Source organism: Parabacteroides goldsteinii DSM 19448 = WAL 12034, from assembly GCF_000969835.1.
GTDB lineage: Bacteria > Bacteroidota > Bacteroidia > Bacteroidales > Tannerellaceae > Parabacteroides > Parabacteroides goldsteinii.
In genome coordinates this window covers 1,191,887-1,249,557 of the sequence record NZ_KQ033912.1, presented here as the reverse complement: position 1 = coordinate 1,249,557, position 57,671 = coordinate 1,191,887, and the positions used below count along the sequence as shown (strand labels likewise).

The window sequence follows — 57,671 nt, the reverse complement described above, 5'->3', positions numbered from 1 at the left end:
CGCTTTACTCCTTATCCCGATATAAAACATACGACAGTGGTGAAGGGGGATGGTAAATATCTGAGTATCGCCGCTGCCTCCATCCTTGCCAAAACTTATCGTGACGATTATATGGATGAACTTGCCAAAGAGTATCCGGATTATCACTGGACTGAAAATAAAGGTTACCCCACTAAAGCCCACCGTGAAGCAATCCGTACGATCGGAATTACCCCTTATCACCGTAAAACATTTACTTTATTACCGGAACAATTAACATTGAATTTTTAGTTTTTATCCTTCATCTTTTATTCTTTAGAGGATAAGCCTTGACTTGTAAAGCAGTTTGAGGTGAATGATCTGACCGTTCGGGTGAATGGTTATGATCTGTTATTCCCATAACCAAAAAGTGTTTAGTGCTCTCTTTGGACTATTTTTTTTAACATAGTTCACATAGGACTAGGTCTTTTAAGAAGATAAAGGGACTTTTCTCTGCAAGAAAGAAGTGATTTATAGCCTTATTTTATTAATTTTTGCATCAAAGTATATTGTTTTTGCAAAAAATACTATATTTGCAATCGGTTTCTTAACCTAGTCCTATGTGAACTATGTTAATAATACCACTAGTGTTGATATTTTGAAAAACTTAGTTTGATAAAATATGCAGGTAACTCGATCTGATAATTTACTATTGGATTGTCTTCTTTGGATACATATAGAATATTGTTGTTGTTGTTGATTTTTAGAAAAAAAACGCTAATTGTTTGTTGTGGTATAAAAACGCTAAAAAGTTCCTGTCTTCTGTATTGTGCAGAGGGAGATATATACATCTAAAAAGTCTATATAAAATTGTCTAACTTTTATTCCAGGTTGATTATGAGGTACAATAGCAGCTAGTAGAGGAGGTAGAAGGATCGTTCCTTTTTTAACCTAATCCGTGAATAGTTTTTTTATTCAAGTTCTAATCGTTAATTAATTAAGTTATGAATAATTACACAAAGAAAGTTGCCTGCATGGCCATTCCTTTGTTTTGTCTTAATTTGACCATGGCGGCTGAAAGCAATCTTTCAGACCTTGATATCCGGAAAGCCGTAGCAATAGAGGAAGCAGCATCGGTAAATCAGAATACCCGCAAAGTGACAGGTGTCGTTAAAGATGAAAACGGGGAACCGGTAATTGGCGCCAGTGTTGTTGAAGTAGGTACCACTAATGGTATTATGACAGATATGGACGGAAAGTTTGAATTGTCCGTCAAAGCTAACGGTTCATTGCAAGTCTCTTATGTAGGCTTTGTAACCCAAACAATAAAACCAGGAAATAAAAACAATATTCAAATCATATTACAGGAAGACAACCAGGCTTTGGACGAAGTGGTGGTGGTAGCTTTCGGTAAAAGTACGAAAGAAGCCTTTACCGGTTCTGCCGGCATAATGAAATCGGACGACCTTCTGAAAGCGCAGGTTTCGAACCCGGCCCAGGCTTTGGCTGGGCGTGTAGCCGGTGTACAGTTAAGCAATTCTTCTTCACAACCGGGTAGCTCGCCTTCTATTACAATTCGTGGTTTCGGTTCAATATCTTCAGATACAGAACCTTTGATCGTGGTTGACGGTATGCCTTTCGATGGTGACCTGAACCTGATAAACTCGAATGATATCGAGTCGATGACCGTATTGAAAGATGCAGCTTCCAATGCATTGTATGGTGCCCGTGGTGCCAATGGTGTTATCATGATTACCACGAAGAAGGGTAAAAATGGCGATGCAAAAGTTTCTGTTGATGCCAAATGGGGTGCTAACTCGAATGGTCTCCAGAATTATAAGACGACAAACGCCCAGCAGTTCTACGAAACTTATTACAAGATGTTATATAACTATTATATAACTGAACCGGGCGGCTCTATGTCGGCAACAGATGCTCATGCCTTGGCAAATCAACATCTGACAAACTCATCCAGTGGTGTCGGCCCGGGTTATATGATATATACGGTTCCCGAAGGGCAAGACTTTATCCAACAGGGTGGTGTAATGAATCCGGGAGCGACCATGGGAGCACTATATGATTATAATGGACAAAAATTCTGGTTGCAGGCCGATGACTGGGAAGAGATCGGTTTGCAGAACGGTTTCCGTCAAGAGTATAACGTATCGGTATCAGGTGCTTCCGAGCGTATAAACTATTATACATCTATAGGATATCTGGATCAGGACGGTATTCAGGAAGGCTCCATGCAAAAACGTTTAACAGCACGTGCAAAGCTGGATTACCAGGCAAAAAAATGGTTGAAAGTCGGTGCAAACTTCAACTATACAAAATATAATTACAGTCAGACATCCGAAGGTACAATCGGTACTGGAACTATCTGGAGCACCATAAAGAGCCAAGCTCCCATTTATCCTGTTTACCTCCGGGATGCAAATAAGAATATCATGATCGATCAGTGGGGAGAGAAAATGTATGACTTTGCACAAGCTTACGATCTGACTCGTGCAGGCGGTGTGGGAGGTAACTGTATTTTCTCAAACAAATATCGTTCTGATGAAACGACCGGTAACTCTTTTATTGCCAGTGGTTATGCAGATATTAATCTGACTCAGGATCTGACCTTCACGTTTAATGCCAATGCATATGATTATGATCGTCGTTATACCTATGCAACCAGTCCTTTTGTCGATTACTATACCAGTTCTTCTGATAATGGCTACTTGTCGAAAGCTTCTTATCGCACTTTCACTTATAATACGCAACAGTTGTTGAATTATAACAAGCAGTTCGGTAAACATGATGTCGGAGCAATGGTCGGTCATGAATATTATAATTACAAATATGAATCATTGAGTGCTTCCGGACGTAATTTCGGAATCGATGGAACACGTGAACTGGCTACTCTTTTGAATTTGAATAATAATCCATATTCTTATTCAAATTCTTATAATAATGAAGGTTACTTCTTCCGTGCTATGTATAATTACGATGCGAAGTATTTCGGTTCGGTATCTTATCGTCGTGATGCTTCTTCACGTTTTGCGAAAGAACACCGTTGGGGTAACTTCTGGTCTGTCGGTGGTGCTTGGCTTATTTCTAAAGAAGCTTTCTTTAACGCACCTTGGGTGAACTCTTTGAAGCTGAAGGCTTCTGTCGGTTCTCAGGGTAATGACAATATCGGTGATTATTTGTATGCCGATTCTTACAAAGTGGTAAATAATGATGATCAGGCTGCTTACCAGTGGCGTCAGAAAGGTTCCAGTGATATTACTTGGGAAACCAATACAAACTGGAATATAGGTACAGAATTTGATCTTTTCGGCGGACGCTTGGGCGGTAGCCTGGATTATTTCTATCGGAAAACCAGTGATATGTTGTTTTCTCTGAATACACCTCCTTCTATTGGTTACACCAGTTATTTCGTTAACTTGGGTGATATGCGTAATGCCGGTATTGAGTTGGTTTTGCAGGGAACTCTGATCAGCAATAAGGATTTCAAATGGGATGTCAACTTCAATATTTCTCATGTAAAGAATAAAGTATTGACTTTACCGGATGCAATCAAAACAACAAAGGTAGACGGACATAATGGTTATGTCAATCTGGATAAATCGTTTGTATCCAAGTACAAATATTTTGTGGCAGAAGGTCTTTCTCTGTATACTTGGTACTTGCCTAAATTTGCCGGTTTGGATCCTGAAACAGGAGAGTCTTTATTCTATAAAGATATTCTTGATGAGGCAGGAAATGTCACAGGACAGGAAACAACCAAAGATGCAAGTCAGGCAACCGATTATCTGATTGGTGATGCTCTTCCTTCTTTCTATGGTGGTTTGGGTACTTCATTATCCTATCGTGGTTTTGACTTCTCTATCAACCTGAACTATCAATTGGGTGGAAAGGCTTACGATTATACTTATCAGACATTGATGCACACCAGCACCACTACGTCTACAACTTGGCATAAGGACATCTTGAATGCCTGGTCGCCGGAGAATACAGGTTCAAATATTCCGCGTTTGCAGTTTGCAGAAAAGTATTCACAGAATCCGCGTTCAGACCGTTTCATTACTAACGCAAGCTATCTGAATATCCAGAATATTAATCTGGGATATACATTGCCTTCCAGTCTGACACAGAAGTACAATGTTCAGAATATACGTGTTTATTTCTCGGGAGAAAACCTGTTCTACTTCTCTGCACGCCAGGGATTCGATCCTCGCTATACATTGAAAGGATACAGTAATCCGGAACTTTATTCTCCGATACGTACTATCTCAGGTGGTATTTCATTGACATTCTAAACACTAAAAAGAAAACATCATGAAGAAATATAAGATTTTATTGGCTGCTGCGGCTCTTCTGGGGTTAAGTAGCTGTATCGAAGAAACATTGCCGACAGAATATGTGTTGAATGACCAGATTCAAGCATCGGAATCGGCTTTACAAGGGATGGTCAACTCTATTTATACTTCAATGGGCGGGTATATAAATGATGACGGTGGTATAGAAATGATTTCGTATGGTAGTATGCGTGCCATGCTTGAACATAGTACGACCCAGTTTGTCTGTTCCGGAGCGAATGGGTATAACACCATGGGCGCTTATTGCTATGGAGCGATCAGTGCTACCGGTTCCAATCGTGGATTGTATCCTTCTTATCTCTATTATTCTTATATCAAGAATGTAAACGATATTATCGGCATGATCGATGTGAATGATTTGGATGATACGAAAAAGGGATATCTGGGCGTCAGCTACGCTTACCGTGCACTTTATTATCTGGATCTGGTTCAGATTATGGAATACAAGAAACCGACCGATAGCCGTTACAGCTATGTAAGTCCTGAAAATGACTTGACGAATTTGGGTGTACCTATTGTAACGGAGAAGACAACATCGGAAGAGGCTTCCAATAATCCGCGTGCAACAGTGGATGCAGCCTATGATTTGATCCTGAGTGACTTGCAGCAGGCAGAAACATATCTGAGCGGATATACCCGTACTGATAAAACCCAGCCGAACCTGGCGGTTGTGTATGGTTTGTATGCCCGTACATATGCTAATCTGGCTTCTCGTGTGAAAACATCCGTTACCTATAAAGACGAAGCATCCTATTGGCAGAAATCCGGTGAATATGCAGATAAGGCTATTTCTGTAGCCGGTTGTACTCCATTGACGGAAGCAGAATGGACCGATCCGGTTAATGGCTTTAACAATCGTAACTCTCAGAATTCATGGATGTGGGCTACTTCTATTTCCGAAGGTAATACCACTGCTGCTACGGGAAACAATCAGTCATTCTCTTTTGCTATGATCTTCGGAACGGAAACGACTTTCAGTGTGTATGGTTGGCGTGTTGGTCGTTCACTCGATCGTAAATGGTACGAGCGCCTTTCGGATAACGACTTCCGTAAGAAATCATGGTTGGACCCCAGCTTTTTCTATGAATCGAAAAACCAGAAAGAGGGTGAGCCGTATTTAGTGGAGAGAGATGCTGATGGCAAGTTTATTAATAACAAATGGGCATTGAACGATGTAAGTACAAGTACTACTCAAAGCGATTGGAGTGATGATTATTCTGGATTCGGTCCTGATAAATATCAATATAAGTACAACAGTTCTGCCTCATGGATTCGTGCACGTATCAATTCGTCTAACGGTTTCCAGTCATGGCCGTGGTTGTATGTAAATATGAAATTCCGTCCGCATAATGGAGACTATCGTACTCATACTGTCGGTGGTGCAGTCGATTATCCGATCATGCGTATTGAGGAAATGTATTACTTGAAAGCAGAGGCAGCACTTCATACATCGGGAGTACCTGCGGCAGCAAAAGCATTGGAGGATATTGTGAAAACACGTAACTCCGCTTATACCTGTACAGCAACTACTGCCGACGCATTCCTGGATGAATATGTTTTCCAGAAAGGTATCGAATTCTGGGGTGAGGGAATTAATTATTTTGATGCTAAACGTTTGGAAGTTGGTATCCACCGTGCTTACAAAGGTTCCAACTGTGAACGTTATCAGCACTGTATTGATATGGATGGTGCCTATGTAGGTTGGACTCCGGGCTGGAACCAGGCTGAATTGAATGCTAATCCTGCCATCTTCCATTATAATAATCCGTATACGAATCCGACGACTTATTATGTGTTTAAGTCTAATGATGAGCTTAGGCCGTATTATGGTACCGAAATCACTGAATAAGAAGGATTATTTGAAATAGTAGAAAGGTATGTCGCGGTTGTCGGCATACCTTTTTTGTTTGAATTATCCTTGTTCTTTTGTGCGGTAGGCCAGTGCGTACATTCGCATTTGCTTGACCATAGCCACCAGGCCGTTTGAGCGGGTAGGGGAAAGGTGCTCCTTCAATCCGATCTGCTCAATGAAATAAAGATCGGTATCCAGAATCTCCTGCGGGGTATGGCCGGACAGGACGTTGATCAGTAAGGATACGATACCTTTTACAATCACAGCGTCGCTTTCGCCTTTGAATATAATTTTACCGTCCTCGTAGTCTGCCTGAAGCCATACACGGCTCTGGCAACCTTCGATCAGGTTACTTTCTGTTTTATACTTTTCTTCCAGCGGGGGAAGTGAGTTGCCTAAATCGATCAGCAACGCATACTTGTCCATCCAGTCGTCGAAGGCTGAGAACTCTTCAATAACGTTATCCTGAAGTTCGTTGATAGTCATTGTTTGTATTATTTCTTTTGTCGGTTATATACTACTTCCAGTACCGTTTGCCCTACCGCTTTAAGGGTTTCGCGGTCGATATTTTCCATATTGTCCTTTTGTGTATGCCAGTACCAACCGAAACCGCTTTTGCTGTCAGGGTCGTAGTTGATAATGTCGATACAAGGGATATTGCGTCCTTTGATCACATATTCGTGATCGTCGGTGATGGCGCCGCCTGTCGCATTGATGAAATACCTGCCGTATCCGAGGTTACGTGCCGTGCTCCATACCATTTCCACAATGTTGCCAGCCTTGCTCAAGGAAGTCTGTTCCTTGAAGAAAGTGGCATTTTTAGCTCCGACCATATCCAGCAGGATACCGAAGTCGGCGCGGTAATTGGGTACGTGCGGATTCTTTGCCCAGAACTGGGTACCCAGACACCAGGTGTCGGGTTTATAATCGTCTACAAACTCCGGAGTACCGTAATCTTCCGCATCGAAGAAGATGATGTCGATACCTACTCCGGGATCTTTTTGCCCGATCTGCCTGGCTATTTCAAGCAAGGCTCCTACACCGCTGGCTCCATCGTCGGCTCCGTCGATCGCTTTGCGATGATTAGCCGGGTCGGGATCGTGGTCGGAATAAGGACGCGAATCCCAATGGGCGAAGAGCAGGATGCGTTTATTGTTTTCCGGGTTGAAAGAGCCGATGATGTTTTTGGCTTCCAGTCCGGTATTGTCGTAGGCGGTAAGCATGGCTTCCTGTTCGTATACTTTGGCCCCGAAACGTTTCAGTTCGGAGGCGAGATAGTTGCCGCATGCTTTATGGGCATCGGTGTTCGGTACGCGTGGGCCGAATTTTACCTGGTTTTCAACAAAAACATAGGCGCTGTCGGCATTGAAAGAAGGCGTTGTTGTCATTGGCGTCTGGCTGACTGTCGTTACTTCCTGTTGCTGGTTCTTTGCCTGGCTACAGGCGAGCAATGAAAAAGCAAATAGAGCTATATACAAAACGTGCATCATATATCTGTTAGTATTTCTTTATTATCATCCGTTATAGGCCGACTGTACACGTGACATGACACGCAGCAGGTTGCCTCCCCATATCTTTGCAATATCATTCTCCTTGTAGCCGTCTTTCAGAAGGCGCAGGGTGATATTGATCAGTTCGTTGCTTGCCCGGCATCCGATCAGTTCGCCGTCGCCGTCGAAATCGGAGCCAATGCCCACGTGGTTGATACCGATCAGGTCCACTATATGATTAATGTGGCGTATGGCGTCGGTAAGCGATGCTTTTTCAGCATCTTCATTGATAAAGCCTTTATAAAGGCATACTTGTACTACGCCTTGTTTTTCGGCCAGTGCTTTCAGTTGGTCATCCGTCAGGTTGCGCGGATGGTTGCACAGGGCGCGTGCCGAAGAATGTGAAGCGATGATCGGTTGTGTGCTGATTTCCAACGCATCGTAGAAGGTACTTTCGGCAGCGTGCGACACATCTACCAGGATGCCCAACCGGTTCATTTCGGCAACCACTTCTTTTCCGAAAGGACTTAGTCCGCCCCATTCTGCATCTCCGCGGGCAGAGTCGCATATGTCGTTGCTCCCGTTGTGGCAAAGCGTGATATAGCTGACGCCCAGCTCTTTGAAACGGGCTATGTTTCGAATGTCTTTACCTATGGCATAACCGTTTTCCAAACCCAACATGATTGCTTTCTTGCCGGCATCTTTCGTTACCCATACTTCCTGTGAAGTCCGGGCGATGTTCATTCTGCCGCGGTTAATTTCCATTTGGCGATGAATCTCGTTCAACCGGTTCATGGCAAAATCGGTTGCCTGCTGCAATGATTCGTCATCCCGTTTGCCTTGCGGGATATAAGCGACCATGATCGCAGCGTCGACCATTCCTTCTTCCATCAGCGGCAGGTTTACTTTGCCTCCCTCTTTCAGTCCGATATTGAACTGGCCGGGGAAGATCATCGGTGTGTCCGTATGAGAATCGAGTATGACGTTCCGGCTATGGATGCGTTTGGCTTCCTTGAACAGGCGGGCCATTTCCACATGATGCCTGAACAGTTCGAGCATAAGTTCGTCGTCGTTGGCAGCCATTGCTTCGGGATGCCATTGCACACTGAAAATCTCTTTTTCGGGATGCTCCATGGCCTCGTTGATACCATCCGGGGCAACTGCCGTTTCTTTAAATTCGGGTGCGATATCTTTGACTGCCTGATGATGGAAAGAGTTGACGAATATATCCGGTTCTTTCTTTAATATATCGAACAGGCGCGAAGAAGTATCGGTGATCTGTACGGAATGGGAAACCTGTTCGCGCGGCATTGTCTGGCTATGCTTGAACAACCTGGCTTCGTGTTGCGAATGGATATCCTGATATACGGAACCGCCGAAGGCTACGTTGATAAGTTGGTGGCCGCGGCAAATACCCATGACGGGTAACTGGCGGTTAGTTGCCAGCCTAAGCAAGATAAGATCGAACTCGTCGCGGAAAGTATCCACGTCCTGTAATTGCGGAACGGGTTCCTCCCCGACATAAAGCGGGTTGATATCTCCGCCGCCGCTCATCAGCAGTCCGTCCAGTCCGGATACGATTGCCGTAAGTGCTTCCATATCCGTAATGACAGGGATCAGCACCGGGGCTCCTCCTGCTTTCAGTACGGATTGCACATAGGTATCGGCTATACAGGAAAGTCCGTCTTTCCGGTTTGAAGATATTCCTATGCGGGGAGGTTGAAGTTTTTCTTTTTTCGGACTGAAATTGTCAACTTCCCTGAATAAGGCTTCTAAACTCGGACGACGGACTTGATAATTCATAACTATACTTTTTAATTGACAATTGAAATTGACAACTGACAATTATAGATAGTCGCTAATAAATTGTCAATTGTCTATTGTTAATTGTCCGCTGATTAAGCGTCAATATTTGCGTAAGTTGCATTCTCTTCAATAAACTCGCGGCGCGGACCTACTTCTTCACCCATTAACATGGCAAAGATCTGGTCTGCTTCTGCTGCGCTGTCGATCGTGATCTGCTTCAACGTACGGTTTTCAGGATTCATGGTTGTATCCCATAACTGGTGGTCGTTCATTTCTCCCAAACCTTTGTATCGTTGTGTATGGATCTGGTTCTCGTTACCTCCACCATATTTATCGATGAATGCCTGGCGTTGTTGCTCTGTCCAGCAGTATTCTTCTACTTTACCTTTCTTACAGAGGTAAAGGGGAGGAGTAGCCAGGTAAACATATCCGTTTTCGATCAAGGAACGCATTCTGCGGAAGAAGAAAGTAAGAATCAATGTGGCAATGTGGCTTCCGTCCACGTCGGCATCGGTCATGATGATAACCTTGTGGTAGCGGAGCTTGCTCAGGTTCAATTCCTTCGGATCTTCCTCTGTACCGATAGTAACACCCATTGCACGGAAGATGTTCTGGATTTCTTCACTTTCGAACACTTTGTGGTCCATCGCCTTTTCTACGTTCAGGATCTTACCACGAAGCGGCAGGATAGCCTGGAACACACGGTCGCGGCCCTGTTTAGCCGTACCGCCTGCCGAGTCCCCTTCGACCAGGAATAATTCGCAGATTGCTGCGTCTTTCGAAGAACAGTCGGCTAGTTTACCGGGCAGACCGCCACCGGTCATCGGTGATTTGCGCTGAACCAGTTCACGTGCTTTACGGGCAGCCTGACGTGCCTGTGCGGCCAGAACGACCTTGTCGACGATGATTTTTGCTTCTTTCGGATGTTCTTCCAGATAATAACCCAATGCTTCTCCGATGGCCTGGTCTACGGCACCGGTCACTTCACTGTTACCCAGTTTTGTTTTTGTCTGTCCTTCAAACTGCGGTTCGGCCACCTTGATAGAGATAACGGCTGTCAGACCTTCGCGGAAGTCATCGCCCTGGATCTCTACTTTTGCTTTTTCCAGCAACTTGGAGTCTTCAGCATATTTCTTCAGTGTACGTGTCAGACCACGACGGAAACCGGCGAGGTGTGTACCACCTTCAATTGTATTAATATCATTTACATAGGAGAACACGCTTTCGTTGAAAGATGTGTTGTATGTCATGGCTACTTCAACAGGAATACCCTGCTTTTCTGTAACGATATGGATAACGTCAGGAATCAGGGATTCTTTGGAACGGTCTACGTAACGGACGAATTCTTTCAATCCTTCTTCCGAGCGGAACAGTTCCGATTTAAAGGAGCCGTCTTCTTTTATTACGCGTTTGTCAGTCAGTGTCAGACTGACACCGGCGTTCAGGAATGCCAGTTCGCGTAAACGGGTAGCCAATATTTCATATTTATATTCAGTAACCGTAAAGATACTGCCGTCCGGTTTGAAAGAGATAGTTGTTCCGGTCGTATCGGCTGTACCGACAACTTCTACACCATGCAACGGTTTACCACAAGAGAATTCCTGCATATGGATTTTACCTTCACGGCGGACTTCTGCTTTCAGATAAGTGGAAAGTGCGTTCACACAGGAAACACCCACGCCATGCAGACCTCCGGATACCTTATAAGTACCTTTGTCAAATTTACCACCGGCGTGTAGAACGGTTAATACTACTTCCAGGGCTGATTTGCCTTCTTTCTCATGAATACCTACCGGTATACCACGGCCGTCGTCCGTTACTGTGATAGAGTTATCTTCGTTTATAACTACGTCGATCTGGGAACAAAATCCGGCTAGTGCTTCGTCAATAGAGTTGTCAACAACTTCATACACCAAATGGTGTAGACCTTTTTCGCTGATATCGCCAATATACATGGCAGGTCTTTTTCGTACTGCTTCTAACCCTTCAAGTACCTGAATACTGTCCGCAGAGTATTCCCCGGAAGTATTCTTCATTTCTTCACTCATGAGTTTATATCCTTTAAAATCACTAAATTTCTATATATCTAAAAATGCTAACAAATGTAGTGAAAATAATTGACTTAGATGGTATAAATGTAGTGAAAATAGCAAAAAAAGCAGGGTGGAGAAAGCGTGACGGGAGGTATAAAAACAAAGCAGTCGAATCACAATTGATCCGACTGCTTCTGTAAAGTAGCCCATAGGGGAATCGAACCCCTCTTTCAAGAATGAAAATCTTGCGTCCTAACCGATAGACGAATGGGCCGAAATATCCTTATGCAAGCTTGTTAACGTGCTTTGTCAATTTGGATTTCAGGTTGCTAGCTTTATTCTTGTGAATAACGTTTTTCTTAGCAAGCTTATCCAACATAGAGCACACCTTCGGTAACAGAGCCTGAGCTTCGTTTTTGTCTTCAGTAGCACGCAAAACACGCATTGCATTTCTAGCAGTTTTTGCATAGTATCTGTTATGTAAACGTCTTGCGTTGGTCTGTCTGATCCTTTTGATTGATGACTTGTGATTTGCCATTTCTTAGCTATTCTTTATTGAATTTTTAATCTTGTTTATTGTAGCCCATAGGGGAATCGAACCCCTCTTTCAAGAATGAAAATCTTGCGTCCTAACCGATAGACGAATGGGCCATCATGTCAAAGTTCTCACTTTCAGCGCTCTGGGGTTGTTGATTTCCCGATTGCGAGTGCAAAGATAGATGTTCTCCCTGAACTACCAAAACATTTCAAGGTAAAATTTAATAGATATTCTTGTTTTAACTTCTATTTAGAACTTATGTCTTGTAAATGTATTTCGAGAGCCTTGACGGAAATGTTTATTTCCCAGATACATACGCATAGGGAAGCGGCCAGTAGCAGCAGTGCGACACCGAATATCCAGGCGGCAATGATTTGCCATGAAATATAGATAAAGAACATGGAAATTACGCAAAGGAGCAGACTGAGTATCCCGAGTATCTGCATCGAACGGGTCAGGTAAAGCCGTTTGCGGAGGTTTGCAATCTGTGCAATATCTTTCGGATCGTGTGTCTGCTGGTGTTTTTCTTTCAATGTGCGGACCACGCTGGCGTACGACAGGAAACGGTTGGTGTAGGCCAGTAATATTAATGATATGGCTGAAAACAAAAGCGACGGGGTAGTAAGATCTAACATAACTCAAATGTATTTATAGTATTATAACCTGCAAATATCGTAAATAGTTTGTTGTTTTGTATCTTTGTATCCGATAAAGAACGGAAGATATGTTATGTAAAACACGCGGGATCGTCCTGCATGCCATCCCCTATAACGATAAGTACTCTATTATATATATGTATACGGAGGCGTTCGGTCGTACTTCTTATCTGGTGGCGCGCAGTCGTGGAAAGAAGTCGCCTGTTTCCAGGGCGCTGTTTATGCCCCTTTCGGTTTTAGAGATGGAGGTGGAGCATCTGAATAAGCGTGACCTGCACCGGATTCGTGAGACGAAGTTGTGTTATCCGCTGACTGAAGTCTTTTGTAATCCGGTCAAGAATGTGCTGGCGCTTTTCCTGGCGGAAGTATTGTTCCGGGTAGTAAAGGATACGGAGCCTGACCAGCGACTGTTCGATTATTTATATGAATCCATCCACTTGTTAGAGTATGCCGATAAGGGAGTGGCAAATTTCCATCTGGTGTTCCTGCTCCGCCTGCTTCATTATATGGGGATTTATCCGAATGCCGATTCGTATTCGACGGGTTGTTATTTCGATATGCAGAACGGTGTCTTTGTGGATCGCATTCCCATGCACCGGCATTATCTGAACCGGGAAGAGAGTCAGGTCTTTGCCCGCCTCTTGAAAATCAGCTTTGAGAATATGTCGTTGTATTCTTTTTCCCGTCAGGATAGGGTCGGAGTTATCAATCGTATCGTTGAATATTATCGCCTGCATTTGCCGGACTTTCCGGAAATAAAATCCCTCTCCGTTATGCAAAGTCTCTTTGATTGATCAGATTACTGCCTGAATACTTGCCAGTTTGCAGAAAAGATTATACTTTTGCCCCCACTTTATATAAAGTTGCCCCTGTAGTTCAACGGATAGAATAGATGTTTCCTAAACATTAGATAGCAGTTCGATTCTGCTCGGGGGTACAAAAGACCATACTTTTAGGAAGTATGGCCTTTTTTGTTTTCTTTATTCAATCCGAGTGTCGTTTTTGCATTGAGGGGTGAAACGACGGAATGTCCCAGTTGACTTTCTAGTTGTTCACGGGCAACTTGGGCAACTTTTCCTCCCTGGTGTGCTATGTTTGCATGTTCCTGAAATTCTTTGGGGTCCTTTTCTTTTGACAAATCTGTTGTTGCCGCTTCTGCTAGCATATTGAGAACAAGTTCCGTATTTGTCATATTATCCCGTAGATTCTCTTTTTTCAATCCTTTGAATTGTTTGTACTCTTTGGCTGTTTTTCCTGCCCACGTTTTATAGATAATATCAGTAAGTGTTGCGAATTGTATGTCTTCCTGTAAATTGTGTTTCTTCCATTCATCGGTTAGGTCCTTGCGGATTTCGATGGATTTTAATCGTTGGTTTATCCAGCTATCGGAATATCCGAGACGTTTATAATCCATCATAGCTTGTTCGATGGATAGTTCCGGGTCCTGCATCTGATCTAATCGTTCTTTGGCAATCTGGGCTATCCAAAGTTTGAATGGTTCGGCTTTGGGAGAAGGTATAGATTGGATAAGGCGAAAAAGTTGTTCGGTAGTCGCTACATCTGTCAATCTCATTTTACCATCAAGTGAAGGCATTTTCAACTGGCTACAATTTGTAGCCGTTTCATTGCCTTCTTTTCTAAGCCTTGTCTTTAATACGCTCCAATATTTGCGGGGATTATCACTTTCCGTTAGGACTGCTATCACATCGATTATTGAAAAGTACCATTCTTCAGTTTCGTCATCCCAGAGGGTGCGGACTTTCTTTTCCTCAAAAAATTTGATTGCTTCTTTTTTTGTCATAGTCTGTTTTGTAAGTGGTTGCTAAATGGTATATTTATTTATGTGGACAAAAATAGATTAAATAATTCATATAGTAAAGAAATTGTGAATTAAAATATAGAAGGACCATACTTGCAAATATGCTTGTACAGTCCTTCTCTCACTTAACCAGTAATGAAAATCCATCCCGGATTTTCTCCCTTTTATTGATATAAATTTAAACGCATTCCTGTAAGCAGTTCTCCTACTGTAAATGAACCGGTATAACCGTAACAGGTTATTGTAACCGTATCCGAAAGTTTGTTGCCGGATTTTACGGTGATGTTATACATACTACTCCTGTTGGTTGTGAAATTATTGATAATACTAGTGTTGGATGATGTTGCGGAACGACTCTGGAGTGTGTATGTCAGTCCGTTATAGACGGCACGCAATTCTCCCGAAACACCGATATTGGCAGCCAAGTAATTGTCAACCGCAATAGTTGCATTGCTGAATCCCGGAGCACTGATGACTATTTGTTCACGGCTGTCAGGCTGGACCGATTTGAACTGAACGGTCTGCTCTCCGGTTGGTGCCATGTTGTAAGTATAGCTATACCCACCGTTTACGGCATTCCAGCCTGCCTGAGACGTAGTCAAATTCTTTGTTGCAATAAATACAGTCAGCAGATATGTCGGAGGATAATCCGGATATTCGGGAATGGTAAATTTGAGGGTGGCAGAATTGCCTGCTCCATAGGTTACCATGTTATTTCCATTGACAGATACTCCTTCAAACTGACGCGATATCAGTTTGACTTCAGCCGTTTTGAAATAATCGTTCTCTATCGTTATTGTTTCGTTGCTGTTGTCCAGGCTTGTTTTAAAACTCAGTTCTTTAATGCCGGGACTGTATACCCAGTATACATATTTATAGACGCCGTCCTCGAATGCTATTTCCAGGTTCTTGTTCGGCTCTACCGGATACAAGTACTTTGTCGTCACTTCGCATTTCAAAGGATACAGATAGTTTGGAATAACATCCGGTATGCGGAATGATAAAGTCATATCCTGATCTTTGCCGGTATATAATTCAGGAGATAAGGCGGCCGGGTCGAAACTATATAATGTACTGGAAGTAACAGTGATTATACGGGAGAGTTCCCCCGCCTTCACCAATAGGGTCGCTTCATTTTGGCCGGCTGAAACTTTGGCGACACGGGCTGTGATATTCCCGTTACCGTCGTACGACAGGCTGCTGATGATACTACCTCTGTCTTCCTGTACCGAGACACTGATCTTGCTATCGTTCAGCACTTCGTTTTCCGTATAATGTGCTGCAACGTTCAGCGTGCCACCCTGTGTGAACAGGAAATTCAGCCTGCTTACCGTCAGCCGGTTATTGTCGCTGTCGGAGATAGAGGGTGAATCCTTGAAGACTTCGGCATAGATGTTATTGGATACTTCCGAATTTTTGGCATCCGCAAAAGTCGTACTACCATTAGCCTGGTCACTGAATGAATTGATTATGACTTTATACTGAAAGTTTCTGACGATCGTATAAGGTTTTTTATCGGTGTCCAGGAACTGTATTTTGTAATACAGTTCCGGACCTCCTCCTTCCAGGTGGCCTTTGATAATAAGATAAGACTGGTCATTGAAGTAGTTAGGATTCTCGAACATATATTTGGCTTCCAGGTTGCAGTCCGCATCGCTCTGGCTTGTTTTAGAGAGCGTACCCAGAGGCAACGTGGTGGCATTATCCTGTATGATGAACGGGTTTGGAGTCATCTCCGGCATAAACGGCACAACAGTACCGCTGGTTGCCATATTGCCGAGCGCATAACCGGTAACCGTAAAGTTGGATGCTTCGTTTTGCACCGTCACTTTGGCCTGATTACGGAAAAGTGTCACGGATAAAGAAGAAGAAGTAACTTCACTTCTTCCCCAGAAAACCATTTTATTGCCATATAAAGAAGGCATTACTTCCTTTTCATCTTTTTGCAGGGAAGCATTGTCGTTGAAGGAAGACCAGTTGTCGTAGTTGGCTACCACATGGATGATCCCTGTTTCTTCGGGTACTTCTGCTTTAAAAGAACCGCTGCCTACACCGTCTGCCTCCCCGCTGTTCAGTTCGGTTGCCTGAACACGTTCAAGGAACAGTCCGTTCCGGTCGAACGCCAGCAACCAGACATCCGAGAGGTTGTTTTCGAAAGAGGCCGCACGTGTGGCAATCCTATATTCCGGGATGTTTACCGATACCCGCAAAAGCTCTTTGCCCGGTTTCGTTGCTTTCTCCACTTCAAGTTCATTCTGACAGGCGAACAATGCAAGTGAAGCCATTAAATATATGATAACATTTTTCATAACATTTCTATTTTAGAATTTAACATCCCTGACACAACGAACTGACGAGTGCAGTGCATTGAAAGAATTTGTATTACCCACTCTGGGGTCCATGAACTGTACGGCAGAACTGGCCCTGGCACTCCAGTACCAGCTACCTTCCAAGATCTTTTTTACTTCTGCCACCTTGATATTCTGAAGTACATCGATCAGATAGACCTCAGCCAGGGTAGGCATACGCCAATCCGAATACCTTTCATTGGTGGTGGCATCGTTTTCCACATATGCTGCGCATTTATCCCTTGAGTTCGTATAGCTGTCTGCCGTTGTCACCCCGTGCTGGGATGCCAGCATAAGACGTGGCGATATACGGCGGTTGTTTTCTTCCGTATCGATGGTCTGGCCCTCGCTGTCTGTCAGCGGATTTCCTAATACGGCATTGTTTCTGATATATTCTGCATATGATTTACCTAATGCAGGATTGGCTGCATAATGGGTGTATCCGCTTCCGAAATCTTCGTCAAACTCATCCGGATCGGGTAGGGAAGAGAAGTCGGCAACGAAAGAACCGATCACGAACATCTTATTATTGTTCTGTCCCTGGCTACCGCCCGGTGCGTCGGCGGAAATATCAGAGCCTATATATAAGGCGGGATATTGTAAAACCGTTACTTTCTGTGTCAGACCTACGCCGTTTTTTACGATGAAAGTGATCTCTTTGGCAACGAAGTTTTCAGGTAATGCGCTGACTATGATGATATCACCGGTTTTTACATTATGCGAATAGTTGATAAAAACTCCTTCACTGCCGTTTACGATCTCCTTGCCATTGACAGCTATATCAGATACTTCGACATCCGGTGTGGATGACTGGAACGTGGTTGTAAATTTAGTGCTGTTAGGTAACTTTATATTTGTATCCTCTACATAGATAAAGTTGAAACCTTCCACTGCAACGATCACCTCTTTGGTTGTCCAGTCTTTTATCACATAATTGGCACTGATCTCGATTGCAGTCTCAGGAGTGGGTGATCCCGGCTGGTCTACCAGAACTGTTATGTCGTACAGGTGGTTGCGTTCTAATCTGTATATTGCATTACGTTCAGCCTCCTGTTCTTCGGATGGATTTGCCGTATCATCGGCCGGAATACGGAAGTTGACAGGCACTTTATAATAGTTCTGTGCATACTCCTTGCCATCAGGGCCTGTTGCCGGGATGTTGACTATCAGATAGGTTTCATTCTGTTTCTTCAGGCTCCAGTCGTTCGGATAGGAATAGACAACAATTTTATCTGTTCCCGTACCGGGGGTAATACCGGTAAAACCGGACATACTTTGTAACTGAGGAACAACCGGATTACCGTTTTCCAGTACGGAGATATTTGTTGCGTACTGGAACAGCTTTTTGCTGATGGTTCCGCCGGCGAAAGCCGAGAAGCTGTTCGTATAGGCTGTCGATACCCTGATTTTTGATGCTGCCCGTTTCAGTGAGACTGCAATTTCCTTGTTAACGACACGTCCGTCATTCAGGATATTGGCGGCAGTACCGTCCATCAGAAAACTGTCCTGTATTTTATCGGGATTCAATGCTGATACATTCAATGCCTTCAGGTCTGAGCGGCTAAGTCCGCCAGCCGGTATGCTCCCGGAATAGTTGGATACCACATAAGTATTATAAGTTGCATTCTGGACAAACTGATCCTGCGTAGCATGCAGTGTTGCGGTATATTCCCCGCTTCCTGTCTGCTCCGGAGAAGGGGTGATATGCTGGTAGAAAGAACAAGTTTCCTGCTCTTCCCTGTAAATGAAAACGTCCAGTGTCTTGATCAGGTTTTCATTCAGATCATTTTCTCCAACTTCCGTATCGGCCCGGGTGACGGCCGGTTGCGACAGGGATAGCCGGAGGGCTATCTTGCCGGAACCGGATACAGCCTCCGGCTGGTCCATCAGTTCCTCCTGGCTACAGGAAGAGAACAGCAGGACCAGTGCCGATATCAATTGAATGATGTAGATATTATTTCGTTTCATAACCCTTTTCTCCTTTTATTTATATTCTGTTTGTGTGATCAGAATATCCGTGTCGTTGTTACCCGGCAGCGCCCGCTGTCCGTTGCTGCGGACCGGATTGATCTTTAACTTTTGCCCTTCGGCGGTGATATAGAGATAGACTTTCCTTTCCTGGCTGTTCCAGGGTCTGGAAGCTCCTACCTTGATTTCATATGTATTGTCGCCGGCAATCCCTTTCGATATGGCAAGTTTGCCATTGGTAGAACCTTCCGTTCCGAAAGTAAACTCCAGGCCGTTTGTCAGTGTCGCTGTCCAGACAGCTCCGGCCGGGGCCGTCAGTTTGAAGTTATAACTGGCATACGATGTACTGTTCTGTGATTCACCGTTCAGCACATAAGGATACTGTACGATTCCTGTTGCTGCTTCCGTGTTATTGGCACTGAAGCTGTAATCTCCCTCATTAACCACATGGCCGATCTGTGAGGATGATTTCGTCCACGGCAAAGTGGTTGTTTTAAGTATCAGCAGATTATCCGGATTATCAAGCATCGCGATAATGCGGTAGACCGTGTTGCGTTTCAGACTGTACTTATCGGTTGTTTGTCCGTTGTCGGTGATGTACCCCTTATACCGGTGGCTCACCCCGTCTATGTCTGCTGTTATCAACAGGTAAGGAGTAACGTTTGGATCAGGGTCTGCCGATGCAGCAATATTCTGGTAACTGTAAAAAGATTCCGTCGCATTGGCGGGAATAATTCCTGACATATCATCCGGCATGACTCCCAGTACATTGTTGCTACTGATCGTTCTGAGGTCATTTTGAGTTTCGACCGGCGATACCATGATCGTATTCTGATATTCTCCCCGTGTATTGGTTATTTGGTTGACCAGTTCGATGGACTTTAAAATAACCGTGTTGTTCTCTAACCTTCTGCTTTTGAACATATATACATCCAGGCGGGCAACGAGTCTTTCCATTGGAATAGTGGCATCTGTCACAAGACCGTCGATTTGAACCACCTGTTTTCCGACCATCAATAGGTTTGTATCTTTAAACCCGTTCTTGTTCGATATAGTCATCGTTTCCAACTTCGGCAAGAGTTTGGAACCGTCGGGTATCATCGAATAAACTTTATCCTCGTCGTTGTAATTGCCGATGGCATAGATGATTTTATCCTGTGGTGAGACCTGAATTGACCGGGTTAACTCGTCCACGTATTGCGGAGTGATAACCGGGATTAATTCCGAGTATTCGCATACGCCGTTTTCCTTGTTGAATATGTAAAGTGCCAGGCTGGAGAATTTACCGTTGCCACCTTTTACCTTGTTCTCTTTATGAATTTAAACAACTAAAATTCAGATAAGTTTTAGAAAGTATGTAGAATAAGAAATTTTGACATAACATTTAGTTTTGATGATACTATTTAAGGTTAAAAGGGCTCAAAAGTAACATAATCGTCGCCTAAATAACCGGATAGTTCATCGTAATATATATGTAGGTCGTCAAAGTAAATATAGTCTCCGTTAGAGTATTCCATATAAATTGTTCTGTAGTCGTCATCCCATTCCCACCAAAAAGTAGATTCCAATTCTTCATAGTCATCCGGAAATCTGAAATAGCGGGTGATAATTTCTTCGCCCCTGCCGTCAGAATGGAAAATAAGCCGTTGTGTGCAATAGAAATTATCAATGTCTGTATACTCGTCAAACCAGCCAGAGCCATTGCATAAAATATACTCCGGATCTTCTATGGGATCAAGCGGCTTATCCTCGCAACTATTGAATCCGCAAAGGATGGTAAGTAAAAAGATGAGACTGAGTATGTTTTTCTTTTTCATAACGGTTACTTTTGTTGAGTACAAAGATACTCTTTGTTTTTACAATTGTGCAACTTATAGCTGCACAATTGTGTATGAAGTTATTCCGGCAATTCATTTTCTTCCGGTTCATCCCACTCGCCGTTGTTCCCGATGATCAGGTTGAAGGTGTTTTCTGTTTCATCCGGTTTGGGAGGCGTATATAAGATACCTGTGTAGCGGATTATTTTGTTGGCGATGGGAATAATATCGGTTACTGTCCGCTTTCGCAGTACCTGATTATCCGAACCGGTGGCCGTGAGCGTGACGGATATCTTTTCATCACCTGTCGGAATAAAGGAATAAAAGGAATGGATTTTACCGGATTGTCCTTTTTCTTCCGTTTTGAATTCATAAGAGAAATCGTTGGGCCCAGCAGATACGATTCCTTTTCCGGTCAGGATATCGAGCCGGTCGGGATGATTGCTGACTGCCAGTTCAAACCGGACGATATCTTCCGGAATCTTGTCGGCTGCCTTAAACTCTATCCGGCTGACAATCCGTTGCAGGTTTATATCGACGTTGGTTTCGTCTCCTTCTTTCAACTGGAGCTCCTGGCCATTATAGAATGAATCAGATAGTTCGTCAAAGCTGAAAGCGTTTTCTGAAAATGTAGCTTTTTGTGACTGATGAGCCAGCAGGTAAATCTGATAATTGCCGGCAGGAAGCGTGTCGTAAACAATGCCGAAGTCCGGTTCTGCGTCTGCATGATAAGTCCGGTGTTTTACCAACTCCGGCTGGTCGCCGTCTTTGTAAACCAGATATTCGATGGCAGAACATAACTCTTTTAACTCTTTGTCTGGATTGTCTCCATCCGGAACAGTCGGTTCGGGCACCGTGTTAGGTGGCATACTGCGGGTAGAGGAGAACGGAAGTACCTCTTTTTGAAGTTGAACACTAAATTGTACAGGAAATAAATTCTTTACAATTTCAAATTCGTCCGAAGCCGGATCACTACAACCTGCCAGCCAAAACAGGCAGGCTACTGCACATAATTCTTTCTTTTTCATAGCAAGGAAAATGTTAATGATAAAATCTACACAAAGAAAATACTTATTTTGGAATTTAGAAAATATTAAGGAGGGAACTTGCAGATTATGAGCGGAACTTTTTTAGATTTGTAGAAAACAGACTCAATGTAATAACCTTAAAATTAAAAGAAATGGCACGTCCAGTAACATTATGTACCCTTCAATGGGGGGATTTACCCCTCGAAACAGTTTGTGAAAAAGCGAAAGCATTCGGATATGACGGATTGGAACTGGGGTTACCCAACCATCTGGATGTCCGGCGAACGGATCAGGCCTATTATGACGGCATAAAAGAATTGCTTGCCAAATATGACCTGCAACTTTATTGTATCTCTATCCATCTGATCAGCCAGGCGGTTTGCGATACTATCGACCAGCGGCATAAGGCGGTTCTGCCTGATTGTATCTGGGGCGACGGTGAACCGGAAGGTGTGCGTCAGCGTGCAGCCGAGTATATGGTGCAGACGGCGCGTGCGGCAAAAGCTTTAGGTATCGACACGGTTGCCGGATTTACCGGTAGTCCTATCTGGCATTGGCTTTATTCTTTCCCTCCCGTTACAGATCAGATGATTGAAGACGGTTATGCCGATTTCGCCCGCCGTTTTATCCCGATCATGGATGAATATCAGAAGTTAGGTGTCCGTTATGGTCTGGAGGTGCATCCGACGGAAATAGCATTCGATACTTATTCTGCCCGTAAAGCGCTCGATGCGCTGAATAATCATCCGGCATTCGGGTTCAATTACGATCCGAGCCATATGGGATATCAGGGGGTAGATTATGTGGATTTCATTTATCAGTTCTCCGACCGCATTTTCCACGTACATATGAAAGATGTATACTGGAGTGATAGCCCTAAGCAGATCGGTGTGTTCGGCGGCCATTCCACTTTCGGCGATTCCCGCCGCTTCTGGAATTTCCGTAGTATGGGACGCGGACGGATTTGTTTCGAAGAGATTATCCGTGCTCTGAACGATATCGGTTATCAGGGGCCGTTGTCCGTTGAGTGGGAAGACAGCGCGATGGACCGTGAACATGGAGCACGCGAATCGTGTGCCTTCGTTAAACAGGTCGATTTCCAGCCTTCGGGGCATGCTTTCGATGCTTTTTTTGATAAAGGTCGATAGTTGATAATCAGCGGAAGCTCACTTATTTCTAAATTGTAATTCTATACAGTGATTGTTGGTGTATCATTATTTTAAAAAATCGGCATTTTGTCTATCTTTATGATGGTAAAATGCCTTTTTTTATAACCGAAATATTCTCTCATATCCTCTTTTGGGAATACTTGATTATGTGTTTATTAACATAAAAGATCGGTTTTTTCTCCTCTGCAGCCGAAAAACATTTCGTTTTAAACAAAAGTAGATCTCGTTTTAAATGAAATTTATTTCTATTGTAAGCTAGATTTAGCTTGTTTTAAACGCTTCAAAAACTCAAAAAAGAGTTTTTGAAGCGTTAGATTCTATGTTAAAGAACACATCTTGTTTTTGGAACAACAGATATAATAAGTGTTTTTGTAATGTCTATAACTTAGTAAAATTGCTACATGGATAATGTAATGATATTTAAAATCCATGATACAATGTCGTTGCGATCTTTATTGTTTAATTATTCTGTCTTTTTGTCGATCTGAATCTCCTCTACATTTGCATAAAAATAAGCAACGCAAGATACTATCCGGTACAGCTTACTCATAAGGTATATAATATAGCATTTTGTCAATTCAGAGTTGCCGGACAAAGTCGTTTCACATTTTTCTAAATTGGCACATCGGCACATAACCCCATTGGCTCATAATTCAGTATATTTCCTCTATAAATAAACAAACGTGAGTTCGAAATAAGTACCATAACCTTCCTCAGAATAACAGTCAAGCCATGTTTAATAACATGTATGTGTAAAAATATAACAAAAAGTTTGTATTAAAGAAAAATAAACCTGTCCTTTGACGAAAAGATTTTAACTATGAAAAACACAAAGAGATAACATTGCCACAGTCTTGACTATGAAATGTATGATCTTTGGGAGGGAGTCTGTATAAGGGTCCCTTTTTTCTTATTATTTTCTGTGTAATAAAAGTTACACTAACCTTATTTCGAACTCCCGTTAAAATAAGATCACTTTGTAGCTGTCCCTACATTTTGTCTATGTAGAGAGTGATAAATAATTTCCTCTTCGAGCTTGTTTGTCTCAGACGCAATTCCTTGCCAGAGCGTGCCTGTATACCAGTTTGCAAAAACGGGGTTTACTCCACCACAAATATAAGGGTCTTGGAACGCTCATTAAGAAGCAACCATTAATTCACCAATGGCATATAAGGTTGCTTTTTAGCTAATAAATTCCAAATAACAACGAGTAGCTTTCGAGCATTTGCCATTAAAGCCTTGTTGTGATTCATTCTCTTTTTCAAGGTATGATATCTGCTATAAAATTTAGATGTTTGAGTCCTGCAGGCTCCCCATGCACATTGTGTAAGCATAACACGTAAATACTTGTTTCCATGTAAAGTCTTTCTTCCTTTGATCTTTCCTGCACTTTGATCATTTCGCGGTCTTAATCCAGCCCAGCCAACTAAAGCTGATGCTGTTAGAAAGGCTTTCATGTCAACACCGATTTCTGCTATGATTCTCATAGCGCTTTCCTCTTTTATCCCAGGAGCTGTTTGAAGGATTTCCAGTTCCTCGGCATAATGTCCCTCGCAAATTATTCGCATTTTCTCTTTACACTCAAGAAGCTGACGATCATAAAGTTCCACTTCTTCCAAACTCATTTTAAGCATGTCTCTGTCTGATGAAGATACAATACCAGTCAAAGACGACTTAATAACCTCATGACAATGTTTATTACGAATACGCTTGTGAACCAACAGAGCTAATACTTCAGAATCAGTTTCACCACAGATTAATGCATTGACCACCTTACGCATGGATTTACAACCAATATCAGAAACATAATTACTCAAACGAATATTGCAACGTTGCAACGTTAGATCGATAGCAGATTCAGCTTGCTGTTTGCGACGAGTCAAATGGAAGATACGACGACTGTACTGACGTAATTCCTGTATTTTTGAATCAGGAATATAACTTCCCTTAATTAGCTCTTTCTGAAGAACAGTCGCAATCCATTGGGCATCTTTAATATCAGTTTTACGACCAGGGAGTTGACGGATGAAATAAGGGTTAACCAATTTAACATCAAAATCGCATTCCAAAATGCGCCAAATAGGAACCCAATAAATACTGGTGCTTTCCATTGCAACTTTACCAACACCATGAGAGACTAAAGTGTCACGAAGGCGATCCAGTTCCGGTGTTAAAGTTCCAAACACATCTTCAATTTTCTCACCGTTTGCTGTGAGAATACACATAAAGACACTATCTTTATGCACATCAAGACCACAAACTCTGTCCATAAGATATAGTTTTTTTGTATTACAACTTTAAAATAACGAAAGTCGGTGGAATAACAGCAGGGAGTGGTCTTTATTTTTATTAGACGCGCTTATAAATCTCAATTTTTATGTAAGTTTGTCATAGAAAAAAGATCGAGGCTCGGGTATCGGACATATTTGTCCGGTATCCGGCCTCTTTGTTTTTTATACAAATCAGTTAAACCTTAGATCAATACGTCCTCAGACTTGTGCATCGTTAACCGTTAACCTCGGTGCTTCAAGTAGAAACAACTTAAAAAGAAACTAGTATGAAATATCTAATAGAAAAAGTATCCGGGTACTTCCCGCTGTATACGACTCTGTTTTTATCGCTCAAATCACAAACCTTCATTCAGGCAAATGCTCCCCCTAAATGTATTTCTCATTCCAATCACAATAACAATCAAACAGCAACGAATCATGAAAATAAATAGAACATGGGGCCATACAGAACTGGCCCGATTATATTTTCCGGGTATTCAGCCCAAGTCTGCCTCCGCTCAACTAGCCCGATGGATCAGGCTGGATGAAGACCTTTTTGTCGAATTAACGAAGGCCGGATACAAGAAAGGACAACGTATGTATTCCCCTCGTCAGGTAGCTATTCTGGTAGACCATTTGGGCGAACCTGAAACCAGGGAAATCCGCTAAAAAACGGGTAAAATGAACCGAAACACCGAAAAACGGGAAAAAATGCAGTTTTTAACCCCTTTATACATTAATGTACGCGTGTACATTATATACATATAGATAGTGATATCTTTATGGTATAGGGTCTGAAAATGTTCTGTAGGCTATGAAAAATAAGGTTTTTGTGTGATTTGGGAGATGACTAGAAAAAACGTTCCTTTTTTCTAGTCACAAATTTACGGATAAGTTTTGAAACTACAACCAAAAGGCTAAAATTAATTTACGAATGTATCTTCTTTCTTATCAACTGAATACGAAAGTGAGTACGAAATTATCTCTTTTTGTGACCAAACAAAATCCCTCAAAAAAAATGACTAGAAAAAAGGAACGTTTAATCTAGTCATTGGTATTAAACAGACTTACTAGTTAATGATATTAAACTTACTAAAAGCAAGACTTCAGTCGAGGTGGAGCGAATAAAAATGATTACAATGAGAAATTCATACCTATTGAGTATTTTATTGGTGGCTTCAGGCATTTCAGGTTTGTCTGCACAGATCCCGTTGATACCGAACGAAGCGAGAGCTTTGTATAATTATCAGATGAAGGATCGTGTCGCTCCAGTTGTTGTCGCTGATGAAAACCTGACAGTGAATGAGATTTATCGCTCACCGGTTGACGGTTGCTATTTTGGTATCGGCGACGCTCGTAATACCTATGATCCGGCAGGTATCGATTGCGAAGAATGTGAAAATGCCGGCGGCCGTGCCAAAATCAACGGTTCGTATGTATGGGGCCTGACTGAGTCCGACAAAAAAATATACTGGGGAACCATTAATAACCTGCTTTGCCAGGCAGCCTCAATGGCTGGCAGTGAAGAAACGGCCAATCCTTTGCTGACTCCTTATGAAACAACTTGTTGGGTTTGCGAAAATGAGAAAGGAGCCAATGGCGACCTGTTAGGTCAGCTTGGTGACATGCTTCCTCCCCGTGTTTTTGTGTACGATCCGGCCGATGGTACGGTAAGAGATATTACTCCGGATACGGATGCTGCCGCAACATGTACCGGTTTTCGTTCGGCAGGTTCGCACAAAGGAGTTGTATTTATGGGCGGCCCGGATTTTGTTCATGGACTGACCCTGTTTGCTTATGATTCGGAAAATAATCGATTCATGGGAGCCAGCCATCTGGAAACCCTCTCCCACGAAAATTTCAAAATCACCAATATACGTAAATGGCATGTTATTGAAGGTGTCCTCTATTGTGGAGTTAAATATGAGACAGGCGATAAGTCAGGCGGTGCAATTCTGCGCTGGAATGGAAGCAAAGAAGACCCCTTCAATTTCGAAATAGTAGGGTATACAGAAGGCGAAGCCTCTGAATTAGAATACCATAACGGACGTATTTATGTAGGCGGCTGGCCGGTAGGAACTACCCCGGCAGGCGTTTACCGTAGTCCTTTAATCCCGGCCGGCGGATTTACTGCTGCCGATGCAATCACTTGGGAAACCGTATGGCGCTACTCTGCTTACGAGAACGATGCGCTCTGCCTGTTGACAGCCGGAGTAGGCGGTTTCAAATCATATAAAGGCCAGTTATACTGGGGGATGCTGTATACAACCTGGGCCTATCCGATGATGTTGCCTGCTGTATATGGTTTGAAGACCGGCGATGAATTACTAACAGGTATCCTGGGAGTACTTCGTAGTGCTCCGTTGTTCCGGGCAACCGATTTTTCAACCCCTGAGGATGTTGAATTATTATATGGCGAAGAGAGACTGCCGAAATATAATACCACCTCGAAAGAATGGAAAATCCTGAAAAACGGTATGGGAGTAAAGCCTAAATGGGGACGTTCGGGTCTGGGAAATCTGTATACGAACTATATATGGTCGATGGAAGTGTATAACGACCGTCTGTATGTGGGTACCATGGATATGTCGAACCTGATCAAACCGGCAATCAAAACGTTGATGCCTTCTTATGCCTCTCTGGTAAGCATGTTAAAACTAGATGAAAGCAAATACGGATACGAACTCTTGCTAATAGATGATCCGGATACGGAACCGACGCTTTTTACCGATAACGGTATGGATAATGCAGCCGCTTACGGTGTACGTAATATGCTGGTTTACGATGATTATATGTATGTAGGAACGGCTAATCCGCTAAACCTCGATGAAAACGGTGGCTGGCAGTTATTTACTTTAAAAGACAGCCGGATCATTACCGGTAACGAAAAAGCACCTTCGGTAGCGCGCCTGCTAATCAGTCAAACTGAGCAGGCTATTCAATTCTCTCTGATGGACGGTGATCTGATCAAACAGATTAAACTAATCGATATGAACGGACGGAATATTCGTCAGGTTGAAGGTAACACGACGCAGTTGACGGTTTCGTTAACAGGCTTGTCGGCAGGTGTATATATCGCTACGGTCTATAACGGAGGCGATCCGATATCGACAAAAGTGATAGTTAGGTGATTTATAGAGAATTAAATAACAGTTTTTATTAATTAATTGTATTACACATGAAAAAAAGTACTTTGAAAAAGGGAGGAATAGTCCTCTTAGGTGCTCTGGGGGTGGCAGGATTTTCGTTCGCGAATATGTTGCCTCAAGTAGCGAGTACAAGAGCTCCTTGGTATGACACCCGGGAACATTTTGAGACACCGTCTATTGGGGCAACTCAGTTGAAACCGATTGAGAAAGTAAACATTCACACGCATGCAGCAATTGAAGGTGCTGAGTATGGAAATTATTACTCAGTAATCGACTTCGCAAACATGAAGGATGCAAAATTGATGGCTGGTGTGTATGCTTCATTCCTGAATATGGAAGAAACGGAACAATTACCTTTTGACGGACAACATTTGACCATGGCTTATGATGAAATCAAGAACCATGAGAAAATGAACACTGCTTCTACTTTTACTTTTGTAGATGAAACAGAGAAGGCTTGTTTAGGTATTTATCAGAATACAAAAGCTAAAGCTCGTGTGGATTTTACCTATAGTACAAAAGGACTAATTGGTGTAGAGGGTATTGATATTGATATGGCAGCTTATGGAAATAAAGAGCTTGTCAATCGTTCTATTGATTGGTCTTACAATGTTTATATATATGATCTGGCTGGAAAATATCTTTCTAACCCAGTACAGGAAAAGCCTATCTTTACTGCCGAAAATCATCAGATTGGTGCAAAACATGCTTGGAGAAACATTCTTCAAATATCTGATGGCGGTGTTTTGAAGCAAGGTGACTTGGATAACAAGATTATTGTAATCATGTTTGAGAGCACTCAATCTGTACCGGATAAAACATTGGAATCTACAGTCGATAAAACAAAAGATACAGAACCATTGACTGTATTCCGTAATGCACGTATCGCTTTCAATCGTCCTGATGTGGAAATTGAAGGTGAAACTACTGTATTTGAGGCAGGTGCCGGCCGTAATACTTCTTGTAACAAAGCAACATTTACAACGACTGTTGAGTTTTGGAATACGTTGTATGAAAAAGGTGAAGCAAACAATAAGTATACAGCTACATTTGAAGATGTAGAGGGTCGTGATGGCTTAGTTGATGCAGATAAGGAAATACAGCAAGAACTGGCATATTATGAACTGCACGTTAAGTACCCGTTTATCGTTGATAATATGACTGCTTCTAATTCTGAAGATTTCACAAAAGTTGGTGATGCTATTTCTTTGGATGATTTTATTGTAAAAGGTACTCCTGGAGTATCAGATGAAGTTATTTATCGTATACCTCGTGAATATTTTGTTCAAAAGGATGGAGTTGATGATAGAGATCGTATTTCTAATGCTACATTTGATTTCTATTTTGCTCCGCAAGAAGTTGCCGAATTTAAGGCTGATAGCTACATCTGGGCTACAACAACAGCTGAAGCTTCTGATACAGCAAGATTCGTTTTAAGTGGTTCTTCTATTCCTACATACAACGAAGTGAACGACTTGAACTTCGATGAATATAAGGATTATAAGACTGCAGAAATTTCATTCAAGAATCTGCCGTATTTCAACTCAAGAGGTGAAAAAGATTTAGATGAAATCCATTGGGGTGAAATTACTTTGGCAAATCGTACGAAAGCTTACGAACTAGCAACAGATCGTTATGATGACGATGTGAATCTGGTTGGTTGGAAGATCGTATATAAAAATGCACAAACAGTGAATGGACTTGATTCTACTTATGTTCCGGGTCGTTATTTGCCGATGAAGGTTAATGGTCATTCTTATAAGGATTATGTAGAATGGTTTAACCAGTTCTGTGCAACATGCCAGGTTCCTGATGCTCCGGTGATAGGATCACATACAGATGATATGCCTGTTATTGATTGTGCTGGTAATATTGAAGAAAACATCGTTAGTATCAATGCAATCTTCCGTTATTCTCGTGGTGATGTAAATGTAGATGACGATGAATCATTGTATGTTCGTGAAAAATATACAATCGCTCCTGCATTGACATATAAAACTGCAACATCAAGATATGACAAGAATTCTAAAACATTGGAGACAAATGCCAAATATACTTATTCCGCTCAGGATTTGATGGATGGTAAGGCAGGTGCTGTTTACGAAGGTCCGATCTGGATCAGCGGTACTAATACATTCGTATGGTATAACTTCGAAAGTGATGATCTGTTGAGTCATGCTATGGGTATTGTAACTCCGGTTTTGGCTAACGTGAAAGATAAAGACAGATTGGATCTGTTCTTCTCTCCGTATGATGAAACAAGTACTGTTCGTTTCGAGTCAAGACCTCATACTGTATACATCAAGGCTACAGGTTTGAAACCTGACGTTGCCGGTGGTACAACTGCCACAATCAAGGTATTCAAAGAACAGTTCTCTAAGAACGAAAGCACTGATGATGCTTTGTATCATACAAATGCATTCCTGTTCACTGCCGGTGAAAAAGAATATGACAAGGCTTACTGGTTGTCTAACAACATTAGCAATCCGGTTAAGACTATGGCTAAAGATGTAAATGGTGTATATGGTAAACTGAAAGGTACTGCCGTAACAGATACATTGTATTTCGAAGTTGATTTGGACGATGTGGCTTTGGTTAACCGTATTAAGAACGAAGGTCTGGAAATGAAAGTTGTTTATATGCCGTTCAACGACAGGAACGACAAAGCGATCATTTGGGATCTGATCCAAGGTTGTTGCCCGGGTCTGCCTAATGTATTCGACCATATCGCTCAGTTCGGTATCAAGACTGCAGACGTGAAGGGATTCAATGAATTCTACACTGTAGGTACAACCGATGCCGGTTTGGTTACTACTATGAACGCAGATGTAAGAGAAGGTTCTTATAACAGTTTCTATCCGTTCATCCTGAACCAGTTCAGCCCAGTTGAACATGGTGCTACTATTAAAGGTATCTATCGTGAAGCATTCACTAAAGATTACCAGACTCGTTATGTGAATACTTGCTATCCGGAATATACAGGTCAGTTTATCATTGCCGGTATCAACGTGATGGATCCGGTTGACATGACTACTTTCTCTAACAAGTCTACTGCATATAAGTACTCATTTGTTGAATTGGCTGACTTGAACGGTGTTGTTTACAGTACAATTGATTCAGTAAACGGTAAGGTTCAGATCAATCCGAATAAGTACGGTGAAGTTTTGATCGCCGTGAATGTTGCATTCGATCCGGTTGACCGTGATGGTATTGCTATGAGCATTGATACGATCAATACAGGTTCTGCAAAGGGCATGTGGGCACGCTATTATGCCAAGGATACAATTCAGTTGGCTCCGCAACAGCGTTCTAACGAAATCGCAAACCGTGTTCGCTTCTATGATTTGAATGATTATGAAAGAACATTGAAATTCGATGATAAGAAATGGTTGGATCTTGGATTCTTTGCTCCTTACGGTATCAATATCAACGATACTTTGACTGCTAAGATCAAGGGTGACGTTAAAGTACCGGAAGTATGGTACAGTTCTGACGCTGAAGGTAAGAAGAAGATCGAAAACTTCCAGTTTGGTGTAGTAAATGCAGGCGAGATGAAAGATTCTGTAATCTATATTCAGGGTCGTGACCTGCCTCATTACGGAACGTCTACTATCGAATCTGAAAACAAAATAGAACAGAAGATTAATTTGATCAGCAACTCTGACATGTTCACATTCGGTACAGCTAAAACAAAAGAATTGAATGTTCGTGAACAATCTTTGGCTTTGGCTATGAATGGTAACATGGAAGACGGGTCTTTGAACTATGTTTTCAAAGGTGGTAAGGACGATCTTGTTAAAAACGTAATGCGTGGTGACGTAGTTGCTAAGATCGATCTTCGTGCTACTCCGAATGTAGAAGACTTGTGTGACGTAGAAAATGTTATTTCTTTGGCTGCTGTTTGCGATGTAAACAAAGATTTGGGTGTAGCATTTACTGCAGGTTTGACTAATCCGACTATCAAAGAACCGACATATGGTGAAATTGGTGGTAGCGATGCTAAATTCAATTGGAAAGCCGTTCCGGGTGCTGAATATTACAAAGTTGCCGTAGGTCGCTTCACTCCGAAGTTCACTTCTGAAGATGTATTTATCTCTGAAGTTCGTGCCGACAAAGAAAGCAGGACTATCTGGGTTGAGTTGTTCAACGCTACAGGTAGTGTAATCCACCGTGACAATCAGGTTAACTACTGGTTGGAAGTTACCAAAGAATACAAAGAAGATGGTGTTGTCAAGAAAGAAACATCTATCGTAGGTGTTGACAACTTCAGCATCCAGGGTAACTTGGATCCGATCGACAGAAAGTGGTCTTATGCTCCGATCGCTCACCAGATGAATGACATGGATCTGACGACAGATGTAACTAATCCGATCAAATACACTATCCGTTTGATGGAAGGATTCCAGACAGACAAACATCAGATCGATATTTATCTGTTCGATACTCCTGAAACATGGATGGTTAGAAAACCGGTTAGCCCGATGCCGATCAACAATGGTGAATTCTATACAGGTGACTGGAGAACAGAAGTCGGCTCATTGCCTACTGCTTATTACGAATGGCAGGATGATATCAACTTCGACGGCGAAGAATCATTCGACATCGCATCGACATCAACATCTATCCAGGTTCATAACCTGATCCCGCAGACTGCTTACACTGTACGTGTACAGGCATACAACAAGTGTGTAGGTGATGCAAACCAGATGATTCCGTCGGAAGACTACTTAGATTTCGCAACATCTAAGACTGCAACCTCTACGGGGGATATCTACTTCGATAATGCTGATCCTTCAAATCCTGTTGGCAACGAAAGCATCGATGCTACGGCAATCACTGCTATCGGCGGCAAGGGTCAGGTAACGATCCTGAACGCAGGTGGTAAGAAAGCGGTAGTAGCTAACGTACTGGGTCAGGTAATTGCCAACACAGTGATCTCTTCCGACAATGCTACATTCCCGGCTTCTGCAGGTATGGTAGTAGTAACATTGGAAGACGGCACAGTGCTGAAAGCAATGGTTAAGTAATAAAGAAATCCTAATAGAGGGATATTAATAATAGTGAAAGCTGCGCAATGGTTCTCCCAGCGGGGAGAACCATTAAGTAACCCGCGATGGGGGAACGAGTGGTTATATTAATACTAAAGTAATGAAATAAAGTTCATCCTATTAGTATTGCTGTGAAGCAAGAACAAGGAAAAAAAGAGGCCCTGGTAGTAAGGTTAATTTTACGGCCAGGGCCTTCTTTCCTAAAAGGATAAAAATGAAAGCATATATGCTTTGAAATAGCTGTCGGGAGTGTCCCGGCATGGTCTGCAGACGTTCGTATTAAACATAATGAACGCCTTGTACAAGCAATATTTTGATGGATACTGAGACCGACGTTGAAATCATCTAATGAAAAAAACTCAACCCAAAAATCACAGCATCTAATCAATTTAATTATGAATGGAAAACATTATAAATGAAATACTTAAAAGTATGGGAAAAATATACTTTAGGGATGTAAGCAGAAGACTACTTTTGTTTGCATTATTGTTGTTGGGAGTCGTGACGCAGGCGATGGCTGTTGATCGGTATGTGATTGTGTTCAAAGACTTGCCTCATGGAACAACGGAAATTCCGTATGGGACAAGTGCGGATGTTATAAAAAGTGATTTTTTTACTGTTTATGAATCAAATGCCACCGAGGTAGGCGATTTTGCTGCCTTTGTGGATGGTGGCTTTAGCCAGTTAAAAAATAGTTCCTTTGAAGATGCAAAGGGTAAATTAAAACTTTCAAATACGACATCTACAGACTTTTCCTTGGTACAACCTACCGGAAATGTTGTATCAGCGGTTGATGTAAAGATAAAGGCTTATTCATTCGGGATAACTAAACGCTATATTCTCCGTTTAGGAGTTGATGGAAAAGTTACATCGTTTAAAGATTTTTATGATTTCCCTAATCAAACAACGACTCAAACCGCAGGTTCCATCTCTTCTGTAACGAAAAATATAGATTTACCTCTGTATACATTTTCTGTGACAGATGGTAACGCTACAGTCGCAACATTGAAGAATGATATTCTGGCGAAATTATCTGCCTCAATTGGGGATATAAGCGGATTAACAGCGAGTGATGTTACATTGCATAGTGGTACAGGTGATGTTTCTAGCACTACTCTTATTGCTGGAACGTATACCTATAAATTTAAATTATCTACTCCCGCAGGTATTAAAGCAAGTTTTGCCCGTGCGGACGGGGTAGCGGCTCCAACTTCAGTAGAACCTGGTCAAACTAACGCAGAAGTCGAAGTGTCGGGTTCTATCGTTGTGACTGATAAGACGGTTGTTACGCTGAAGGTTCCGGCAAAGGAAATGTTAAGCTTTTATGAGAAAGAATCGAATGCCAATGTTGCGACTTTGGGTGATTTCATTGCAGCAGAGATTGAGAAGACAATACCGAGTGCGCATTCGACAAATATAACCGTATCGAATGTTCGGATTCTCAAAGCCGGATCGGTTCAAAGCGGAGATCTTGTTGCAGCAGATTATAGTTATCTCTTTGATGTAACTGTAAATTCGGAAGGCTATGTTGTTAATATCGAAAGATCTAATTCTGAATCTTTGGGGGCTACCATAACTCCTTTCAGAATAGAAGCAACAGGAAAAGAATCTGTGAAAGTCGGCAACAGTATCGTAATCAAATCGGTGCTGAGTGGCTCTGTTTTCTCTGCCAATTATACGACGGTAAGTAATCAGATACAAAATGAAGATGCTTTGAAACAGGCTATTCTGTCTGGCTTGTCAAAGAAGAATCAGGCTTTGAAGGATGATATTTATTTCGAGAACATACAAATTACAGGTACTCCTGCTTATCCTTTGGGAGCCGGTACTTATTCGTATACATTCGACGTACGTGCTCGGAAGGATTTGAAGATTGCTTTCCCTGAATCTTCTACGGCAGAAATCAAAGAAATAAAATTGAATGAAAAGTCTGCTTTTACTGTTTCTGATAAGATTACGGTAAAAAAGGTTGATCAGTCTGCTGCATCAATAAGTTTTGGTTCTTGGTCTTCCTATACTTATGGTACTCCATTAAGCGGTATTGAGTCTCAAATAACATTCACGAAAGTAAATGGTATAACCGGAATAGAAGATTGCTCGGTCTATTTCGTTAAAGACGGAAAAGAGACTCTTTATGAAACGGGTAAAACAGTGTTGCCTGTGGGTAAATATAATGTAAAAGTTTATTTCCCGGCAAGTGCAAGTGAGATTTATGACTACTCCTCAGTGAATGTAACAGGCGGTACAAAGAAGGTAGAGACCGACGGGCGCGCATCGTTTACATCGACAGGTGTTCTTACAATTACGCCAAAAGCAATCGGAAAAACCAAACTTCCTGTGTTTACAGAAGGTGGCGACGGCTTGTTGGCTGAAGGAACTGCTGTCAACCGGGTTATTGCTGCGATAAGAGCAGCCATACAATCGGCAGACGGAACAGCAGCCATACTGGCTAAGAACGGTATCGAACTCTATTCGGATGAAACGTTTACGCAAAAGTTGACAAAAGGCGTTTTAGAATCAGGCAAAACGTATAGTTATCGTGTCATATTGAATGAAAATTATAAGCCGGGAACTCAGACGGAAGCTTCTGTAAGTGGAAAACTGTCTGCCAATACGTCTATAAACGGATATGACCTGAAGAATGCCGTAACTGCGACCAAAGAGGAAATAAAAGTCGTTTTGCCTGACTTTATTTCAACTCCGATAAAGATCGGTACGATCACAACGAAAGCGGAATTGGAGAAAAAAGTGTTGGATGCAGTGAATAATGCTAATTCCGGTTTGGAAACGGTTTATAGCTTTACTCCGCAAGTGACAACCGAAGCTCCTTTAACAAGTGAAGGTTATCTCTCTTATACTATAACATTAAAAGAGGGTGCAACCCATAAACTGGCCGATTATAAAATAACTTACCAGACACAAAGTTCGGCATCCAATAAATTGAAGGTTGCCGCCGATGGCGTAACGTGTACGTTTAATGAGGCAATTCGTTTTGTGACTGTTTTACCGGTAGAGCATGCCTTTACTTCTCCGAAGAATATTCCGGTTGATTATGTGAAAGACATGAAACCGGCTGCAATCACCTCTTTGGTAAGTGATAAACTGTACCAACTGAATGGCGGGGTTTTGGCTCTTACGGATAAAATCCAGGTGACATTGCTTGATAAAACCGGCACAGCTGTGAAAACAGTGTCCGAGTCGGAAGCTGTTTACGGTTATAAGGTTAGAGTTGCAAAGAAATCAGGCGTACTTGAAGAACTATATGCCGGAAAGGTAGATGCAGACGTGACGATTGATAATTCGGATGCTACTTATATTTATGTAACAGTAAAGAATGGTATTCAATTAAACGCTCGTCCGGTGGCTGAATTTAACTTCCCGACATATGAATTTGATTATATAGTGGGCGAGACTGACGAGGTTTCTCAAATATTGGAACTGATCAAACGTGATTTGGTTTATAACAATCCAAGTGTTCTTTTGGCCTCTTATATCGAAGAAATTACCTCTTCTGACCTGAGTGTACCGGAAGGAGGAACAATGCAATATCAGGTCAAGTTTAAATCGGATTTGTTTGTGGATTATTCGAAGGTGACAGTGAATGGAGAGGAAGTGGCAGAAACTTATCCGCTATCTCCTCAAATAGCTGTCACGATCAATCCGCGTGCGGATCTTACCGTAAACTTGAAAACGTATAAATTTAAGAAAGAAGGTGCGTCGGATGAATTGATGGCGCAACATATCATGGCAGATATTCTGTTGAATAATCCGGATCTGAAAGGCAAGTGTATTCTACGTGTTGCCATTGAAGGGGATGGATATAGGGTGTACTTTGCTCCTACTACCAAATACCGTACAATCACGGTAAAAGGTGCAGATGGCACAACTTTAAGAACGGTGAATTCGGCAAAGGCTGCAACAGGATTCCAACTTCTTTATGCGACTTCTATAACGCTTTTGGATAACGGAGGTATTACCTTGATTGAAATTCCGATGGATATAGAAACGGAATTGACATATCTGAATGAAAATTTCGGTTATACTGCCGGTCATTATGCCCGTTTGATCCTTGATTTCTTGAATAAGCATGTCACGTCGACGGTTGCAAACTTCGTAAAACCGGACTTGGAAACTTGGGGAGTAAAGGTGAATATTATTCGTAACCAGACACAAGTAGATGCCGGAGGTACAGCCGAATTGATTCCGGAGGATGAATATTTGAAGGTTTCCGACTTGTATGGATATCAAGTGGTGTTGACGAATCCTTATTTCAAGAACTACTATACCTTGACTCTTAAACCACTGGCAAACATGAAAGTGACGGAAGAAGTTCCCGGTCAGACTTGGAATGTGCTTCTTTCCGGAACGATTACCAAAAAAGCAGTGACTCCTGTATTGCCGGATGTTACAATTGATTATGCCGATGCTAATACATTAGCTGTAGTGAAGGCGAAAATCAAGGAAGCTGTGCTTAGTGATGTCAAAAATGCAGAGTTGTTCAGATTGGTTGCTGCAACAGGTATTCAGCCCGGAGGTAGTTTCTCTGTTGAATTGACTGCCGATAGTCCTGTACCTGCCGGCAAATATGATTATACATTGACGTTTAAACCGATCGTGACGGAAAATGTGGATATCGCATCGGTTACCGGCGGGCTGGTTGTAAAGAAGGTTAAATTGGAGTTTGAATTCCCTACCGATATAACGTTCAAGTATGAACAGAAGAAAAAGGTAATGGAAAGCAAGATTCTTGAAGAGTTCTTGGCTATGAATGCAGGAATCTTCGATCAATATGCCGACTTTGCCAATCCTGGAGATATCTTTACTGTGACATTGAAAGATGCTGCATGTACGGGTGAAGCCAATGATCCGATTGCTGCAGGTACGTACGGATATGTGATAAAGATGAATGATGCCCCGGCTAACTTCACTTATAACATCGAAGCGGGTGGAAAATCTATGCCATCTTCTGTAATTGTAGCACAAAAGTCTTTAACAGTTAAATTACCTACATATTTATTGAATACACCTGACGAAATCAAACCGGAGGATCAAGCGAAAGCTGTTTTTGTTTATGGTAAGATCTTGTCTGAAATAGAAAACCAAATAAAGCTGACCGATATTCCGGCATTGAATAAAAAGTTGGCTGCTGCGGAAATTCAGGCTGTTGTTTTGCTGGGTGACGATGGAGCACAAACAAAGAATGCCACGCCGATTGCCGGAGTATACGATTATAAGGTGATTTTGAAATCGGATAATTATACCTTTAAATATGATGCGTTAGGTTGTGAGGTGGAAACAACAACGGATGGCAGTGTTATCGTTAAAGGTGGTTTGCAGATTGTGGAATATCCGGTTACTGTAGGTTTCTCTGAAGCGAACCGGTCTATTGCCGGTACTTGGGAAATAAAAGATGGCAAACCGGAATATTCATTATCTATAAATTGGATATCCGGGAATAACGGATATGACTTGTTGGCTATTTCCGATGAAGTCAAGAAGACATTGACTTTGGAACGTTGGAAAATGTATTTCAATAACGATTATCTGAACTGGGCATTGGTGGATACAAAAAATGAGATTGTTGTACAAGACAAGTCATTGAATGTTGTATTAAATACTTATGTTCAGGCAAATTTGACTTCAGGGACTTACTCCCTGCAGGTGGTAAAAGGAGGAACAGAGGTTCCGCGCCTGAAGTCTGCTGTCGGAGATTTCGATATCAATTTGAATACGACTTTGGCAACATTGACGGTTACCCCGGCAATCGTGACGGTTACCCCAGCAAAAGCTGCATATAGAAAAGTCTATGGGCAGTCAGGCGTTTCATCTTTAAAGCCGAAGTTGGCATTTGCGACGACACCGAAGTTGAACGCCGCCACTTTGGTTGCTGACTATGACCTTGAAAATCTCTTTGTTACGACAGATCCGGCCGATGCTGACGTGTTTGCGGCTTATTCACCTGTGGGTGATTATACAATCCAAACCAGCGCAGCCGCAGGAGTTGTCAGCGGTGCATTTGTACCTGTGACAGGTGTCGTGTTCGAGGCCGGTACGGAAAGTGCGATTGTAACGGTTTCTCCTGTCCCGATGGCAGATGCTGTACAGTTGAACGTTTCTGCTTCCCGCGAATATGGCGAAGATCCTGTGGATGGTGACGTAGCCGTGGCAGTAACACCGGCCGACGATACAGTGGATCAGATGTTGGTAGACGAGATCAGCACCATCCTGAACACAGCCGAAGGCCGTGTTGACTGGATTGACTGGGCAAGCTTCAACAAGAAGACAAATGCAGGCAAATATGAAGTACGCTTTACCTCCGATGCAATAGCTTCTATGGGTGGTTTGCTTACTAACTTCGATATGGGGGGTGTGACTATAGTATTAGACAGCTTGGAAATCCGTAAAGCAGATTTGACGGTGACAGCCGAAGACAAGAACCGTGTATACGGTGTGGCTAATCCGGAACTGACAATTGCTTACGAAGGCCTGAAGAATAATGAATACCAGAGCTTGGATGATGTATTCGATGGAGATTTCTTACCGGCGGTGGCAACAGATGCAACCGTGGATTCTCGTGGTACCTGGGATATTTATTTCACTCAGAAGCCGACAGCCAAGAACTATCATGTTACTTATGTGACAGGTAACTTGTCGATCGATAAGATTAAACGGGTAATCGTTTGGCCGGAAGATCAGCGCAACCTGACAATAGCCGTAGGTGAACATGTTGAATTGTCTGCAGCCGTAACGTCTGCTGACGATAATAGACTGTCGATCACCGGCTTGCGTTACGAACTGACCAATAATGATCGCGAACGCGTCGTATTGTATCAGAACGAGAACGGTAAGATGGTGATTGAAGGAAAGATCCGCACGTTGGACGGTCCTGTAAACATTACGGTTTATGCCGATGGCGATGAAACAACTTATATGGATGCCGAGCCTGTAACCGGTACGGTCACAGTGGTTGCTCCGGAAGGTGAAGCTGCGAATGTAAATATCATCGTATCGAATGTGACATCTGTTTATGACGGTACTCCGCGTGCCGTAACAGTAAAGGTTGCTGATAAGGATGGTAAAGAGGTAGATTACAAAGTTTTCTATGAAGGTGACCAAACTGCGTCTACCGTTTATCCGTCCGATCAGAATGCTCCGGTGGATGCTGGTGTTTATAAAGTGATTGTAAAAGCAGAAGTAGGTGCAACAACGTTTGTTTACGAAGCCAAGAATAAGATGATCATCGCTCCGCGTGTAGTGGAAGTGAAGGCTCGCAGTTTCGCAACAACGTATGGAAAGACTGTACCAGACTACTCGAAAGCATATGATTATGATAAGAGTGACTTCCTGGGCGGTGAAGATTTTGATGCCGATAAGATGCCGGTAGTACGTGCCGAGGCTTATAAGGGAAATGCCGGAACTTATAAATTGACTCCGTATTCCGTACAGGATTTCGGAAAGAACTATAAGGTATCTTATATTTCAGGCGAATTAGTTATCAACAAGGCTCCGCTGACAATTATCGCCGATGATAAGGAAAGCGTTTATGGAGAGGACTTGGCAGAACTGACTTATCAGTTAGACGGTCTTGTTAATGGTGAAACCATCAAGAACCTGGGCTTTGCTCCGCGTATCAGTTCGACGGTAACGAAGGGTGCTGATGCAGGAACTTATCCGATCGTGTTTGCCGACAATCATAAGTCAACGAATTATGAGGTGGCTTATAAGGAAGGTAAGTATGTGGTAGTACCGGCATCGCAGAAGATCAGTTGGAATCCGGAAACATCATACAAGGTGGAACAGCGTAACATTCCGTTGACGGCAGTGGCATCAAGTAAGTTACCGGTTTCTTATGTATCCGACAATGACGCGGTAGCTTATGTGAACCAGATAGGCGATAATTGGATCCTGACATTGGTATCTGACGGTTTGGTGAAAGTGAAAGCTATTCAGAACGGGAATACGAATTATTGGGGTGCAGAACCTGTGGAAGTAACATTTGCCATAGGAAATGCTTATGAAAGTGTGGATAATGAGACGATAGTCGTATCCGATCATATCGAAGTTTATCCGACCGTATTCACGACCAATGTAACGGTAACCGCTCCTTCTGCCATCAAACGTGTAGAATTGGTGTCTTATGCAGGTGTATTGTTGAAAGTCTTCAATAAACCTGAGTCTGTAATCAATTTGTCAAACTTCGGAAGTGGCTTCTATCTGCTGAACGTAACGTTGGAAGATGGCACTTTCAAGAGCGTGAAGTTGATTAAGAAGTAAGTAACCTGTAAAATAAATTTAGTATGATAAAGAATATTAAATCAATAATAACATCAGGAAAGCAGCTCATGCTGCTTTCCCTGATACTTGTTTCAGGAGGTAGTGTGGTACATGCACAAGAGGCAACTGGTGTTCCGGATACGGTGTATGTGAGCTTTACGAATTCAGGGGCATTGCCTTCGATGGTTTATGGAACGGCATTCGAGGATTACATGGCGGTAAGCACATTTAATGAAACATCTTTGAAGTACATGTGGGCACTGGCTGGGAATACCGGTAGTCATCAGTTGATGGAGAATTACCAAAATAAATTTAAGAGTGGCAAATCTTTTAAGGATATTATGAAATTTTCCGCCACTCCGACTGTTAAGGATGGAGTGAAATTACAATTGGTAGAAACTGCTCTGCAAGATGCTTTGGATTGTTATCAGTCGGTTACGGAGCTTTATGGATCTCCTGTTGTATATAAGTTAAGCAAAGAGGCTACGGCTACTTTGGAACGTACTATTCCGGTAACACGGGCTGAATTGACTATCACCCCGCGTGATACTGTTCGTTTCTACGGAGATCCCAATCCTGTTTATTCATTGGCAGACTTTACGATTGAAGGTTTAGCTGCCGGTGATGATGCTGCTACTATTTTCGCAGGTGAAAACGAGTTGGCTGTTACATTTGGAGGTGACGTGAATACTGCTGCCGGTCAGGAAGTTTATGTAACATTGGCAGCCGGTACTGTAGACAATTATTCTTGGGAACAAAAGCAGGCGAAGATGGCAATCAAGAAAGCTCTGCTGTCATTGGCATTGCCGGATAGCAGTCGTTTGTATGACGATAAGAATATCGCTAAAATCAAAGGTGAAGAACTGTTGGTTACCTCCGGGACATTGAAGAATGATCAAACATTAAGTGATTTGTTTTTCTCTGATGAATTGAATGTTATTCATACCGCAGTTTCTGCCGGACTAGGAAAAGTAAAGAGTGATGTCGGTACATACAGCTATCAATTGGCAACCCAAGCTGATACTGCCAAGGTTTATTGGCGTTTGGCTAACTATGACGTGCAAGCGATAGCCCCCGCCAACTATGTAGTCGAAAAGGATACGATTACCGTAACTGTATTCCCTTCTGATGCTCAGGTTGAAATAGAAGGAAAGAAAGTGAGCGTAATGCAAAAAGTTTATGGTGAGAAGAATCCTGATGGTTACTTTTGGTTGACAAAACGTAAAGAATCAGCTGGTTCTTCTTCTCCTTCTTACACATTCACCACGGCTGCACCTGTTGCAAAAGATTATATTTCTGCTGAAAATGAGGCTGACAAAGGTTTCACGGTTGCTCCGGTTGTATCCTATCTGGATTATGAAGGCAATGCTGTAACGGAAAAGACCGATGTGAACCTGAAACGTGAAAAACCGAATCAGATAGAGGACAGTCTGTATGTTGCCAAGGTCGGTAATGCAGATAAGATTTCTTCCAAAAACTATGCCTTTAAGGTCGTTGACGGCACATTGAAGATCAATCAGCGTCCGTTGGACTTCCAGAAAGTGGTAGTAGATCGCATTTACGGAGAAACAAAGCAAGACACAACCTGGACTTTTGAAGCAAACAATGCTGAAAAGCAACGTGGTTTGGCTAGTTTCGATGCTGCATATCAGATATCGACCAATAAGAAAGCTTTCGAGCTGATTGATGTAATGCCACAGTTGGTTATCAAAAAACAGGCTGCCGACAGTACATTGTGTGCTGGTAGTTATATCGATACGTTACAGATTAAGCTGGTGACTGTGGATAACACCGTTACTCCGAAGTTTAAAGCAATGGATCGTAATTACAGTCTTAAGTATTCGTTATTGACTGATAATGCTAAAACGAACGACAGTATTCGTCTGGAAGTGGCCAAGGCTGACTTGAAGATCAAACTGGGTACAATTCAACGTACGTTCGGTGCGGCAGTGCCTGACTTTAATGATGTGGAAATTCAGAAAGAGTTTATCACTTATACCGGTTTCAAACTGGATGAGTCAGCTAAGAACTTGGATTTGGTTGCGACCGTTGCTGAAGGCAATCGTATCAAGAATCTGGAAATAGCCGATCAGCCGAGCGTATTGCCGGTAGGCATTTACGAATTGACAGGCATCCGTGATATCAATAAGGAAAATACCAACTATGCGATCACAATTGAAGGAAAAGCTTTATATCAAGTAATTCCGGATAATTCTTTGGTCTTGGAATGGAACCCGTTGACCGTCGACCTGATTGTAGGCGATAAAATCAAGCTGGATGCAAAAGTGAAGAAGGATCAGAATATAATAGCTGAGGGTGCTCAGATAGATTTTGTATCATCCGATCCGGCAAAGATTCAAATTGAGAAAGTGGGTGATTATTGCTATCTGTTTGCCAAAGCATTAACAGATAATGACGGCGTAACGATTACTGCCAGCTATCATGGTCTTGCCGGTTATGACGAAGTAACGAAATCTGTGGTTTACAAGGTCATTCGTCTGAAAAATGAAGCTGATTACAATGTGGTATTGGGTGACATGAGCTTCGTTTATGACGGAACGGCCAAGGAAGCTGATGTAAAAATAACTGATCTGAAAGGTCTGAATGAATATCCTCATTATGTATTGTATAATGGTGATACCGATCTGCCGGTAAAAGCCGGTACATACAATGTGTCGATCTATCTGGAAGAAGGAAAGGGAGAAAGCAACTTGTTCATTCGTAAAGAAACAATGAAGATTAGTGCCGGCGAAGTGGTTGTAACACCGGTAGATGAAACAATCGCTTATGGTGAAGCAATTCCTGAATCGTTTGCTTATACGGTTAGCGGATTTATCGGAAACGACGGCTTCAAGGCAGGCAAAGAACCGAAGGTAAAAGTGGCTAGCGACATAACCGGCGCAGGAGAATATACCTTATATGTAGAAGGTGGTGATCCGGGTGAGAATTATACGCTTGTAACGAAAACTGGTTTACTAAAGGTTACTAAGTCCGGATTAACTATTAAGGCTGATACGATCCATACGGTTTATGGAGAAGAAATACCGCCGTTCACCCTGACAATAACCGGCCCGAATGGAGCGGTAGATCCTGAAACATTGAATGATATCTACACCGTGAAAGCAAAGGTAGATCCGGAGGATGCCGGCGAATACGATTTGATCGTCGATTGTGTCGGAGTAGGAGAAGGCGACTATTCTGTAACCTTGGTTCCGGGTAAACTTTATATAGCTAAGGCCGATGCCGGTCTGGCATGGGATATAGCCGGAACAACCCTTGCTGGTGGCGACAGTATTTTGTTGACTGCCGAAGCTGTTTCGCCTGCAACAATCGCTTACACAATGCAGCATGATACGGTAGCAGCCGTGAAGGTTGTAGAAGAAGGTGTTTGGATTACCGGTAAGCATCAAGGTGTAACAAAATTGTACATCTCGATACCGGAAGAGAAGAACTATCTGGCTGCTAACGATTCTGTAACATTCAACGTAACATCGACTGTCGCCAACGAAAGCATCGCTCTGCAAAGTGTAGGATTGTATCCGACATTTGTTGAAAACGAAACGTCTGTAACATCCGACAGTCCGGTGGCTATGATCCGTGTATTCGATGCTTCCGGCCGTTTGGTTAAGTCGATCGAAAAACCGGAATCGTTGATCAACCTGAGCGAATTGAGCAAAGGTTACCATCTGGTACAGATCGTACTTGAAAGCGGTGAAGCGAAAACAGTACGTATTATGAAAAAGTAAATAATCCGATTATTCTGTAATTAAGGAATATATTTAGAGGTTAATTAATGGAAGAGATGTTCTGTGGAGATAGCGATCTTTTGTAGAACATCTCTTTTGAAAAATAGAGTCTATAATAAAATATACGGAAAATATGGTAAAGAGAGAGTTTGTTAAAGAAATATCCGAACGTATGTCTATAACCCAGGTAGAGGCAAAACAATTTGTAAAAGTATTTCAAGATATTTTGACGGAAGAGTTACAACAGAATAGACCGTTGGAGTTACAGGGATTTGGAACATTTAGTTCTTGGAAACAAATCGGGCGTGCTGCCCGCAATCCGAAAACGGGTGTACCTTGTTGGATAGAGCCTCGTGTGAGTGCAAAATTCAGGCCTGGAAAATTTTTACTGGAAGCTTTGAATGAAGCGGATAAATAGAATTAAAATAATGAGAAAGAATCTACTTAAATTTATTTGCTTCCTTTTGATTGTCAATGACTATGTGTTTTGCGGTTCTCTTGGTGCCCAATCCATTCCCAATGGAGATTTTTCGGCAGAGTGGGTAACTGGTTATAACGGAGTCGGTAAACAGCCTGCCGGATGGAAAGCCTCGAATGTCAATCAGCTGGGAGTAAAAAAAGAGTTGGTAACTTGTAATCCGGATGGTTCCGTGTTATTGACCAATCGTTTTGTAGGTCTGTTGGGTATAGGTTCGAATGCACCGGCTTATATATCTTTGGGAACTCCGTGGGTCTATGCGAATGTATCGAATATATCTCAAAGTGACGGAGGTACGACCGGAGGCCTTGAATTCACGCACCGTCCGGATTCTCTCGTGGGCGTGTTCAAACGTAAAGTAGTAGCGGAGGAAACCGGTTGGATTATCTTTTATCTTTGGAAAGGGACAAGTGTGTCCTATGGTCCGGATAACAAAGAGTTGATAGATAATGACCGGGATATATTGGCTGAACATGGTTCTGTAACGCTGATCGGGAGGGCTGAATATGAAATAAAGGGTACTTTATCCGATTGGACGCGTATTTCCATACCGATTGATTATTTATCGGATGAAACACCTGAAAAGATGAATGTTATTCTTTCTGCAGCTGATTATCGTGGCGACCGAAAGAAGATAAAGGAGTATAATACTTTGTCGGTACAAAGTGTGGAACTGGTGTATAAAGATCCGGTATCGACAGAAAAGATTAATCTGTTATCCGATCGTTTTTCCGTTATCGACAAAATACTGTATCTTGATGGGAGTTATAGGAATCTAGCTGTCTATACAATGGATGGAAGGCTGGTTTGTAGTTCTGTCCGACCGGAAAAAACAACTACTTTCTCTTTTCTCTCCGCAGGGGTTTATCTGTTGAGAATTGAAGGGGAACAAGGAGTAGAAACGCAAAAGTTTCAGATTCGTTAAAAATGTAATCTGTTTTTTTCATATCATTATAAAAAGGTTGTAGCTCGGGTTTCGTGGATTGTATGTAAATACATCTATGAGATTCGAGCTTGATTTGTTTGTAATAAGGATTTCTTAATAGTGTACGGATGGATTTTCGCCATAAATAATTAACTTTGCAGTTGGTTGAAAAGTAAAAACTAAAGTATGAAGAAAATTAGAGCCGCCATCGTTGGTTATGGCAACATTGGAAAGTATGTGTTAGAGGCCCTGGAAGCCGCTCCGGATTTTGAAGTGGCAGGTGTTGTACGTCGTAATCCGAATGACGTACCGGACGAACTGAAAGCTTATACTGTGACAGACAGTATCACCAAGTTAGATAAAGTAGACGTTGCCGTTCTTGCAACTCCTACCCGCAGCGTTGAAACGTACGCAAAAGAAATTCTTTCATTAGGTATCAATACGGTAGATAGCTTCGATATCCACGGAGGTATCGTAGACCTGCGCCGTTCGCTGGATGCTGTAGCCAAAGCACATAATACGGTTGCCGTTATTTCTGCCGGATGGGATCCGGGAAGCGACTCTGTTGTTCGCGCCCTGCTGGAAGCAATGGTGCCGAAAGGTATCACTTATACAAACTTCGGCCCGGGGATGAGTATGGGACATACGGTTGCCGTGAAAGCGATCGAAGGTGTCAAGGCTGCTTTGTCCATGACAATTCCGATGGGAACAGGCGTTCACCGCCGTATGGTTTATATCGAAGTAAAAGACGGTTACGATTTCAAGCAGGTAGCTGCCGCAATCAAGGCTGACGATTATTTCGCACACGATGAAACACACGTAATGCAGGTGGAATGTGTCGACAACCTGCTGGATATGGGACACGGTGTGAACCTGGTCCGCAAAGGTGTATCAGGTAAGACTCAGAACCAGTTAGTTGAATTCGACATGAAGATCAACAACCCGGCTCTTACTGCCCAGATCCTGGTAGCCGTTGCCCGTGCAAGCTTCAAACAGCAGCCGGGTGCTTACACTATGATCGAATTGCCGGTGATCGATATGATCTGCGGCGATAGAGAAGACTTGATTAAACGACTTGTTTAATACATAAATTATGCTCGATTTTATTACCTGGACGGCTGACCCCGCCATCTTTTCCATAGGTTCACGCGAAATTCGCTGGTACGGACTTGCTTTTGCTATCGGTTTCTGGATTGGTTATTCCATTGTAAGCCGTATGTGGAAAAATGAAAAACTTCCTCCTGCATGGATCGATTCCCTGCTGATTTATACCATGGTGGGTACTGTGGTCGGCGCCCGTCTGGGACATTGCCTCTTTTATGATCCCGGATATTACCTGGCTAATCCAATAGAGATTTTCAAGGTCTGGGAAGGCGGACTGGCGAGCCATGGCGGTACGCTGGGTATCGTCATCGCGATCTATTTTTATTCCAGGCGTATCACGCATAAAAGCATGCTTTGGACATTCGATAAACTGGTTGTTCCGACCGGACTGGTGGCAGCTATGATCCGTTTGGGAAACCTGATGAACCATGAGATATACGGTCATCCGACCGATCTTCCGTGGGGTTTCCGTTTCATCGAGAACCTGCATGCCTGGAAAATGGGGGCAGAGCCGATCTTTACCGTTCCCAGCCATCCGACACAGTTGTACGAGGCATTATGCTACCTGGTTACATTCGGTATATGCATGTGGCTTTACTTTATCAAAAAGGAGTGGAAGCGGGAAGGTCTTATTTTCGGGGTCTTTATGATTTGTATATTCGGCTCGCGTATCTTTATCGAATTCCTGAAAAATAATCAGGAAGCGTTTGAAGATAACATGGTCCTGAATATGGGCCAGTGGCTCAGTATTCCGTTCGTGCTGGCAGGTTGCTGGTTTGTCTGGAGGGCGCTCACAAGGAAGCCGAATAACTATGAAGAGCTAAAAATAAAAAAGTAAAAAGTATAAAATGTACAAATTAAAAGAAATAGCAGATAAGGTATATTATGTAGGAGTAAACGACCGTCAGAAGGCCCTCTTCGAAAATATGTGGCCGCTTCCGTACGGCGTTTCTTATAATTCGTATTTGATCGTAGACGAAAAGACTGTATTGATCGATACAGTAGACGTTTGCTATTCTGATATCTTTTTGAAAAAAATAGCGGATGCATTGGATGGACGGACGCTCGATTATCTGGTCGTGAACCATATGGAACCCGACCATGCCGGCAGTATCCGCCTGTTGCGCCAGCAATATCCTGATGTGCAGATCATCGGTAACAAGCAGACATTCGGTATGCTGGACGGCTATCACAATATAACGACCGGACTTTACGAAGTGAAAGAAGGCGATACGCTGAATATCGGTCGCCACCAGCTTTCTTTCTATATGGCTCCGATGGTGCACTGGCCGGAGGTAATGGTGACTTACGATTCTACCGATAAGTTGTTGTTCTCTGCCGATGCTTTCGGAACCTACGAACGTTGGATGGCGGTGTGATCGATGAGGAAATGAATGTAGATCATTTCTGGGAAGAAATGATCCGTTATTATTCCAATATCGTCGGCAAATACGGTAATCCGGTACAGCGTGCATTGCAGAAACTGTCGGCCCTGGAGATCAACACGATCTGTTCGACACATGGTCCGGTATGGCGCAAATATGCTCATAAGGCAATTGAAATATATGACCGTCTGAGCCGTTATGAAGGGGAGGATGGTGTTGTCGTTATTTATGGCAGCATGTATGGAAATACGGAGCAGATGGCGGAAGCGATCGCTTCCTCTTTGTCGGCAAACGGTGTAAAGAACATTGTGTTGCATAATGTCAGCAAGAGTCCGGCTTCGTATGTTCTGAAAGATGTATTCAAATACAAAGGCGTCATTATCGGCAGTCCGACCTATTCAAACAGTCTGTTTCCGGAAGTGGAAGCCATCCTGAGCAAGATCGAGATGCGCGAAGTGAAAAACCGCCTGTATGGCTATTTTGGTTCGTTCACCTGGGCTGGTGCGGCTGTAAAACGCCTAACCGCTTTCGGAGAAAAGATGAAATGGGAAACTGTTGGTACTCCTGTGGAGCAAAAACAAGGTCTGAAAGCCGATAAGTATGAAGAATGCTGGGCTTTGGGAGAAGCTATGGCTAACAAATTGAAAATTGAGAACTGAAAATTTGAAAGGACCGGTTTTCGTCATGTAGAGAATATTATTAACGAAAGATCTAATTAATAAACACAGAAGATTGTCTGTTGATATTGGAAGTTCCTGTAATTTTCAATTTTCAATTTTCAATTTTCAATTAAAAACACTTGTTATGAGACTAATTATTGAACCAGATTACGAGCAACTCTCGAAGTGGGCTGCCAACTATGTAGCTGCGAAGATTAAGAAAGCGAATCCAACAGCTGAAAAGCCATTTGTTCTGGGCCTTCCTACCGGATCATCTCCGCTGGGTATGTACAAGAACCTGATTGAACTGAACAAGCAAGGTGTCATCTCCTTCCAGAATATCATCACTTTCAATATGGATGAATATGTAGGATTGCCGAAAGATCATCCTGAAAGCTATCATTCATTCATGTGGAATAACTTCTTCAGCCATGTAGACATCAAGCCGGAGAATGTAAATATCCTGAACGGTAACGCTCCTGATCTGGAAGTTGAATGTGCTGCCTATGAAGCCAAAATGAAAGCTGTAGGCGGTGTAGACCTGTTCCTGGGTGGTATCGGTCCTGACGGCCATATCGCGTTCAACGAACCGGGCTCTTCATTGGCTTCACGTACACGTGTTAAGTCACTGACTACAGATACGATCATCGCTAACTCACGTTTCTTCGACAACGATGTAAACAAGGTTCCGAAGACTTCTGTAACAGTTGGTGTCGGTACGGTATTGGATGCGAAAGAAGTGCTGATCATGGTAAACGGTCACAACAAGGCTCGCGCTTTGCAACAGGCTGTTGAAGGCTCGATCAACCAGATGTGGACAATTACTGCTTTGCAGATGCATCCGAAAGGTATCATCGTAGCTGACGAAGCTGCTTGTGCTGAAATAAAAGTAGGTACATACAACTACTTTAAAGATATCGAAAAAGATAATCTTTGTCCTTGCAGCTTGCTGAAGTAATTGTTGAGTTTTATTTTGCTAAGAAAAACAAAAACCGGAAGGGAATTCTTTCCGGTTTTTTTGTTTTTGTATGTGTTAATTCTCCTTTGATTAGCAATAGTTTTGGAATAAATGCGTTTATATAATTGTTTTGTTCGGAGAACCGACTGGTATTTATTAATTAAACTTAGGAGTGTATCATGAAAAGGATGTTGTATTTATTCGTTTGTTTGTTGATTCTTGCTCTGCCAATTTCTGCTCAGAATCAGGTTGTGGTGGGATTAACAACGGAAGGAAAGGAGCTGAAGGCCCGTAGTTTTGAATTTGACGGAAGGATACGGGATTATAAGATGGATACAACCGGTACTTTTTTTATGGTGAAAATAGGGTATCTGACCAAAAACGAACAATCTTATAAGAACAAAGGTGAACTGGTTGTTATTGATTTTCCAGCAGGAAAGGAGTTGTGGAAAAGAAAGATGAATTATATGACAGATCAGTTTGCATTGCTTCCCGAAGGTGTTTTATTCAATTCGAAAGGAGTGAAAAGTTCTTTGCTGGATTTGCAGACAGGGGGATCGAAATGGAATAAAAAAATCCTACCTTATATATTGGATCGTGAGGACAATAAATTGTGGGCTTACAAAAACGGGGCTTCGAAAAAACTGGAATGTTATGAGATGAATTCCGGAGAACTTTTGTGGACTCGGGAAGTTCCCCATACATATGGCTGGAATTATCACGGACTGGTTGATGATTCGACAAGGCTGATCGTTTCTGACGGGATGCACCTGGTTAATATTAATAATGGATCGGGAGAGAGTTATCCGATGATAACCGGAACAACGAATTATACGGGAGCGGTGGCATTGGGTGCTTTGGGTGTACTGACCGGCGTTTTAACCGGCTTTAGTGCAGTCCCGATTGGTGCTGGAGTTAATGCGGTCGTGGAACTGACTTCGAATGTGTTGAGAGATGATACCTTGTTTTATTTTGCCAATCGCACACAATTACTATGTCTGGATAACCAGCTGAAAATGAAATGGGGATATCCCCTTCCGGAAGATCTGACATCCCACTCGCAACTGTTTGATTATGGTGAGAGGTTGTACATGATCAATTATGGATCAGGCTATCGTACTAACTTGCGGGATTTACCTTCTGTATATGAAAAAAAGATGATGGAAGTCAATATCGGAAGGCCTTTCATTGCCTGCTTCGATAAAAATACCGGGAAAAATATATATCTGAATCAACTGACAAAGAAAAAAGACAGGATTGAAGACGCTTGTCTGAAAGGGGAGCGGAATACATTATATTTATTGTTTGATGATGGAATCTCCTTTTGCCAGTTATCAGATAGTTCGGAAATAGAAGTTTCGTCTTGGGATGAGAAAAACAACGGAAAATTACAGGGGTTTGTGTATAATTCATTTTATATGGAAAATGCAGATAGTATTTCTTTTAACCGGATCACACCGTCCGATTCTGCATCATGCTTCGTTTATAATGATCGGTATGAGATTTTAGAGATCGATGAGCAGATGGAGGTTATTCGCACTTATCAGCCTGAAAGTTTGTTTTTTTCGGATCTGAACTGGGATGGTTATTCTATTATCAGCCGGGGAAGAGCTCAATATCTGATTGATTTCAATAGAAAGAAAATAGCGGAATTATATATTCCGTTCGATTTGTTTGTGATAAAGGATAGAGTGTTTACGTTGAATGAAGAAAGAACTAAACTTTTGGAAATAAGCTTGAAAGAGTTATTCCCCGAGCGGATTATTGAAGATCCGGTAATATAATAAGTGAAAATGTTTGTAATTTAATTTTAGTATTTATCTTTGGTCCGTGTTTATGAGTGAAAACAGACATTGCAGGAGTAGAATCGTTTATGTTTATTGAGATAGAATTTGTGTTTAATATCTAAAACAATTTGTAGTATGAAAAAGATTGCATGTTTATTACTTCTTTTCGTGGCATTTCAGGTGAGTGCACAAGAATTTCATTTTATCCCGAAGATCGGTTTGAATTTTGCCAATATGACAAACTCTGATGGTAGTATGAAACCCGGTTTGAATATCGGGGTAGCCGGCGAAGTGATGATGACTAATAATTTTGCTATTGAACCGGGTATATTTTATTCGATGCAGGGTGCAAAAGGGAAAGGTGAATCTTCTGGTTTAAAGATAAAGAATGATTATTTGAATATTCCTGTTTTATTTAAAGGTTATGTCTATGAAGGTTTTAATTTATTTGCCGGGCCACAATTAGGTTTCAAGGTATCGTCAAAATTAAAGTATTCTAAATCGGGTACTTCTGTTTCTACCAGTGAAGGAAGTGATTTATTTAAATCCGTTGATTTTGCAATCATAATAGGAGCGGGCTATCAATCTTCTATGGGCTTACTGTTTTCATTAAGTTATAATATTGGGTTGGCGAATACAATCAATGCAGATAAGTTCGCCGCATTACCCGGAGGTAGTGGCATGGAAGGTGAAAAGAGCCGTAACGGTGTCCTCCAGTTCAATGTTGGCTGGCGCTTCTAACTAATTTATGCCGGATTTTGCAAACTTTAGGTCGAAATCCGGCTATTATTATATGTAAAAGATCTATTATTTTTGTGGTAATAAATACTATTGCCATGAAATATTCTTTTGTAACGATTTTATTTTTAGCCTTGTCCTTACACTTAGGCTATGGGCAGGATCAGATTTTGCCTGTCCCGTCTAACCAGCCCAGTCCGGCACAACAGAAACAGATTGCCCGGAAGTATGGGATGTTTATTCATTTTGGTATTAATACATTCCATGATCAGGAATGGACGGATGGCTCAAAGCCGGCTTCTTCTTATCGCCCTACAGCTATCGATGCCGATCAATGGATCAAAACAGCTAAAGATGCCGGCATGAAATATGTCATATTGGTAGCCAAACATCATGAAGGCTTCTGTCTTTGGGATAGCAAACTTACATAAAAATTGAGATTTATAAGCGCGTCTAATAAAAATAAAGACCACTCCCTGCTGTTATTCCACCGACTTTCGTTATTTTAAAGTTGTAATACAAAAAAACTATATCTTATGGACAGAGTTTGTGGTCTTGATGTGCATAAAGATAGTGTCTTTATGTGTATTCTCACAGCAAACGGTGAGAAAATTGAAGATGTGTTTGGAACTTTAACACCGGAACTGGATCGCCTTCGTGACACTTTAGTCTCTCATGGTGTTGGTAAAGTTGCAATGGAAAGCACCAGTATTTATTGGGTTCCTATTTGGCGCATTTTGGAATGCGATTTTGATGTTAAATTGGTTAACCCTTATTTCATCCGTCAACTCCCTGGTCGTAAAACTGATATTAAAGATGCCCAATGGATTGCGACTGTTCTTCAGAAAGAGCTAATAAAGGGAAGTTATATTCCTGATTCAAAAATACAGGAATTACGTCAGTACAGTCGTCGTATCTTCCATTTGACTCGTCGCAAACAGCAAGCTGAATCTGCTATCGATCTAACGTTGCAACGTTGCAATATTCGTTTGAGTAATTATGTTTCTGATATTGGTTGTAAATCCATGCGTAAGGTGGTCAATGCATTAATCTGTGGTGAAACTGATTCTGAAGTATTAGCTCTGTTGGTTCACAAGCGTATTCGTAATAAACATTGTCATGAGGTTATTAAGTCGTCTTTGACTGGTATTGTATCTTCATCAGACAGAGACATGCTTAAAATGAGTTTGGAAGAAGTGGAACTTTATGATCGTCAGCTTCTTGAGTGTAAAGAGAAAATGCGAATAATTTGCGAGGGACATTATGCCGAGGAACTGGAAATCCTTCAAACAGCTCCTGGGATAAAAGAGGAAAGCGCTATGAGAATCATAGCAGAAATCGGTGTTGACATGAAAGCCTTTCTAACAGCATCAGCTTTAGTTGGCTGGGCTGGATTAAGACCGCGAAATGATCAAAGTGCAGGAAAGATCAAAGGAAGAAAGACTTTACATGGAAACAAGTATTTACGTGTTATGCTTACACAATGTGCATGGGGAGCCTGCAGGACTCAAACATCTAAATTTTATAGCAGATATCATACCTTGAAAAAGAGAATGAATCACAACAAGGCTTTAATGGCAAATGCTCGAAAGCTACTCGTTGTTATTTGGAATTTATTAGCTAAAAAGCAACCTTATATGCCATTTGTGAATTAATGGTTGCTTCTTAATGAGCGTTCCAAGACCCTTATATTTGTGGTGGAGTAAACCCCGTTTTTGCAAACTGGTATACAGGCACGCTCTGGCAAGGAATTGCGTCTGAGACAAACAAGCTCGAAGAGGAAATTATTTATCACTCTCTACATAGACAAAATGTAGGGACAGCTACAAAGTGATCTTATTTTAACGGGAGTTCGAAATAAGGTTAGTGTAACTTTTATTACACAGAAAATAATAAGAAAAAAGGGACCCTTATACAGACTCCCTCCCAAAGATCATACATTTCATAGTCAAGACTGTGGCAATGTTATCTCTTTGTGTTTTTCATAGTTAAAATCTTTTCGTCAAAGGACAGGTTTATTTTTCTTTAATACAAACTTTTTGTTATATTTTTACACATACATGTTATTAAACATGGCTTGACTGTTATTCTGAGGAAGGTTATGGTACTTATTTCGAACTCACGTTTGTTTATTTATAGAGGAAATATACCGAATATGATGTGGCTAATTCGGGGAATAAAACGAACGTGATAGAAGAGGTAGCCAAGGCTTGCAAAAAATATGATATAGGCCTGGGCTTGTATTATTCATTGTGGGACCGTAAGGTGAATGCAGATGTAAAGGATAAAACTCTGGATGCAGCCTACAACGAATATATGATTAAACAACTGAATGAGCTGATCGATATCGTACAGCCATATACTCATATCGTCGAGTTCTGGTTTGATGGGGGATGGGAGAAAGAACATGAGCGCTGGCCTGCAAGAGAGATATATCAGACAATCAAATCAAGGGAACCGGAATGCCAGATCGGTATAAACTGGACAATCGGCCTGCCCGAAAATCCGGATGCTCATCCCGTATTACCGGAAAATCAGAAAGAAGGTTATCCGATCCGCTATTTCCCGAGTGACTTCCGTTTGGGTGATCCGTACCTGCCCGCCGATAATGATCCGAAGTTATTCTCGCATGACGGCAAATTATATTATATGCCATGGGAATCTACTATCTGTATAAGCGAACGTTGGTTCTACAATACTACTGATAAAAAGTATAAGACGGTAGAAGAGTTAGCCGGTCTGTACCACCAGTGCACAAAGAACGACAATATCCTGATCCTGAACTGCCCGCCCAACCGGGAAGGAAAGATACGGGATGCCGATGTTACATTGTTAAAGGAACTACGGAAAAAGATTCAGATGTAGAAATAATAGCACCGACCGGTTTCTGTGAAACAAAAGAAACACAGTTGTGATATGCATTACTTTGCACTTATAAATTGTCTCTTAGTGATTATACATATCTTTGTTATAAAAATCTAATATTTTGATCTGGGCATTATAGGCGGTTTGTGCCGGGCTGTCGGGGTTTAATTCGATAGCCATGAGGTAGTTGTTGAGTGCCTGGCGAATATCGCCCATCTTGCGGTATACGTTTCCGCGCAGATAATACGCTTCATCGTCTGAATCATTTTTTTTGATGTACTCGTCCAACAAATGGAGTGCTTCGTCTGTTTTATTATCGTTGATAAGTTGTCTGATAGTTTCCATATTAAAATAATGTGATATTTTACGGACAAAGATAATTCTGAAGAGGTTACATACATAATAATCACGGTTTAAAAAACTGTTTTTTTGTTACTGATGTACGGTTACGTTAATTATTTGTGTATGTTTGCACTCGATTTCTAAAAAGTGAAAAGTGATTATGCAAAAGAATCTGGTAATAGTGGAGTCACCCGCCAAGGCAAAAACCATTGAGAAATTCCTCGGAAAAGATTTCAAGGTTATGTCGAGTTACGGGCACATCCGCGATTTGAAGACAAAAGAATTTAGTATAGACGTAGAACACGATTATGCTCCGCAGTACGTGATCCCGGCAGATAAGAAGAAGCTGGTTTCCGAATTGAAATCCGAGGCGAAGTCTGCCGAACAGGTATGGCTCGCATCCGATGAGGACCGCGAGGGAGAAGCTATATCCTGGCATCTGTACGAAGTTTTGGGATTAAAACCGGAAAATACAAAACGTATTGTTTTCCATGAAATTACCAAGAATGCTATTTTGCATGCGATTGAAACGCCGCGCGATATTAATATCGACCTGGTAAATGCCCAGCAGGCACGTCGTGTATTAGACCGTATCGTGGGTTTTGAACTGTCTCCTATCTTATGGAGAAAGGTAAAACCGGCTTTGTCTGCCGGACGTGTGCAGTCGGTAGCTGTCCGCCTGATCGTGGAACGTGAACGCGAGATCAACGAATTTGTGTCGGAAGCCGCTTACCGTGTCATTGCCAATTTCATACTTCCTGACGGAACAACGATCCTGAAAGCGGAGTTGAGTAAGCGCCTGAAGGATAAAAAAGAGGTGATGGAGTTTTTGGAATCCTGCAAAGCTGCCTCTTTCTCTATTGACGAGATCACTAAGAAACCGGTAAAGAAATCACCTGCACCTCCTTTTACTACGTCTACTTTGCAACAGGAAGCCGCCCGCAAACTGGGTTATTCCGTTTCTCAAACCATGATGATTGCACAGCGTTTGTATGAATCGGGATTGATCACTTATATGCGTACCGACTCGGTCAACCTGAGTGACCTGGCATTGGGTACGGCTAAGGAAGCTATTCTGGATATTTATGGGGAGA

33 protein-coding genes, 3 tRNA genes and 3 pseudogenes (2 of these 39 running past the window's edge) are annotated in these 57,671 nt (G+C 42.2%); 23 read left to right on the top strand and 16 right to left on the bottom strand.

Annotated features, from left to right (window positions below; translation table 11 throughout):
• From HMPREF1535_RS04820 to HMPREF1535_RS04810, 3 genes are all read left to right on the top strand, one after another.
• Positions 1-270 carry the end of a ribonuclease HII gene (locus HMPREF1535_RS04820; RefSeq protein ID WP_010801852.1) on the top strand. It extends 330 nt beyond the left edge of the window, so the window shows 270 of its 600 coding nt (coding positions 331-600); its start codon lies beyond the left edge, outside the window; its stop codon occupies positions 268-270.
• A gap of 692 nt (positions 271-962) precedes the next feature.
• Positions 963-4,265, top strand: coding sequence for a SusC/RagA family TonB-linked outer membrane protein (locus tag HMPREF1535_RS04815; RefSeq protein WP_046145445.1), 3,303 nt, complete (start codon positions 963-965; stop codon positions 4,263-4,265).
• Between the two features lie 19 nt (positions 4,266-4,284).
• Positions 4,285-6,174, top strand: a complete 1,890-nt coding sequence (locus HMPREF1535_RS04810) for a RagB/SusD family nutrient uptake outer membrane protein (RefSeq protein WP_046145444.1) — start codon at positions 4,285-4,287, stop codon at positions 6,172-6,174.
• Between the two features lie 63 nt (positions 6,175-6,237).
• On the opposite strand, the gene HMPREF1535_RS04805 is transcribed toward HMPREF1535_RS04810, so the two are convergent.
• The 8 genes from HMPREF1535_RS04805 to HMPREF1535_RS04770 form a co-directional block, all read right to left on the bottom strand.
• Positions 6,238-6,663, bottom strand: coding sequence for a SufE family protein (locus HMPREF1535_RS04805; protein WP_010801855.1), 426 nt, complete (start codon positions 6,661-6,663; stop codon positions 6,238-6,240).
• An 8-nt stretch (positions 6,664-6,671) separates the two neighbouring features.
• Positions 6,672-7,667 (bottom strand): M20 family metallopeptidase, encoded by a 996-nt coding sequence (locus HMPREF1535_RS04800; protein ID WP_010801856.1) that lies wholly within the window; start codon positions 7,665-7,667, stop codon positions 6,672-6,674.
• Between the two features lie 24 nt (positions 7,668-7,691).
• Positions 7,692-9,470, bottom strand: coding sequence for a gamma-glutamyl-gamma-aminobutyrate hydrolase family protein (locus HMPREF1535_RS04795; protein WP_046145443.1), 1,779 nt, complete (start codon positions 9,468-9,470; stop codon positions 7,692-7,694).
• A 95-nt stretch (positions 9,471-9,565) separates the two neighbouring features.
• On the bottom strand, positions 9,566-11,521 hold the full coding sequence (gene gyrB / locus HMPREF1535_RS04790; RefSeq protein ID WP_046145442.1) for a DNA topoisomerase (ATP-hydrolyzing) subunit B: 1,956 nt from the start codon (positions 11,519-11,521) through the stop codon (positions 9,566-9,568).
• Positions 11,522-11,708: 187 nt separating this feature from the next.
• Positions 11,709-11,780 (bottom strand) — tRNA-Glu (locus HMPREF1535_RS04785).
• 9 nt (positions 11,781-11,789) lie between these two features.
• Positions 11,790-12,044 carry a 30S ribosomal protein S20 gene (gene rpsT, locus HMPREF1535_RS04780; RefSeq protein ID WP_046145441.1) on the bottom strand — a complete coding sequence of 85 codons (255 nt, stop codon included), beginning with the start codon at positions 12,042-12,044 and terminating at the stop codon, positions 11,790-11,792.
• Between the two features lie 41 nt (positions 12,045-12,085).
• Positions 12,086-12,157: transfer RNA gene (locus HMPREF1535_RS04775), tRNA-Glu, on the bottom strand.
• 132 nt (positions 12,158-12,289) lie between these two features.
• Positions 12,290-12,679: a DUF2721 domain-containing protein gene (locus tag HMPREF1535_RS04770; RefSeq protein WP_007655188.1), complete on the bottom strand. Its 390-nt coding sequence runs from the start codon at positions 12,677-12,679 to the stop codon at positions 12,290-12,292.
• Between the two features lie 89 nt (positions 12,680-12,768).
• Between HMPREF1535_RS04770 and recO the strand changes: the two genes are divergently transcribed.
• Together recO and HMPREF1535_RS04760 are read left to right on the top strand one after the other, a co-directional pair.
• Positions 12,769-13,494: a DNA repair protein RecO gene (gene recO, locus HMPREF1535_RS04765; RefSeq protein ID WP_007655187.1), complete on the top strand. Its 726-nt coding sequence runs from the start codon at positions 12,769-12,771 to the stop codon at positions 13,492-13,494.
• A gap of 71 nt (positions 13,495-13,565) precedes the next feature.
• A tRNA-Arg gene (locus tag HMPREF1535_RS04760) sits at positions 13,566-13,637 on the top strand.
• 15 nt (positions 13,638-13,652) lie between these two features.
• On the opposite strand, the gene HMPREF1535_RS04755 is transcribed toward HMPREF1535_RS04760, so the two are convergent.
• The 6 genes from HMPREF1535_RS04755 to HMPREF1535_RS04730 form a co-directional block, all read right to left on the bottom strand.
• Complete coding sequence (locus HMPREF1535_RS04755) at positions 13,653-14,501, bottom strand: BRO-N domain-containing protein (RefSeq protein ID WP_007655178.1); 849 nt, start codon at positions 14,499-14,501, stop codon at positions 13,653-13,655.
• 182 nt (positions 14,502-14,683) lie between these two features.
• Positions 14,684-16,828 (bottom strand): hypothetical protein, encoded by a 2,145-nt coding sequence (locus HMPREF1535_RS04750; RefSeq protein WP_046145440.1) that lies wholly within the window; start codon positions 16,826-16,828, stop codon positions 14,684-14,686.
• A gap of 12 nt (positions 16,829-16,840) precedes the next feature.
• A complete protein-coding gene (gene fimD / locus HMPREF1535_RS04745) occupies positions 16,841-18,835 on the bottom strand; it encodes a fimbrial tip adhesin FimD (protein WP_007655173.1) in 1,995 nt (664 codons plus the stop codon).
• A 15-nt stretch (positions 18,836-18,850) separates the two neighbouring features.
• A complete protein-coding gene (locus HMPREF1535_RS04740; RefSeq protein WP_222861284.1) occupies positions 18,851-20,029 on the bottom strand; it encodes a DUF4906 domain-containing protein in 1,179 nt (392 codons plus the stop codon).
• Between the two features lie 215 nt (positions 20,030-20,244).
• Complete coding sequence (locus tag HMPREF1535_RS04735; protein WP_007655171.1) at positions 20,245-20,652, bottom strand: hypothetical protein; 408 nt, start codon at positions 20,650-20,652, stop codon at positions 20,245-20,247.
• A gap of 80 nt (positions 20,653-20,732) precedes the next feature.
• Positions 20,733-21,680, bottom strand: a complete 948-nt coding sequence (locus HMPREF1535_RS04730) for a FimB/Mfa2 family fimbrial subunit (protein WP_046145439.1) — start codon at positions 21,678-21,680, stop codon at positions 20,733-20,735.
• Positions 21,681-21,832: 152 nt separating this feature from the next.
• On the opposite strand from HMPREF1535_RS04730, the gene HMPREF1535_RS04725 reads away from it, so the two are divergent.
• Complete coding sequence (locus HMPREF1535_RS04725; RefSeq protein ID WP_046145438.1) at positions 21,833-22,828, top strand: sugar phosphate isomerase/epimerase family protein; 996 nt, start codon at positions 21,833-21,835, stop codon at positions 22,826-22,828.
• A 1,172-nt stretch (positions 22,829-24,000) separates the two neighbouring features.
• Here the strand turns inward: HMPREF1535_RS04725 and HMPREF1535_RS04720 are convergent.
• A complete protein-coding gene (locus HMPREF1535_RS04720; RefSeq protein WP_046145437.1) occupies positions 24,001-25,119 on the bottom strand; it encodes an IS110 family RNA-guided transposase in 1,119 nt (372 codons plus the stop codon).
• Positions 25,120-25,557: 438 nt separating this feature from the next.
• On the opposite strand from HMPREF1535_RS04720, the gene HMPREF1535_RS04715 reads away from it, so the two are divergent.
• The 16 genes and pseudogenes from HMPREF1535_RS04715 to HMPREF1535_RS04640 all read left to right on the top strand — a co-directional run.
• On the top strand, positions 25,558-25,788 hold the full coding sequence (locus tag HMPREF1535_RS04715; RefSeq protein ID WP_046145436.1) for a DUF4248 domain-containing protein: 231 nt from the start codon (positions 25,558-25,560) through the stop codon (positions 25,786-25,788).
• Between the two features lie 470 nt (positions 25,789-26,258).
• Positions 26,259-28,250 (top strand): T9SS type A sorting domain-containing protein, encoded by a 1,992-nt coding sequence (locus HMPREF1535_RS04710; protein WP_046145435.1) that lies wholly within the window; start codon positions 26,259-26,261, stop codon positions 28,248-28,250.
• 47 nt (positions 28,251-28,297) lie between these two features.
• Positions 28,298-33,295 carry a DUF6383 domain-containing protein gene (locus HMPREF1535_RS04705; RefSeq protein WP_046145434.1) on the top strand — a complete coding sequence of 1,666 codons (4,998 nt, stop codon included), beginning with the start codon at positions 28,298-28,300 and terminating at the stop codon, positions 33,293-33,295.
• Positions 33,296-33,748: 453 nt separating this feature from the next.
• On the top strand, positions 33,749-41,590 hold the full coding sequence (locus tag HMPREF1535_RS04700; protein WP_148499100.1) for an MBG domain-containing protein: 7,842 nt from the start codon (positions 33,749-33,751) through the stop codon (positions 41,588-41,590).
• Positions 41,591-41,613: 23 nt separating this feature from the next.
• Positions 41,614-45,336: an MBG domain-containing protein gene (locus tag HMPREF1535_RS04695; RefSeq protein ID WP_046145433.1), complete on the top strand. Its 3,723-nt coding sequence runs from the start codon at positions 41,614-41,616 to the stop codon at positions 45,334-45,336.
• A gap of 103 nt (positions 45,337-45,439) precedes the next feature.
• Positions 45,440-45,754, top strand: a complete 315-nt coding sequence (locus HMPREF1535_RS04690) for an HU family DNA-binding protein (protein ID WP_316246734.1) — start codon at positions 45,440-45,442, stop codon at positions 45,752-45,754.
• Between the two features lie 10 nt (positions 45,755-45,764).
• Entirely contained in the window at positions 45,765-46,739 is a 975-nt protein-coding gene (locus HMPREF1535_RS04685; protein WP_046145431.1) for a T9SS type A sorting domain-containing protein, read from the top strand.
• Positions 46,740-46,925: 186 nt separating this feature from the next.
• Positions 46,926-47,822 carry a diaminopimelate dehydrogenase gene (locus HMPREF1535_RS04680; protein ID WP_046145430.1) on the top strand — a complete coding sequence of 299 codons (897 nt, stop codon included), beginning with the start codon at positions 46,926-46,928 and terminating at the stop codon, positions 47,820-47,822.
• A gap of 10 nt (positions 47,823-47,832) precedes the next feature.
• Entirely contained in the window at positions 47,833-48,681 is an 849-nt protein-coding gene (lgt, locus tag HMPREF1535_RS04675; RefSeq protein WP_046145429.1) for a prolipoprotein diacylglyceryl transferase, read from the top strand.
• 10 nt (positions 48,682-48,691) lie between these two features.
• Positions 48,692-49,887 (top strand): annotated as a pseudogene (locus tag HMPREF1535_RS04670) (FprA family A-type flavoprotein).
• Between the two features lie 145 nt (positions 49,888-50,032).
• On the top strand, positions 50,033-50,845 hold the full coding sequence (gene nagB, locus HMPREF1535_RS04665; protein WP_046145428.1) for a glucosamine-6-phosphate deaminase: 813 nt from the start codon (positions 50,033-50,035) through the stop codon (positions 50,843-50,845).
• A 179-nt stretch (positions 50,846-51,024) separates the two neighbouring features.
• Complete coding sequence (locus HMPREF1535_RS04660) at positions 51,025-52,629, top strand: PQQ-binding-like beta-propeller repeat protein (protein ID WP_046145427.1); 1,605 nt, start codon at positions 51,025-51,027, stop codon at positions 52,627-52,629.
• A 138-nt stretch (positions 52,630-52,767) separates the two neighbouring features.
• Positions 52,768-53,373, top strand: a complete 606-nt coding sequence (locus HMPREF1535_RS04655) for a porin family protein (protein WP_010801877.1) — start codon at positions 52,768-52,770, stop codon at positions 53,371-53,373.
• 95 nt (positions 53,374-53,468) lie between these two features.
• Positions 53,469-53,798 (top strand): annotated as a pseudogene (locus HMPREF1535_RS04650) (alpha-L-fucosidase); the annotation flags it as partial.
• A 108-nt stretch (positions 53,799-53,906) separates the two neighbouring features.
• Positions 53,907-55,025: an IS110 family RNA-guided transposase gene (locus HMPREF1535_RS04645; RefSeq protein WP_010800321.1), complete on the top strand. Its 1,119-nt coding sequence runs from the start codon at positions 53,907-53,909 to the stop codon at positions 55,023-55,025.
• A gap of 487 nt (positions 55,026-55,512) precedes the next feature.
• A pseudogene (locus HMPREF1535_RS04640) lies at positions 55,513-56,235 on the top strand (alpha-L-fucosidase); the annotation flags it as partial.
• Between the two features lie 81 nt (positions 56,236-56,316).
• Here the strand turns inward: HMPREF1535_RS04640 and HMPREF1535_RS04635 are convergent.
• Complete coding sequence (locus HMPREF1535_RS04635) at positions 56,317-56,580, bottom strand: tetratricopeptide repeat protein (RefSeq protein ID WP_007655146.1); 264 nt, start codon at positions 56,578-56,580, stop codon at positions 56,317-56,319.
• A 157-nt stretch (positions 56,581-56,737) separates the two neighbouring features.
• On the opposite strand from HMPREF1535_RS04635, the gene topA reads away from it, so the two are divergent.
• Positions 56,738-57,671: the 5' portion of a type I DNA topoisomerase gene (gene topA / locus HMPREF1535_RS04630; protein WP_010801879.1), read on the top strand. Its footprint extends 1,415 nt past the window's final position; 934 of the gene's 2,349 nt are visible here — the first part of the coding sequence; its start codon is at positions 56,738-56,740; its stop codon lies off the right edge, out of view.

Bases quoted from the DNA above. Each gene is read 5' to 3' on its own strand.
- HMPREF1535_RS04635 (WP_007655146.1), bottom strand. From the start codon at position 56,580: ATGGAAACTATCAGACAACTTATCAACGATAATAAAACAGACGAAGCA.
- recO (WP_007655187.1), top strand. From the start codon at position 12,769: ATGTTATGTAAAACACGCGGGATCGTCCTGCATGCCATCCCCTATAAC.
- HMPREF1535_RS04730 (WP_046145439.1), bottom strand. From the start codon at position 21,680: ATGAAAAAGAAAGAATTATGTGCAGTAGCCTGCCTGTTTTGGCTGGCA.
- HMPREF1535_RS04645 (WP_010800321.1), top strand. From the start codon at position 53,907: ATGGACAGAGTTTGTGGTCTTGATGTGCATAAAGATAGTGTCTTTATG.
- HMPREF1535_RS04680 (WP_046145430.1), top strand. From the start codon at position 46,926: ATGAAGAAAATTAGAGCCGCCATCGTTGGTTATGGCAACATTGGAAAG.
- HMPREF1535_RS04725 (WP_046145438.1), top strand. From the start codon at position 21,833: ATGGCACGTCCAGTAACATTATGTACCCTTCAATGGGGGGATTTACCC.
- HMPREF1535_RS04700 (WP_148499100.1), top strand. From the start codon at position 33,749: ATGGGAAAAATATACTTTAGGGATGTAAGCAGAAGACTACTTTTGTTT.
- HMPREF1535_RS04660 (WP_046145427.1), top strand. From the start codon at position 51,025: ATGAAAAGGATGTTGTATTTATTCGTTTGTTTGTTGATTCTTGCTCTG.
- rpsT (WP_046145441.1), bottom strand. From the start codon at position 12,044: ATGGCAAATCACAAGTCATCAATCAAAAGGATCAGACAGACCAACGCA.
- HMPREF1535_RS04735 (WP_007655171.1), bottom strand. From the start codon at position 20,652: ATGAAAAAGAAAAACATACTCAGTCTCATCTTTTTACTTACCATCCTT.
- HMPREF1535_RS04685 (WP_046145431.1), top strand. From the start codon at position 45,765: ATGAGAAAGAATCTACTTAAATTTATTTGCTTCCTTTTGATTGTCAAT.
- lgt (WP_046145429.1), top strand. From the start codon at position 47,833: ATGCTCGATTTTATTACCTGGACGGCTGACCCCGCCATCTTTTCCATA.
- HMPREF1535_RS04715 (WP_046145436.1), top strand. From the start codon at position 25,558: ATGAAAATAAATAGAACATGGGGCCATACAGAACTGGCCCGATTATAT.
- HMPREF1535_RS04815 (WP_046145445.1), top strand. From the start codon at position 963: ATGAATAATTACACAAAGAAAGTTGCCTGCATGGCCATTCCTTTGTTT.
- HMPREF1535_RS04800 (WP_010801856.1), bottom strand. From the start codon at position 7,667: ATGATGCACGTTTTGTATATAGCTCTATTTGCTTTTTCATTGCTCGCC.
- HMPREF1535_RS04655 (WP_010801877.1), top strand. From the start codon at position 52,768: ATGAAAAAGATTGCATGTTTATTACTTCTTTTCGTGGCATTTCAGGTG.
- HMPREF1535_RS04720 (WP_046145437.1), bottom strand. From the start codon at position 25,119: ATGGACAGAGTTTGTGGTCTTGATGTGCATAAAGATAGTGTCTTTATG.
- HMPREF1535_RS04705 (WP_046145434.1), top strand. From the start codon at position 28,298: ATGAAAAAAAGTACTTTGAAAAAGGGAGGAATAGTCCTCTTAGGTGCT.
- HMPREF1535_RS04750 (WP_046145440.1), bottom strand. From the start codon at position 16,828: ATGAAAAATGTTATCATATATTTAATGGCTTCACTTGCATTGTTCGCC.
- HMPREF1535_RS04805 (WP_010801855.1), bottom strand. From the start codon at position 6,663: ATGACTATCAACGAACTTCAGGATAACGTTATTGAAGAGTTCTCAGCC.
- HMPREF1535_RS04710 (WP_046145435.1), top strand. From the start codon at position 26,259: ATGAGAAATTCATACCTATTGAGTATTTTATTGGTGGCTTCAGGCATT.
- gyrB (WP_046145442.1), bottom strand. From the start codon at position 11,521: ATGAGTGAAGAAATGAAGAATACTTCCGGGGAATACTCTGCGGACAGT.
- HMPREF1535_RS04770 (WP_007655188.1), bottom strand. From the start codon at position 12,679: ATGTTAGATCTTACTACCCCGTCGCTTTTGTTTTCAGCCATATCATTA.
- HMPREF1535_RS04810 (WP_046145444.1), top strand. From the start codon at position 4,285: ATGAAGAAATATAAGATTTTATTGGCTGCTGCGGCTCTTCTGGGGTTA.
- HMPREF1535_RS04755 (WP_007655178.1), bottom strand. From the start codon at position 14,501: ATGACAAAAAAAGAAGCAATCAAATTTTTTGAGGAAAAGAAAGTCCGC.
- fimD (WP_007655173.1), bottom strand. From the start codon at position 18,835: ATGAAACGAAATAATATCTACATCATTCAATTGATATCGGCACTGGTC.
- HMPREF1535_RS04695 (WP_046145433.1), top strand. From the start codon at position 41,614: ATGATAAAGAATATTAAATCAATAATAACATCAGGAAAGCAGCTCATG.
- nagB (WP_046145428.1), top strand. From the start codon at position 50,033: ATGAGACTAATTATTGAACCAGATTACGAGCAACTCTCGAAGTGGGCT.
- HMPREF1535_RS04795 (WP_046145443.1), bottom strand. From the start codon at position 9,470: ATGAATTATCAAGTCCGTCGTCCGAGTTTAGAAGCCTTATTCAGGGAA.